Annotated in this window: 40 protein-coding genes and 3 tRNA genes; 9 read left to right on the plus strand and 34 right to left on the minus strand. The window is 63.4% G+C overall.

What is annotated here, in order from left to right:
- The 7 genes from RBA40_RS30585 to RBA40_RS30615 form a co-directional block, all read right to left on the minus strand.
- On the minus strand, positions 1-556 hold a 556-nt coding region (locus RBA40_RS30585; RefSeq protein ID WP_306652415.1), incomplete at its 3' end, for an HK97 family phage prohead protease.
- The gene (locus RBA40_RS30590) at positions 528-1,868 is read right to left on the minus strand and encodes a phage portal protein (protein ID WP_306652417.1); all 1,341 of its coding nucleotides are present in this window, start codon (positions 1,866-1,868) and stop codon (positions 528-530) included. The genes RBA40_RS30585 and RBA40_RS30590, both read right to left, overlap by 29 nt.
- A gap of 3 nt (positions 1,869-1,871) precedes the next feature.
- Positions 1,872-3,602, minus strand: a complete 1,731-nt coding sequence (locus RBA40_RS30595; protein WP_306652418.1) for a terminase large subunit — start codon at positions 3,600-3,602, stop codon at positions 1,872-1,874.
- Positions 3,559-4,029: a phage terminase small subunit P27 family gene (locus RBA40_RS30600; RefSeq protein WP_306652420.1), complete on the minus strand. Its 471-nt coding sequence runs from the start codon at positions 4,027-4,029 to the stop codon at positions 3,559-3,561. Before RBA40_RS30600 ends, RBA40_RS30595 begins: the two co-directional genes overlap by 44 nt.
- A gap of 154 nt (positions 4,030-4,183) precedes the next feature.
- The gene (locus tag RBA40_RS30605) at positions 4,184-4,510 is read right to left on the minus strand and encodes an HNH endonuclease (RefSeq protein WP_306652422.1); all 327 of its coding nucleotides are present in this window, start codon (positions 4,508-4,510) and stop codon (positions 4,184-4,186) included.
- A gap of 2 nt (positions 4,511-4,512) precedes the next feature.
- Positions 4,513-4,836 (minus strand): hypothetical protein, encoded by a 324-nt coding sequence (locus tag RBA40_RS30610; RefSeq protein ID WP_306652424.1) that lies wholly within the window; start codon positions 4,834-4,836, stop codon positions 4,513-4,515.
- 1 nt (position 4,837) lies between these two features.
- Positions 4,838-5,224 carry a hypothetical protein gene (locus RBA40_RS30615; protein ID WP_306652425.1) on the minus strand — a complete coding sequence of 129 codons (387 nt, stop codon included), beginning with the start codon at positions 5,222-5,224 and terminating at the stop codon, positions 4,838-4,840.
- Between the two features lie 269 nt (positions 5,225-5,493).
- Here RBA40_RS30615 and RBA40_RS30620 point away from each other — a divergent pair, with 269 nt between their 5' ends.
- On the plus strand, positions 5,494-5,979 hold the full coding sequence (locus RBA40_RS30620; protein ID WP_306652427.1) for a hypothetical protein: 486 nt from the start codon (positions 5,494-5,496) through the stop codon (positions 5,977-5,979).
- A 225-nt stretch (positions 5,980-6,204) separates the two neighbouring features.
- On the opposite strand, the gene RBA40_RS30625 is transcribed toward RBA40_RS30620, so the two are convergent.
- The 10 genes from RBA40_RS30625 to RBA40_RS33650 form a co-directional block, all read right to left on the minus strand.
- Positions 6,205-6,363, minus strand: coding sequence for a hypothetical protein (locus RBA40_RS30625; protein WP_306652429.1), 159 nt, complete (start codon positions 6,361-6,363; stop codon positions 6,205-6,207).
- A gap of 18 nt (positions 6,364-6,381) precedes the next feature.
- A tRNA-Ser gene (locus tag RBA40_RS30630) sits at positions 6,382-6,469 on the minus strand.
- Between the two features lie 7 nt (positions 6,470-6,476).
- Positions 6,477-6,551: transfer RNA gene (locus tag RBA40_RS30635), tRNA-Glu, on the minus strand.
- A gap of 1,185 nt (positions 6,552-7,736) precedes the next feature.
- On the minus strand, positions 7,737-8,225 hold the full coding sequence (locus tag RBA40_RS30640; RefSeq protein ID WP_306652430.1) for a hypothetical protein: 489 nt from the start codon (positions 8,223-8,225) through the stop codon (positions 7,737-7,739).
- On the minus strand, positions 8,222-8,380 hold the full coding sequence (locus RBA40_RS30645; RefSeq protein ID WP_306652431.1) for a hypothetical protein: 159 nt from the start codon (positions 8,378-8,380) through the stop codon (positions 8,222-8,224). Before RBA40_RS30645 ends, RBA40_RS30640 begins: the two co-directional genes overlap by 4 nt.
- Positions 8,381-8,931: 551 nt before the next feature.
- On the minus strand, positions 8,932-9,891 hold the full coding sequence (locus RBA40_RS30650; RefSeq protein ID WP_306652433.1) for a toprim domain-containing protein: 960 nt from the start codon (positions 9,889-9,891) through the stop codon (positions 8,932-8,934).
- Positions 9,888-11,381, minus strand: a complete 1,494-nt coding sequence (locus RBA40_RS30655; protein WP_306652434.1) for a DEAD/DEAH box helicase — start codon at positions 11,379-11,381, stop codon at positions 9,888-9,890. Before RBA40_RS30655 ends, RBA40_RS30650 begins: the two co-directional genes overlap by 4 nt.
- On the minus strand, positions 11,378-12,412 hold the full coding sequence (locus RBA40_RS30660) for a hypothetical protein (RefSeq protein ID WP_306652435.1): 1,035 nt from the start codon (positions 12,410-12,412) through the stop codon (positions 11,378-11,380). Before RBA40_RS30660 ends, RBA40_RS30655 begins: the two co-directional genes overlap by 4 nt.
- Positions 12,413-12,420: 8 nt before the next feature.
- Positions 12,421-12,810: a hypothetical protein gene (locus RBA40_RS30665; RefSeq protein ID WP_306652438.1), complete on the minus strand. Its 390-nt coding sequence runs from the start codon at positions 12,808-12,810 to the stop codon at positions 12,421-12,423.
- Positions 12,811-13,001: 191 nt separating this feature from the next.
- Complete coding sequence (locus tag RBA40_RS33650; RefSeq protein WP_374710568.1) at positions 13,002-13,211, minus strand: helix-turn-helix transcriptional regulator; 210 nt, start codon at positions 13,209-13,211, stop codon at positions 13,002-13,004.
- Positions 13,212-13,301: 90 nt separating this feature from the next.
- On the opposite strand from RBA40_RS33650, the gene RBA40_RS30670 reads away from it, so the two are divergent.
- Positions 13,302-14,009: an XRE family transcriptional regulator gene (locus RBA40_RS30670; RefSeq protein ID WP_306652440.1), complete on the plus strand. Its 708-nt coding sequence runs from the start codon at positions 13,302-13,304 to the stop codon at positions 14,007-14,009.
- A 197-nt stretch (positions 14,010-14,206) separates the two neighbouring features.
- On the opposite strand, the gene RBA40_RS30675 is transcribed toward RBA40_RS30670, so the two are convergent.
- The gene (locus RBA40_RS30675; protein ID WP_306652441.1) at positions 14,207-14,683 is read right to left on the minus strand and encodes an Arc family DNA-binding protein; all 477 of its coding nucleotides are present in this window, start codon (positions 14,681-14,683) and stop codon (positions 14,207-14,209) included.
- An 86-nt stretch (positions 14,684-14,769) separates the two neighbouring features.
- On the opposite strand from RBA40_RS30675, the gene RBA40_RS33655 reads away from it, so the two are divergent.
- From RBA40_RS33655 to RBA40_RS30705, 7 genes are all read left to right on the plus strand, one after another.
- Complete coding sequence (locus RBA40_RS33655; RefSeq protein ID WP_374710569.1) at positions 14,770-14,967, plus strand: Arc family DNA-binding protein; 198 nt, start codon at positions 14,770-14,772, stop codon at positions 14,965-14,967.
- Positions 14,968-15,116: 149 nt separating this feature from the next.
- The gene (locus RBA40_RS30680) at positions 15,117-15,419 is read left to right on the plus strand and encodes a hypothetical protein (RefSeq protein WP_306652443.1); all 303 of its coding nucleotides are present in this window, start codon (positions 15,117-15,119) and stop codon (positions 15,417-15,419) included.
- Positions 15,416-15,775, plus strand: coding sequence for a hypothetical protein (locus RBA40_RS30685; protein WP_306652445.1), 360 nt, complete (start codon positions 15,416-15,418; stop codon positions 15,773-15,775). The genes RBA40_RS30680 and RBA40_RS30685 overlap by 4 nt, the downstream gene beginning before the upstream one ends.
- Positions 15,772-16,131 (plus strand): hypothetical protein, encoded by a 360-nt coding sequence (locus tag RBA40_RS30690; protein WP_306652447.1) that lies wholly within the window; start codon positions 15,772-15,774, stop codon positions 16,129-16,131. Before RBA40_RS30685 ends, RBA40_RS30690 begins: the two co-directional genes overlap by 4 nt.
- On the plus strand, positions 16,128-16,994 hold the full coding sequence (locus tag RBA40_RS30695) for an antA/AntB antirepressor family protein (protein WP_306652449.1): 867 nt from the start codon (positions 16,128-16,130) through the stop codon (positions 16,992-16,994). The genes RBA40_RS30690 and RBA40_RS30695 overlap by 4 nt, the downstream gene beginning before the upstream one ends.
- 147 nt (positions 16,995-17,141) lie before the next feature.
- Positions 17,142-17,339, plus strand: coding sequence for a hypothetical protein (locus RBA40_RS30700; RefSeq protein ID WP_306652451.1), 198 nt, complete (start codon positions 17,142-17,144; stop codon positions 17,337-17,339).
- A complete protein-coding gene (locus RBA40_RS30705; RefSeq protein ID WP_306652453.1) occupies positions 17,336-17,542 on the plus strand; it encodes a helix-turn-helix transcriptional regulator in 207 nt (68 codons plus the stop codon). Before RBA40_RS30700 ends, RBA40_RS30705 begins: the two co-directional genes overlap by 4 nt.
- A gap of 67 nt (positions 17,543-17,609) precedes the next feature.
- Here RBA40_RS30705 and RBA40_RS30710 read toward each other — a convergent pair.
- The 16 genes from RBA40_RS30710 to RBA40_RS30785 all read right to left on the minus strand — a co-directional run bounded on the left by RBA40_RS30710 (position 17,610) and on the right by RBA40_RS30785 (position 49,005).
- A tRNA-Ser gene (locus RBA40_RS30710) sits at positions 17,610-17,699 on the minus strand.
- 48 nt (positions 17,700-17,747) lie between these two features.
- On the minus strand, positions 17,748-19,763 hold the full coding sequence (locus RBA40_RS30715) for a calcium-binding protein (protein WP_306652455.1): 2,016 nt from the start codon (positions 19,761-19,763) through the stop codon (positions 17,748-17,750).
- A 165-nt stretch (positions 19,764-19,928) separates the two neighbouring features.
- Positions 19,929-23,807, minus strand: coding sequence for a calcium-binding protein (locus tag RBA40_RS30720; RefSeq protein ID WP_306652456.1), 3,879 nt, complete (start codon positions 23,805-23,807; stop codon positions 19,929-19,931).
- A gap of 198 nt (positions 23,808-24,005) precedes the next feature.
- Positions 24,006-26,195, minus strand: coding sequence for a calcium-binding protein (locus RBA40_RS30725; protein ID WP_306652458.1), 2,190 nt, complete (start codon positions 26,193-26,195; stop codon positions 24,006-24,008).
- Positions 26,196-26,336: 141 nt separating this feature from the next.
- Positions 26,337-29,153, minus strand: coding sequence for a calcium-binding protein (locus tag RBA40_RS30730; protein ID WP_306652460.1), 2,817 nt, complete (start codon positions 29,151-29,153; stop codon positions 26,337-26,339).
- Between the two features lie 87 nt (positions 29,154-29,240).
- On the minus strand, positions 29,241-32,042 hold the full coding sequence (locus tag RBA40_RS30735; protein WP_306652462.1) for a calcium-binding protein: 2,802 nt from the start codon (positions 32,040-32,042) through the stop codon (positions 29,241-29,243).
- 147 nt (positions 32,043-32,189) lie between these two features.
- The gene (locus RBA40_RS30740; RefSeq protein ID WP_306652464.1) at positions 32,190-35,024 is read right to left on the minus strand and encodes a calcium-binding protein; all 2,835 of its coding nucleotides are present in this window, start codon (positions 35,022-35,024) and stop codon (positions 32,190-32,192) included.
- 147 nt (positions 35,025-35,171) lie between these two features.
- Positions 35,172-38,012 (minus strand): calcium-binding protein, encoded by a 2,841-nt coding sequence (locus tag RBA40_RS30745; RefSeq protein WP_306652466.1) that lies wholly within the window; start codon positions 38,010-38,012, stop codon positions 35,172-35,174.
- A gap of 147 nt (positions 38,013-38,159) precedes the next feature.
- Positions 38,160-40,943, minus strand: coding sequence for a calcium-binding protein (locus tag RBA40_RS30750; protein ID WP_306652467.1), 2,784 nt, complete (start codon positions 40,941-40,943; stop codon positions 38,160-38,162).
- Positions 40,944-41,122: 179 nt separating this feature from the next.
- Positions 41,123-42,166 (minus strand): calcium-binding protein, encoded by a 1,044-nt coding sequence (locus tag RBA40_RS30755; RefSeq protein WP_306652470.1) that lies wholly within the window; start codon positions 42,164-42,166, stop codon positions 41,123-41,125.
- 98 nt (positions 42,167-42,264) lie between these two features.
- Positions 42,265-44,169 (minus strand): calcium-binding protein, encoded by a 1,905-nt coding sequence (locus tag RBA40_RS30760; RefSeq protein ID WP_306652471.1) that lies wholly within the window; start codon positions 44,167-44,169, stop codon positions 42,265-42,267.
- Positions 44,170-44,502: 333 nt separating this feature from the next.
- On the minus strand, positions 44,503-44,709 hold the full coding sequence (locus RBA40_RS30765; RefSeq protein ID WP_306652472.1) for a hypothetical protein: 207 nt from the start codon (positions 44,707-44,709) through the stop codon (positions 44,503-44,505).
- Positions 44,710-44,772: 63 nt separating this feature from the next.
- Complete coding sequence (locus RBA40_RS30770; protein ID WP_306652479.1) at positions 44,773-45,531, minus strand: calcium-binding protein; 759 nt, start codon at positions 45,529-45,531, stop codon at positions 44,773-44,775.
- 12 nt (positions 45,532-45,543) lie between these two features.
- Entirely contained in the window at positions 45,544-45,669 is a 126-nt protein-coding gene (locus RBA40_RS30775) for a hypothetical protein (protein ID WP_306652474.1), read from the minus strand.
- 128 nt (positions 45,670-45,797) lie between these two features.
- Positions 45,798-47,819 (minus strand): putative bifunctional diguanylate cyclase/phosphodiesterase, encoded by a 2,022-nt coding sequence (locus RBA40_RS30780; RefSeq protein ID WP_306652475.1) that lies wholly within the window; start codon positions 47,817-47,819, stop codon positions 45,798-45,800.
- Between the two features lies 1 nt (position 47,820).
- Positions 47,821-49,005, minus strand: a complete 1,185-nt coding sequence (locus tag RBA40_RS30785) for an HDOD domain-containing protein (protein ID WP_306652477.1) — start codon at positions 49,003-49,005, stop codon at positions 47,821-47,823.
- Positions 49,006-49,129: the final 124 nt, after the last annotated feature.

The raw sequence follows: 49,129 nt of genomic DNA on the forward strand, positions 1-49,129 counted from the left end.
CGGCCTGGGATTTGGAGAAGCCTGCCTCTCGCAGGAACTTCTCAAATTCGGAAAGGCTCGGCAGCCGGCCGGCCTCCAACATGCACTTGACGTCGGCCACGCGGGCGTCGTCGTTCATCGGGTTGGTGACCACGCTGATTTCGACCAGGTCCAGCTTCTGCAGGGTGTAGACGCCGGTGTCCTTGTTGACGCTGTAGTCCTTGACGCGGTACCCGATCGACAGACCTGTGATGGTCTTGGTGCTCATGCCCTTGTGCGCAAGGCGCGCATACGGCGCATCGTCGAGCCAGAGCGACGCCTCGCCCAGCAGGCCATGGTCGTCCTCTTTCAGCGCCTCCCAGGCGCCGATCGGCTGGTCCGGCTGGTGCTGCCACAGCACCGGCACCGTGCGGCCCGACTTCTGCCACTTGCCCAGGCTTTCCGCGAACGCGCCGGGGGCAACGATATCGCCGCCCTTGTCGACGACGTTGAACACCGAACCGTAGCCGGAAAAGTTGCCCTTGTCGGTCAGGCTTTTCAGCTCCAGATCAATCGATTTGTGGAGGATTTGCATCATCGTTTTCCTTGATTCCAAGCCAGGAGAGCACGGCCGACTTGGCCGCCTGGGCGGTGTTGGTGATTTTTCCCAGCAGCGAAAGCGGGATCAGGTTGCTTTGCACGGTCAGCTCGTCGCCGCCAGGCAGCGGTTCCAAGTTTTCCAGCGAGCGGCAGAAGTTCCGCGTGTAAATTCCGTTTTGCGTCATGGTGCTGTAGAGGGCGGCGCGCGACGCGCTGTCACCGCGCAACAGGCCCTCTACACTGTATTCTGAGAAGAAACGCATGCGCTCCGCAGGTTTCAGCAGCGATTTTGCGATGCCCTGCTCGATGCGCTTCATGTAGGCCCGCAGGACGTAGTCGATAAAGTTCTGATTGATCTGCTCGCGTCCGGTACCCCAGTTCGATACAGCGGTGCCGTGGCCGATCATCGACGGCGGCATGCCGAACCAGCGGCACAGGTCTTCCACGCTGAACGACCGCGTTTCGAGCATCTGCGCATCGGCCGGGTGCATCGAGAGTTGCGTGAACTCGGTGGCGCCCTCGAGCAACATCATGTTGCCGGTGCGGTCGTCACCAAACACAGCCCCCATTACCTTGCCCTTCGCCTGTTCGCGCTGGGCCGGGTCCAGATATTCCTTCATCGTGAGCACGCCGGACAAGCGCATGCCCTTGCCAAAGGTGTTGGCCGATGCGTTTTCGGCCGCCGTGGCGCCGCACATCGACCGCCAGCCGGCCGTAATCGGGGAAATGCCTACCAGCCCATCGGTGCCGAAGCCCTTGATATGCCAGATTTCGTCCTCGGTGAACTCCTTTTGCCCGCGCGGATCGGCGTACAGGTAGCTCACCGCGCCGTCCTGGCTGCGCCGCACGGTCATCAGGGCCGGGTTGAGCGGGTCCAGCGCCACGATGCGGCCGGCGGCGCCGTAGCTTTTCAGGCAGTACGCGTTCCCCCACAGGCAAATCTGCGATACCACCGCTTCCCAAAACTCCACGGCCGTCATGTCGGCGTTAGGCGAGTCGTGCAGCAGGTAGTACAGCGGGTGCTCGCGCGCCACCACACGTATTTCGCGCCCGTTCACCACCTTGCGCTCGTAGGTGATCAGCGGCAGCGTGGCGATCGTTTCCGCGATCAGGCGCACGCACGACCAGACCACCGACAGTTGCAATGCCGCGTTCACGCCTGGCGTGCCGCCTCGCACGTCGCCGAAGTTGATCGTGACGTCCTTGTTTGCGTCGCGCACGCCGCGGTAGGCGACTGCATCCCGGATCGAAAAGTAGATGCTTTTCAATGTCAAGCCACTGGCCGACATTGCCTTGCTGAATAATTTCATGTGTTATTGGTCCGAAAGGTAGTCGTCGAGGGAGCCACCCTTTTTAGGCTTGGCTGTCTGCATGATGCCGATCGCCATGACCGCAGCGACGATCAAGTCGATACGCCCGGTCGCCTTATCTTTGTCTAGCTTGCGATTGCCTGCGCCGTCTTCTGTCGTAACCGCGTTGCCGGCGCACATCGTCAAAATCTTGTGCCCGTTGTGAACGATCTCGTCGTTCAAAAGCATCCTTTCGAATTCCTCGACCGCTGGACTCATGTCCTTAAATCCCTGACCGAAAGGCTTCATCTCCGGCAGGCTAATTCCGTCATCGGACGCCATTGCCAGCAGATCCTCGATACGCCAGCGATCGTATGCGCAGGCGATAATCTCGAAGAAGTCGCTCATTGCCGACAATTTTTGCAGGATGACCCGCTTGCTGATCGCTCGACCTGGCGTCGTGTTGAGGATGCCCTGGGCTTTCCACTCAACGTAGGGCACCCGATCAGTATCAGCTTTGCGTTGCAGGCCGACGTCAGGCAGCCACCCATACGGGACCAGCTTCCAGGGCTCGCCGTCTACGATTGGCTCCACCAAAAACACCAGTCCTGTCAGATCGGTAGTGCTGGCCAGGTCCAGGCCGGCGAACGCGCGACGGCCGCGCAGCTCCTCGACATCAAATTCTTGCTTGGCGCCTTTCCAAATCTCATGGGAAATCCATGGCGATTCGGCTTCCGTCCACTGGCAAAAATTCAGCCGACGGACGAGTGCTTCTTTGGATGGCATGCCTTTCGCCTCCGTGACCTGCTCACGGATGTATTTGTACCCAGGTAAATTCGCATCCTGCAGCGAGGGATTTGCCTTCGGCCAGCAAGCCTCGTCGAGGAATGGATCGTCCGCCTCGTCCAACCCGCAAATGTAGGTGAAGAATCCGTCATCGATCACCTCACCACGGGCTACTCGCCCGCCGTACTCGTGGTAAGCCCAGCATGGGCCGTTGCGCCCGCTGCCGGCGTTGGTGATCATAAAGATCATCGCCTGGCGCCGCGACTTGGTGCCGGCGCGCAGCATCTCTACAACGGTATTCGTCCGGTGCTCGTGCAGCTCGTCGACCAGCGCGATGTGCGGCCGCGGCCCCGACTGCCCGTCATCACTACTGATCGGTCGGAAGAACGCGCCTTGAGCGAGATAGGCCAGATTCCAAACCTTCTCGCCCGTACCACTCTTAGTAATCCGCTTTGTGAGCTCCGGAGACTGGTCGCACATCGCCACCGCGTCCCGGAACAGGATCATCGCCTGGTCTTTTTTTGTCGCGGCGCTGTAAATCTCGGCTCGTGGCTCCCCATCAGCGACTAGCCCCTTCATTCCAATGCCAGCAGCGAGCGGTGATTTGCCAGACCCCTTCGCGGTCTCGACGTATGCCACTCGAAAGCGACGATACCCGTCGTCGCCATGCCAGCCGAACAGTGAACCGACTATGAATTTTTGCCATGGCAGCAGCTCGAACGGCACGCCTTCAAAATCGCCACCGTTCAGCTTCAGCACATTCCGGTAAAAGCGCTGGGCCTTGTTCGATGCCTCCAGATTCCAGACCAACCCGCGCTTGGCGCCCTCCGTCAGGTCGTCAAGATGGCGGGCGCACTGGGCACGTACGTCCGGTCCAGCAACCCGCACGCCGTCTACAACTGACTGCGCGTATTCCGTTACCGCATCATCCGAAGAACTCGGCGAGCGGGTCTGTTTTGTTTTCTTCATCTGGTGTCGCGTGCACTTTCGAACGGGCAGCCGGGGTCAGGCCGAACTCCACCAGGTAGGACTTGAACTGCGCATCGGCAGCACGGAGTTGATTGACGGCTGGGTTTCCTTTGATGAGGGTGTCGCCCTGCATCGTCGTTGTTGTGTAGGTGCGGCCGTCACGCTCGATGAGCAAACGGCACTTCAAAATGTCTGTGTAGCAGTCGACCAGGCGCTCAAGCGCGAAACTGTCCGCTTCCGTGAGCACCCCCATACGATCAAGCAGAACGGAAAGCCGGCCCCACGCAACTTTGCCGCTGTCGTCAAGGTGAGCTGGGCACGACGGAATTTCGCGCTTCGGCTTGGGCTCATTTTTCGGCAACCCTCGCTTTCCCGGGTTGCCTTTTACCAACTTCAATGCGGTTGGCGTCGGGCGTCGTCCGGCCATAATTTCTATTCCAGAAAAAAAGTTTCAATTCGCGGTTGTGCGTATCGAGGGAGAGCGCGGTCCTGTGTGGGCCAAGTCCCTGAAGTTTGGACATGCCCCCGTGGCAACATTTCTCGGAAGAACGTTGCATCAGAAGAATGTTTCGTTGAATGCATCACTCCGAGCCAGGCCATCCGTCTTCCCTGATCGTCAACTTCGGCCGCTTGGTCTTTCCCTGCTCGGCTTCGGTCTTCACCTCGTGGCACGGTGCGCAGATCGCCTGGAGGTTGCTCGGGTCGTCTGTGCGTGCGTCAGACCATCGCAGCGCCGCGCACTTGGCCTTGCTGATGATGTGGTCGACCGCGTACGCGATGACGCCGTAGCGGCCCGCCTTGAGGCAGACCTGACACAGGCCGCCGTCGCGCTCCATCACTACCTTACGGACTCGATCCCATGCTGCGCCGTAGCCGCGCTCTTGCCGGGATAGCTTCGACCAGGCCATCGTTATGCGTATTCCTGGCCACCAGCGCTGTGCTGCGCCATGTATGCGGCGTGTGCAGCCTCGGTGCGATCACGCATCCATGCATCGAAGTCGTCGGTAGGCAACGAGCTGTAGGTCATGAGCGAACCGCTGCACTTTGGCTCTGCTGGTACAAGGTTGTATCGCGCCATCAGGGTAATGAAGTCGGGCCCGATATCAGGGCAGTACTCGCACGCGACGGTTACCAGTTCGTCGGCCTTCACGCTCAGGGTGACGCTGATCGTGTGCTTTGGCAGCCCAAGTGCCGCGATCAGCTCTACCCCAATGTCCCGTCCGGTGATCGCCATACTAGCCGCACACCGGATTGTGCGTCGACGTGCGGGTGACGGTGCCGATTTCCGTGTAGGTTTTGAGCGATTCCTGATACAACTGCGAATCACGATCAGCCTTCTTTGCATTGGCCGCCATGATCTCGGTCTGGGTCTCCAGCTGCGCGAGGATCCTGCTGGAACAATCGGTGCGGTTGACCACGCGCATCTCGATGCCACCTTCGAGCAGCAGCACCTTGACGCCGTCAGGCAGATCGGCCAGGCCCCTCTCCTTGAGGCGGTCGCGCTGCTCTTTGTCGAGAAACTTGGAATAGCTGAGCACCACCGTATCGCCGGCCGCAGCGTTGAACTGCATAGGGGCGATCGACACGGCCACCTGCTCACGCCCGAATAGGCGGTCCAGCATATTTTTCCACATCAGTGCTTCTCCTCATGTTGGTTGGTAGGAAGTGTCACCGCCTGCTCTACGCGAGTACCCGCGGTACCCTGCGGTGGGAGTCCGTAGCCATGGTTCATCGGTGACTGCACCCGCTATTGCGAGTCGCACCGCTGGAGTGCGATGGCGCGGTCGTGAGTTGAATCGAGTGACCGGAGCCGAAACATAATCCCTTATGAGCAGGAACGTCCGCTCATGATAAATTGCCAATTCCACTCGACAATTAAGAAGGAAATCCCATGAGTCTCAACCGTGATTTACAGCTTGAATTGCTAAAACTTCTTGCCGACCGCTACCCGGACCCAGTACCCGCGAATGAGTTACTTAACGACAACCCACTTACGACGCGAAATCTCTATTACCTTGCAGAGCACGATTTGGTCGAGGGTCAGCTTTCGCAAAATGTCGGGCTGAGGGTCGCGAAATTTCGTCAGGCGAAAATCACCGCGAAAGGCATGGATTTTCTTGCTGATGACGGCGGCCTTTCAGCAATTTTGGGTGTGGTGACAGTCAAACTTCACGACGACACAATCCGGAATCTGATCGCGGCACGCATTCAGGATTCAGATCTTCCGGCTGAAGAAAAGACTGGATTGCTGAATCAGTTGCGAGAGCTGCGCGGCGAGTCCATAAAACACCTGACAATGAAATTATTGGATGCGGGACTGGACAATGCTTCGAAAGCACTTCCACTAATTCAAAGAGCCCTTGAGGCGTTCCAGTAATGACCTCTTCGCCGCGCCGCTCGTAGCGGGCATAGCCGATCGGTTCCGTAACGCCCTGCCGGCTCAGGGCAAGCCAGAACTCATTTAGTGGGGTGTCGATGACAAGGAACGTCTCAGTAGAGCAGGAAAAGGCACGACTGGACACCTGAACCATGCAGGACGGCTTTAACGAGACAGCATTATTGCTTGACGTCTTGCTGGTGCAGCCGATGGGGATTCTGTTCGTCATGGCTCGGCTTCCGGTTCGTTGTTGTGCGGGATCAGTCCCCATCCCAGCTGTCGGCGTATCTCGTCGGCTGATGGCGGCGGCTCGTGTTCGGCGTGCGTGCGCTGGTCCATGTATTCGCGCACCAGGCGCTTGTCGGGCTTGGTGGTCTGCGTCATGGCCTGCCTTGCGGTGTATGGCGGTAGCTGTAGGATTCGAACCTACGCACCCTTGCGAGTGGACGGCTTAGCAAGCCGCTGCCTTCGGCCTCTCAGCCAAGCTACCTGTAATCTGGCAAACCGTATGGGGATCGAACCCATCTACGCAGCGTGAAAGGCTGCTGACCTCACCTGAAGTCGAACGGTTCATTGGCAGAAGATGAGGGAATCGAACCATCGGCGTTTCCACCGGCACGGTTTTCAAGACCGCTTTGCGCCCTGCGCGCCATCTTCCAATGCAAAAAGCCAGCGATCCGCAAGGAAGCTGGCTTATTTCCGGGCGCAAGAAGTCCCGATGGCGACTATTCTACTATGCCGAGCCGTGATGTCAATGATCTGTGAAGCTTATTTACTCAAGTTCAAAAACTGGATTGACGCACCGGCGTACAAATTTCTTGCTCCCACGCTCCGCAGTGCTATGCATGGTTGCACCATACGGTCCACTCGATCTCCTGGCAGTGTCCGCCGGCCAGAATCGGAGGTTCGTGCCACACTGACATTTGATTGCATGTGCTAACCCAGTTGACAACGTGGCCATGAACTGGCGGCGAGCCGCCAGCCGCATTGCTTCCCTAATGTCCCCGAAGTCTGCTAGGCATCCAAGCAGGTAAATGAGCGGTCTGGGTATTTCTTTTCAAAGTCCTTTGCAGCCAACCTGCAAGCTGTCCAACTTTTGTATCTACCGTGATCACGTAGATCTAGTCCGTTCTTAGCAGTGGATTTGAGGTTGTATTCCTTAGCAGCGTGAGCCGGTACCGCAAAGGTTAGCATGCATACGATTGCAAAAAGTTTAATCATGACTCTCCCCAAGTAATTTTTGCGAAAACTCGCAGTTACATAGTGATACAAAAATAATAAAAATGAAAAACTATTGTGATTACATATACGTGTCTGTTGTTTGCACGCGACTGCTGGGCAGGACTCTTAGCGCCCCCCCCTTTTTCTACGTCGCCCTACTTGCGAAGCAGATGCCGCATCTTGATGTTGAAGCGCTGCACTGCGATCTGCCAGAAGGACCACCAGGCGTCCGCAGCCGAAGAGCGGTAGGTACCTTCCGCGCATTGTGATATACACTTCCTGCAGACGATCAACGCCTGACGGACGTCTGCCTTGTCTCGAGCATTGCTATCAGTCTCACCTTCCCGGAAAAGGCGGTGTCGCAGTTAAATGAGCCAGATACCCGAAAATAAAGCTCCCACAGTAACAACGAGGTGAACCGGGAAGAAAGTGCGAAGGCCCCAACGGAATGCGAGCGCCCGCCGATTGCAAAATCATTTTCGCGGCTAGCGTGAGCATAAGCGCGCCGCTGGTTGCATTAGCTATGCGTCAGTATTTCAACACGCCACTCGGTCCTTGAGCAGCCTGAACAGGCTGTCAACCGCCTGATCGAACACCTTGGCGAAGTCCGCGCGCCAGACGCCGCGTGTCTTGAGGCCGTAGTGCGTCATGACCGCCTCGCGCTCGATGACGCACAGGTCCCAGACCGCCGTGTGCACCTCGCGCACCAGGCGCTTGTTGACCTCGATTTCCATGTCCTCGAAGCTGTGAATGCGTGCGTCTGGGGCGCCCAGGCATTGCCGTGGCGCGCCTTCGGCAATCGGTTCACCGGTCCTGATCCATTCGGCCCATCCGTCCAGCAGCCGCAGAACGTTCTCGTAATGCTCTTGTGCTACGGTCCCGCGCACCGCCGGCGGCAGCGTGGCAACGCGAACAGGCTTGAGCGCCGGCGGCGCGCTATCCCCGGTTACGTCGACGAAGACGATGTCGGGCACCGGTGGCGTCTTGACGGGCCAGCGCAGCGTGAGTGTCGGGCGCTTGCTCATGGGCGTACCTCGACGCTTTCGGCTGCTGTCCGGGCCAGCGCGGCGCTGTGGCACGCCACCAGGATCAGATGCCAGTCATCGCGGCGGGTCCAGTACGTTGCGCGGCACCAGTTCACTTCTTGCATGTCGAACTCCTTCATTTTCAGTAACTCCATCAGGCGCTGCTCTATCTTTCCCGGTATCGGTCGATCGCTTTTTGTCATGCATTTCTCTCGGCCATAGTTGTCATTTAGAGGGGTTGGTTGGAACCCCTCCGCAGTCGGTACGTATGAGGGTTAGGTGTTCCTGGCCCCGAGCAAAATCAGCAAAAACTTGTATCGAAAGTGACGTATTCACGGATGGTCAGTTCCGCTACGGCTCGCCCAGGCCGCCCCCTCGCTCTTTCGATTGACGCACTCTGGTGAATGCGCCTGCCAAACGAGCCAAGCATTCCAACTCTGTACCTCTGTTCGCTCCGGCCTGTGCTCTCAGGCCTCGGCAAGGCCCCCTCTGCGCCTTGTTCGTGCTGTGCCTTGGTGCTCGACGGTGCTGTCGGTCTTTTTGCGGTGTGAGCCGATTCAGACCCTTGCACGTTTTTTGAGGTGTCGTCCGCTCCACCTGGCGCCGCGCGTTCGCTTGGCTCGGTCAGCCCGGCGAAATTCGTCGAGCTGGTACCGCATTCGGCTTCGAACGAAATTCGCACGAAGTCGGATGCGGGCTGCTTGCCCTACTTCGCGCGCAGCAGCCGCGCTTCCCACATCACCTTCAACTTGATATCGGCGAACACGCTCGCCTGCACCTGGAGCACCGTGCGCTTGCGGGCGAAGCTGTATGCCTGACCTTCCAGCGCCAGCTCCATCTGCTCCATGGCGTAGTCGTTCCAGTCAGTGCCGTTGCAGGCCGGCGCCGCGACGCCCACGCCCAGCAGCTCGGCGGCGGCGTGCGCAGCATCGAGGCCAGGGTTGCGGCCAATGCGTGCAGCTGTCTCCAGGTCGTTGTCCGCGCATACGACGCCCATCCCGAACCGGTCCATGCGCTCGGCGACGACAGGAAGATTTCCGGCGTTGAAAGCGACAACAACACGGCAGTTCGGGATGGCTTGGAAGACGGTCAGGCCGGTGGCGAAGCCCTCGACCAGCACCGTGACGACGGCATTAGGCCGCTCGATGGCGTAATAGGCGCACTTCGTGGTGGCGCCGAAGTGGAATTTCTTCTCGCCTTCTGGCGAAATGCGCTGCACGCTGAGAATCTTCCCGTTGTAGAGCATCGGAACGACCAGCCAGCCTTTGTGATCGACGCGCAGGCCGACGCAGCCGGCCACGCCGAGGCCCTTGCCCACCAGGTAGGGATGGCTATCACGGAGCGGTGCGCAGCGGTCATAAAAGGCGCGCGCACCCAGGGTGGCTTCGCACAACGCGGCGCGGCGTTCAGCCTGGCGGCGGGCGATGGCGGTGCGGTCGATGGGGGCGGCAAGCGCAGCGACGTCGTCACTGGCGCGCCACATCAGCGGCTCGGCGTGCACGGCGTAGTCCTGGCACCAGCCGACCAGACCGTCGTCGGCCAGCTTGATGCTGCCGTTCCTCTTGCGCGGATGGCTCTCGGTCTTGCACCGAATCCAGCGGCCAGGCGTGAAATTGTCCGGCACGATGATGCCGTTCGCCTGGACGAATTGAAGGAACTCGCTCATGCCCGTGCCGCCCGTGCCTTCTCGGCGATCTTGCGCGACGTAAGCCAGCCGCGCACCTTCTTGCTCGGCTCTGCTGCGGGCGTGGCCTTCATTTCGGTATCCGGCCAGTCGCCGAACTTGTCCTTGAACTTGTGCGACGCCCACCCGAGACTCCATCCCTTGCTCTCAGCGACAAATCTCAGGCCGGAATAGAACTCCTTTTTGTCGTCCACCGATGGCGCCGACTTCTTGCCCTTTACCTCTTTAAGCACACCGGCAACCTGTTCGATGACAGCTGACTTTTCGTACGCGGCGCCGCACGATGGGCACGTCGGCGCAGCATCGTGGACGTGAAAGCACGCCGGGCACTTAACCGGTTTTTTCTCAGCCTTCTTCGGCGGCACCTTGGCTTCCTTGGGCTTGCCGTCGTCCAGCTCGTCAATGCCGTTCTCGAAAAAATGCTGCACATCGGTCCAGAAACGCATGCAGTTGCCGCTGTGGTCGAGCACGATCGCTTCGTGTTTTCCTGTGCTCTCTGAACAGCGCAGCACGCGACCCAGCATTTGGATGTGGATCGCAAGCGCCTTGCGCAACGGGCGAGCCATAATCAGCACCTCAATGTCGGGCACGTCAAAGCCGCGGGTCAAGCTCTCAATGCTGATGAGGCCACGAATGTAGCTGTCTGGCTTGCGGAACTCGGCGACGGCAGCGACCTGTTCGTCGTCGGTCTGACGATAGGTATACAAGCCGCATATCACACCGGCCATCATGAACTGGCGTTGAAGCTCTTCCGCGTGTGCGACGGACGATGCGAACGCGATGAACTTCTTGTCCTGGCCATGCTGCTTGTAGCCCTGGATGACGTCACCAATGATGGGCAGCGAACGCGATTCGACTTCCCTCTCGACCCACTCACCGGTGTTAGACACTTCGGCGCCGGTCATGTCTGGCTCCGATGCAGCAAAGACGCGGAATGGTACGAGGCGCTTCTCGGCGATCAGTTGGTTCGTGGTCGCCGCGTTGATGACGTGGTCGAAGTACTTGCCGAGTCCCTTTGTAAAGGGTGTCGCGGTCAATCCGATCGTGAAACAACCGCGTTCACCGCGACGCTGCGTCAGGCGCTTCTTGAGCGATGTCGGCAACACGTGGCATTCGTCGATCACCAGCAGATTAACGTCGAGCGGCGCGTCCTTTAGCGTTGCCAAGCTGACGATCTGAATCGGATTGTTGCGGTCGGCACGCGGGTTCTGGGCCTGCATGATTCCGTGATCCAGTCCGTACCGGTCAAACCGTTCCGACGCCTGGTTGACAAGCGCGATACGGTCCATGGCGAAAGCGCCGCGCTTGTAGTTCTGCCGAACTGTCTTGAGGATCGCTGTCGCCAACTCGGTTTTTCCGAAGCCACAGGGCGCCTGGATCAGAATATTCTTGTAACCGCTCACAAACGCGTGGTGGAGCGCTTCAATTACGGCCGTTTGCAGTGGAAACAGTTTCAGTTCTTGAACCATCATGCCCCCTGCGTAGCGCGAACGATGCAGCGCTCGATTTCGCCGTTAGTGTCAACGTCGGCCACACGACGAAGGCGCTTGAGCAGCTTGTCGAACTTCACGACCTGGTCGTTAGCTTTCAGGAAGTCGTTGCGGTGCGAAGTAGCCAAGCTGCGCGCCTCGTGAAGTTCACGCAGAAGGGCATCGATGCGGGCGCCCTGGTCCGTGCTGCCAAGCGCTGTAACCTGCGCCTTGAGTTCTGTAATTTCCTCGCGCAGCGCCTCGTTTTTACTCTCCAGGGCACTATTTAATTCTTCGAGGTCCGGCACATGGCCATCGTCCAGCCCGTCGATGAACTGAGCGATGGATGCGGAGCCGGCTGATGCGGCAGCAGGGACGCCGAGGTCGAGGATGTCCTCTGCTGGCACGGGACCGCCACCAGCGGATACACACGGCTGTGACACGGTTGCAGGCTCGACTGGCGGAGAAAACGGCGGTTGCGTGGCGAGTGCGAGTGCGGCTGGCTTGCCGATCTTCGCCGTATCCATCTGATAGGTAGCGCCGTTCCGCGTGACATCACGAACCGTATCTTGTGATCGATCACAAGATGGCTTGCGCGACGTTGACACGCGCGACACGTACTCGCGGCTCACGTGGCAAGCGGCAGCAATCTGCATCTGAGTCCAAGTCGACCATTCCGGGTCGTCAAGCATTTCCTCGACAGCGCGCTTTTTGTCCGCAGCGGATCGCGGCAGCCCGTGCGTTGCGTTGGCGCCGAACGAGAACAATTTTGCGTCGCGATAAGTGCCGGCGCGAACATCGCACCGGATCTCAGCGAGGCCGGCAGCGCGGTGCGCATGGTAGCGGTGGAACCCATCAGCCAGCCATCTGCCTCCTTCGCTACCGTCAGCAAACACGATTGCAGGCGGGAACTCGACGCCCTGCTCGAGCGCGAGTTTGTATTCGCCTACCGTCGCGTCGTCAGTTTTTGCGCGGGCCTGAGTGCCGGCAAGGATGTTGATCTCGTCGAGACGCAGCTTTTGAATGTTGCTCATAACAGACCTCAGAACGGGCGGTCGGAAGGGTCGAATGCCGGCCCTGGTGGCGGCGTTGGAACGATGCTGACCTGCGCGTGAGCTGTGATGGACAACGTGTCCAGGCCGACCTGCCGCTGGGCCATCAGTCGTCGTATCAACGCGCGGATTTCGCCGGCAGGAATGAAGGCCAAGCACGACCTTTCCTCGTGCAGGATTTCGAAGTCAGACAAACCGTCGCTGAGCAGGTAGTCGAAGAACTGATCGAGAAGAAAAGGCTCGTTCGGGCGATTCTTCTGACCAAGGACGACGACATACTCAGTCATGCCCTGCCATTGTTCGGTCTGAAAGCTCGCAGGAACCTTCTTGCCTTCGCGGTCGATGACGTAGCCCAGGTCAATGAACAGAGGCGCACTCATCAAGCGCCCCACAATTCAAAGCGATTGAACGCGCGGACGACCGTCGCGCCCTTGATCAGCTCGCGGCAATACAGCTGGATGACGGTGCGTTTGATGATGGTTTTCATGCTGTTCTCCAAAATTTGGGCGTAAAGGGGCCTTGCGCCAAGCGGAAGCCCGGCGGCGGCGCTACTAATTTTTATGAGGAGCCCTTAGGTAGGCGTAGGTTCAGTTAGTCCAGCACAACACGCCTCGTGCAAAGCGCAGATAGCCTTGAACGTCGAGATTTTGCAGTCATCTTGACCGTTCAAAATTCGGTTGACAGTAGGCTGAGTGGTCCCGAGCTCAGCGGCGAGTCGGACTTGCGACCACTCTTGCTTGGCCTTGATTTCCCTCAAGAGGGTTGAGATATTTTTGTCCATACGCCCATTCTATTCATGAATGAGTAGATATGCAATGCATTCTCAAATAAATTTGTTGCGCTGACCTATACGCGTATGTATCATGGAAGGATGGACATCTCAAATCGACTAGAAGAAGCAATGCGCGATGCCGGATTCGCGTCCCAAAGCGCGCTATCGCGCGCCTCCGGTGTGCCCCAGCCCACAATCAATCGAATTGCGCGTGGTGCTGGATCGAAAGGCCCAGAGGCACACACCCTCACCCTCTTGGCGGAAGCGTGTAACGTCAACTTCCAGTGGTTGCATGAGGGGACCGGGCCGAAATTCCGCTCACCGACTAACGAACTGCATGAAGACTTCCGCAAAATTATCGTCTTGGAGGATGGCGAAGAAGACCCGCGCTTTGTCTCTATTCCGATGGTCACCCTGCGTCTTTCTGCTGGCGTTACAGGCTTTCAGACCGAGCCTGACTATCGAGACGGTGGCGGCGTGTTGGTGTCGGCCGAGTGGATCGACAAATGCCGGTTTGCCTCGACGCATTTGGTGGCTATGAAGGTTCGCGGGGAGAGCATGGAGCCGTCGCTGTACGAGGACGATATCGTGATCATCAACACAGCCGACAAGAAGCCAGTCGATGGTCACGTGTATGCGGTGAACTACGAAGGTGAGGCCGTCGTGAAGAGGCTATCCCGGGACGCGGGCATGTGGTGGCTGGAATCGGATAATCCGGACAAGCGCAAGTTTCATCGCAAGCTGTGCCAGGGTGAGGGCTGCATTATTGTGGGTCGCGTTGTAAGAAAGGACAGCCAGCACATCTGAGCCACGCGACGTAGGAACGCAACACATTGACCCGCCCTGAGCGGGATTTTTTTCGTTCAATCTATTCAACCTTTAATTAATTATCCATTCGGGTATTGCTAATGCTTAATCAATCGCGTATACTTGATCCCAGTCAACAAGGACAAAACCTAAGTTCATATCAATGATTTGCGTGAAGGGTAGTTCGGTGAAGAGGATTAAGAGCCTTGCGAACCAGCAATTTCAGCGGTTATTTCCGTGAGCACAGCGTTGAGTTTCGCTGCATGTTCGCGGTTTAGGCGCGCTGCATCCTCGTCACTTATCGCATATCGGGCAGTGTGTTTTCGAAGCATCTTCAACTGCGATTTGAAAGGCGTATTGGATTCCACAACCTCGACGGGAAGGCACTTAATTGCCTCCTCAAATGCCGAGGTCAGCAAGATCAAGTCAAGCTTTCCAGCAAGCAATTCGACTTCAAGCCGTGCGATACCGCGGTTGGCCGCAGCCCCAGCATCAGTGGGGGAAGATTGAGATGAGCTAAAACTGTTTTCCAGTCGATGAACAATTTCCGCGTTCATTGACCGCCCAGACGAGACGGCGGCCAACTCCAACTGGGAACGAAGCTCAACCTGCATTCGCACACCAAACGGGGCAATATGAGACGTGGGAAGACGCGTATTTGTTGGAATGGACATAGCTACAGAGTGTAGTCAAAAACGGCTTGACGTGATAGCTTCATAGTGTAATCATTACAGCCTGTAATCACACCGTAAGAGACGACATGACTAGTCCAATTCCCCCATTCGGCCTGAGGTTACCGCCAGATCTTAAAAAATGGCTAGCTGAACAAGCTGCATTGAACCGGCGAAGCCTGAACAGCGAGATCACGAAGAGGCTGGAGGATAGCAGGGCGCTACAAAGTCGGAAGCACAAACAGAAATCATGCTCACTTGCCGAGCAAAAAAGTGATGCGGATTGAGGATTTAGCAATACTGACTGATTGAGGACGGCTTGCAGGCCGCCCTCCAGTCATTACAAACTTACCTGATGGCCAGGTAAGTCGGGGTATTGAATGTTTGCAGCATTCAGCACCTTTTGGAGCAGTGCGCACTTTTTTGGAGAGACCAAATGCACAAAACGAATGTTAACACCGGGGTTTTAGATACGCAAGCGGATATTTTGGCGAACGCGCTATCAATTTCTGACGCGGTTCACCAGCAGTCACAAGATATCGAGACGCAAATTCTCGACGCCAAAATTCTTATCGAGGCGATCTTCACCGCTATTGACGGCATGCACGGCTTGCCATCGAAGGCGATGCACAGCGTCAACATGATCAACTGCTTTGCCACTTGCGCATTGCGTAACATAGAGTTGGCAACCCAAGCGAACAGCGCCGTCTTGACTATGACCGCTAGAGGTGCAGCATGAGCGCTGCCAATCCGCACTTCCATAGAATCGAGCGCGCACCGTACGAGCTCGGCTGCTTGCTGCGCAGGCTGCCACGCTATTTGTCTGACCCGGCTCTGACCGATGAGCAGCGCGAATTGGCTGCGGCTGCTGGCCACCACGCCAGTAACTACAGTGCCTCCCTGCTGGCCGGCCTGGAATCGCTGGGGCGCGTCATCTGGAGTGCCGCTCTCAACGAGGAACAGCAGGTCGAACGCCGTGATTTCGCCGACGTGGGCCAAATGGTGGCCACACTGGCCACCCAGCTCCAATACCTGAACTACCTGCACGGTGAGGTCGAACTTCACATCCACCGTGAGAAGGGAGCAGTAGCATGAGCGCCGCGACCAATGCCGTGCCGGCGGAAGATATCCGGCCGATTCACCATCCGTTCTCGTGGGTACCTAACGCAAAGACGGACGACGTTAACGCCCATTTTGCCGCGCTGACGTTCGACGTATGTAATGGCGTGCAGACCTACCTGGAGCTGGTGCAATCGACCGATATGGCGTTGCAAGCGAATTCCTTGGGCAGCGATGTCGATCCTCTACTCAGCAGGGTTGACCGAGAGCAGCTCTTGCTGCTGGCGACGGCGGCTGTGCAGATGCTTGGTAAGCAGGCTTTCGAGCGTGCCGACGACCTGGACAACCAGGCGCGCAAGGCCACAGCCATGAAGAAAGGAGCAGCACGATGAGCAGCCGTCAACCGCATGAGGTGCTGGCTACGCGGCCGGCGCGCACGATCAGCGAACTGGTCCCGGTCGGCACGTCGACCATTGGCGGCAAGGTCGTACAGACGACTAATGCGCGCGACTTACGCGCTTTTCTTCAAATCGGCAAAGACTTCTCCGCCTGGGTCAAAACTCAAATCGCACGCGCCCGCTTGGTCGAAGGACGGGACTTTGTAAGCTCCCCCTCAAGGGGGAGCTCAGGCCAGCACACGGTCGAATACCACCTGACACTTGAGGCCGGGAAGCACGTGGCCATGCTATCGGAAACTGATAATGGTTTCGAGGTACGCGAGTACTTCATCGAATGCGAGCGCCGTGCGCTTTCTACGGTGCCTGCGTTGCCGAACTTCGCCGACCCAGCGGCAGCAGCGCGCGCCTGGGCCGATGAGGTGGAGGCGACGCGTGCAGCTGAGGGCAAAGTGCAGCAGCTGGAGCACAAGCTCGCCGATCAGGCGCCGGCCGTGGCCGGGTTCGATCTGATCGCCAGCGCTGACGGCACGCTGTGCATCCGCGACGCTGCGGCCGCTCTGCAAATGCGCCAGTGCGACCTTACCGACTACCTGATCAGCAAGGCCTGGATTTATGAGCGGGTAGGCGCAGAAGGGTACAGGGCTTACCGCACGCGGTTGCAGGCACTCGACCTGAAATACAAGACCTTCGGATATGAGAGCAAGACCTCTGGCGAGCGGAAGGTGCGGCAGCAGGTTCTTATCACGCACAAAGGCCTGACCACGCTGGCAAAGCTGATTGCGTCGGAAGCTGCCGAGGCGAAACTTGCCGCGGCGACCAAACATCACCAGCACCAGCTGAGCATCGGCCCCGAGTAGCCCTCGCCGGCCACCGGCAACCGCAAAAAAAGAAGGCCACCTGGCGCGCAGACGCCGGATGGCCTGTCACAGCCAAAATATTTGAAAGCATGCTATGAACGACCAGAAAGATACCACAACGCTGGCCACTACGAAAGGCGGTGCAGCGTGAGCGCCGGCATCGACGAAGTAGGCGTCAGACGCTTGGCTGGCCTGGCCAACGTAATCAGCGCGCTACTGGCCGCGATCCCAATCTTGCAGCCTGAGAGCAGGGCGGATGCGCTGCAAACCTGCGCCAGCATGGCGGCCGATGTGGCCGACGAGCTGGAGGCTATTACCCGATTTGAACCAGAAAGCAAACAATGAACCAACCAAAAAAATTCCTGCGACTCCCAGCCGTGATCGACATCGTGGGCATCCAACGTACAGCGATTTACGAACGAATCAAGGCTGGAACATTTCCCAAGCCGATCAGCTTGGGGCCGCGTGCAGTTGTCTGGGACTCAAGTGAAATCGCCGGTTGGCAGGAGCAGTGCATCGCATTGGCAAAGTCGCGTACCCACAATTAACGATGTGGGTAGAAATGTGGGTACGCATTATGAAAAAAGCCCCGTCATAGGGGCTTTTTCTATTAAATGGCGGAAGCGGTGAGATTCGAACTCACGAACGGCTCACACCGTCGCCAGTTTTCAAGACTGGTGCCTTCAACCACTCGGCCACGCTTCCTGCAGAACGCGATTATACAGAAAACCCCCGTTCTTGGGCAGTAACACCTTATCCGATGCCCGATTCCATGGCCACCACCCCGACCAGACCCGGCTCCGCCGACACCCCGGCCGGCGCCTCCGTGATCAGGTTCTCCGGCGTCAGCGCCGTCGCCGCCACCCCTTGCAGCGCCATCATCGTCAGGAATCCCCACGCGGCACCGGCCGCACCGTCGGCATCGAACTGGACCAGCGTATCGGCCCCGCTTTGCAGGTACCTCAGCACCCCGCTGGCGAACGGGTCGCCCGGCGGAACCGCACCCGCCAACAGGGCCGACACGTCGATACGGTCGCCGCCCGCCCCCACCGCAAAATCCCGCACCGTAAACGTGCTCGTTCCCAAGGTACCGACCACACCGAAGCGGTCCGTACCAGCCCCGCCAATGGCGCTGATCTCGTTCGAGTTCTGCGTTTCGCGCAGCAGGATGATGGCGTCGTCGCCATCGCCACCGTTGGCCACCACCCGCCCGCGCGCAAGGTAATCGTTGGCATTGATCTCGATCAGGTCGTTGCCGCTGCCGCCGAATGCGCCCACATCGCCGTCGCTTTGCACCTTGAGGATGTCGTTGCCGCGGCCGCCGTTGAGCAAGCCGGACATGTCGACCGCGCGCATCAGGTCATCGCCCGCCCCGCCGTCAAGCACATCGTTGCCACGGTAACCCGACATCGTGTCGTTGCCGCTGCCGCCGTTGAAGACGTCGTTGCCGCCGTCGCCAAACATCAGGTCGTCGCCCTCGCCGCCGAACAGCTGGTCGTCGCCTTCGTGGCCCGCCAGCAGGTCGTTGCCGCGCCCGCCGGTCAACGTGTCGTTGCCATCGTGCCCATTCAGGTAGTCGCCGCCCGCGCCGCCGTCGATCACATCGTTGCCCGAGTAACCGTTCAAATCGTCGTTGCCGTCGCCGCCGCTGAGGAGGTCGTCGCCGAGTTGGCCCCATAGCTGGTCGTTGCCCGCGCCGCCGTAGATGGAGTCGTTGAGCACGCCAGCGAAGACCTGGTCGTCCCCGCTGGTTCCATACACCGTCATGCCATTGTTCGAGCCATCCGGGTTGTAGCCTTCGAAGAAGTTATTCGGCAGCACATCCTGCGCGCGCACGCCGGTCAGGGTCGCGATCGTATGGAAAGTGCTGGCCGTGCCGGCCGCCCCGTCCTCGTCGAGCTGCAGCAGCGTGTCGTTACCCTGCTGCACCAGGCGCGCGATGCCGGCCACCCCGAAGGGATTGGCGAAGGATGACTCGAACAGTTGTCCCAGGCTGAACCTGTCGCCACCGGCGCCCGGCACAAAGTCGTCGATGATGATGTTTTCCTCGTGCACACGGTCGTAAAAGATGAACAGGTCGCTGCCGCTGCCGCCCGTCGCATGCACGGTCAGGGCCGCCGTTCCCGTGCCGAAGTTGATGCGGTCCTCGCCATCGCCGCCGGCCACCAGCACGTTGCTGACCACCACCCCGCCGCCGGCCATGGAAGCGACGAAGAGGCTATCCGTGCCCGCGCCGCCGTACAGGCTGTCGTTGCCCTCGCCGCCGGACAGCACGTCGTCGTCGGCGCCGCCATCGAGGCGGTCCGCCCCAGTGCCGAACGCGTCGAGCGAGTCGGTGCCCGGCCCGCCGACGAGGATGTTGTTGCCGCTGTCGTCGCGCAGCACGTCGCCGCCTTCGCCGCCACGCAGCAGGTCGTCGCCCTCGCCGCCGTTGATCCGGTCCCAGCCGGCATCGCCATCGATCAGGTCGCTGCCTTGCTCGCCGGCGATAGTGTCGTTGCCGGCGCCGCCGAATACGCTGTCGGCACCATCGCCGCCGAAGATGCGGTCGCCATCGCCCTCCTCCTCGTCGCCGCCGTCGATATAATCGTTGCCGCCCTCGCCGAACAGCAGATCGCCGCTGCCAAGGCCGAACAGTTGGTCGTCCAGCTCGCCGCCTTGCAGAAAATCACTGTTCTCGGTGCCGGTCAGGGTCAGGCCGGTCACCAGGAAATTGACAGGACGGCGCGGCCCGCCGTCGGGATCGGACATCATGAAAAATGTTGTCATGGAAATTCCTCAGGAAAGGTTGAATCGAGGCAAGCGGGCGCGCACGCGAACGCGGACGCCTATCATGCGCCCTTGCGTGGCGCGTGTCGAGATCCGGATGCCCGCCAATTTTTCCTGTCTGGAATAAGGACGTGTGCCCGGCACCCGCCCTTTCCCCGCGCCTGCTTAGCCGATCATGAACTCCACGGGCGCCACGCCCACCAGTGGCACCAGTGCCCCGGCAGCAGCCGCGCCAACCACGTTGTCGTCGCTCAGGCTGGTGGCGACGACATTCTGCAAGGTCATCAGCGTTTCCGCGCTCAATGGGCCGGCGGCGCCGTCGGCGTCGAAGCGCACCAGGGTCGCGCTACCGCTCTGCACGAACTGCAGCACGCCGGCGGGCGCCCCCAGGCCGCTCACATCGATGCGGTCGCCGAGCGTGCCGGCCGTGAAGTCCGTCACGGTCAGGCTGCCCAGGCGCCCTTCCCCGCGCAGCAGGTAGGTGTCGATGCCCGCGCCGCCGCTGGCGTTGACCGCCGTGTTCTCGCCCGCGCCGCGCGTGAAGATGATGGTGTCGGCTTCGTCGCCGCCGTACGCCACCACGCGCCCCGCCAGCGCCTGCTGCGTGCCGCGAATGTCGATGATATCGGTCCCGCGCCCGCCGAACAGGCCGCTGTAGCCGCTGCCCGTCACTTTGAGCAGGTCGTTGCCGTTGCCGCCGTTGAGCTGCGCATCGCCGCTGCCGCCGTCGAGGGTGTCGTCGCCCGCGCCGCCGTCGAGCACGTCGGCACCCGCGTCGGCATGCAACGCGTCGCTGCCGCTGCCGCCATTGACGACATCGTCGCCGGCGCCGCCGCGCAGGACATCGTTGCCGTCGCCGCCAGTCAGGTCGTCATTGCCGGCGCCGCCGTCGAGGCTATCGTCGCCGATGCCGGCGCGCAGGATGTCGGCGCCGTCGCCGCCGCCCAGCGTGTCGTTGCCCGCGCCGCCGTCCAGCGTGTCCTCGCCCAGGCCGCCCTGCAGCAGGTCGAGGCCGTTCGCGCCCTGAAGCACATCGTGATCGGCGCCGCCGTCGAGCGCGTCGTTGCCCTCGCCGCCCAGCAGGGTGTCGGCGCCGCCCTCGCCCAGCAGCTTGTCGTTGTCGTCCTCGCCTTCCAGCAGGTCGTTCCCCGCGCCGCCGGCCAGCGTATCGTTATGACGGTCGCCCCTGAGCACATCGTTGCCCTGGAAACCGTTCAGCATGTCGTCGCCCTGCCCACCGTCGAGCACATCGTTGCTGCGCCCGCCGTCGATGATTTCGTCGTAGTGCAGGCCGTCCAGCTTGATGCCCACCTCGGAGCCATCCGGATTCATGCCGCCCGCCACATGGTTGGCGCTGAGCTGGGATGGCAGGATGTTGCCGAGGGTGAGAATGGTGCGGAAGCTGGCGGCGCTGCCGGCGGCGCCGTCCTCGTCGAGCTGGAACACGGTATCGTTGCCGCTCTGGAGCACGCGCAGGTAGCCGAGCGCGCCGAACGGATTGCTGACGTAGTTGGCGGCCACCTGCGGCACCAGCGCGTCGAGGTCGATCACGTCGTTGCGGTAGCCGAGATGGAAGTCGCCGATGACCACGCGCTCGGCGTGCGCCCCGGGCGCGAACACAAAGGTGTCCAGGCTCTCGCCGCCGCTCGCCAGCACGCTTTGCGTGGCCAGTCCGGCGCCGAAGGTCAGGATGTCGTCGCCCCAGCCGCCGGACATGACGACGGTGCCGTCCGCGGCGCTGCCCTTGAGCTCGGCTGTCAGCTGGTCGTCGCCGCCGCCGCCGGCCAGCGTATCGTTGGCGCCGCCGGTCAGGGTGTCGTCGCCGTCGCCGCCGTCGACCTTGTCGCTGCCGCTGCCGGTGGCGACGATGGTGTCGGTGCCGAAGCCGCCGTTCAGCACGTTGTTGCCCTCGGCATCGGTGAGGATATCGTTATCCTGGTCGCCGCTCAGGTGGTCGTCGCCGGCCCCGCCGGTCAGGGTGTCGTTGCCGTTGCCGCCGGAAACGGTGTCGTTGCCGTCGTCGCCGCCGGCCACGTCGTCGCCCGCGGCGCCGTAGACGCTGTCGTTGCCGGCGCCGCCGCCGAGCAGGTCGCCGGCGCCGCTCTCATCGCCCCCTTCGACCAGATCGTTGCCGCCGCCGCCGAGCAGCGTGTCGCTGCCGCCCAGGCCGATGAGGTGCTCGGCCCGCGTATCGCCGCTGATGCTGTCGGCGCCGTCGGTGCCGGTCAGCACGCGGCTGAAAAAGGCGGCCGACGGATCGTAGCCCAGCTTGAAACTGGCGCTGGTCAGGCTGGTGGCCGTCACGTTGCGCAAGGTCATCACGTCGTGCATGGTGTAGGTGCTGCCGGCCACGCCGTCGGCGTCGTAGCCGATCACGGTGTCCAGGCCGCGCTGGGTCAGGCTCAGGTAGCGGTCGGCGCCGAACGGGTTGCCGCTGTAGTCGCTCGCGACGTTCAGCATGTACAGGTCGATCAGGTCGCCGCCTGCGCCGATCGAAAAATCGGTGACGACCACGTCCGACGCGTCGGCCGCGCTCGAGTACATGAAAAGGTAAAAGGTGTCGCGCCCGCTGCCGCCGGTCGCGTTCAGCCTGACATCCGGTCCGCCCGGGGAAATCGAAAACAGGTCGTCGCCGGCGCCGCCCGACAGCGTCATGCCGCCCCACTTTTTGGTGCCGTAACTGTTGTCGATACGCAGGAGATCATTGCCGTCGCCGCCGTCCAGAACATTGTCGCCGCCCGATTCGACCGTGAGCGTGTCGTGGCCAGCGCCGCCGATCATGATATTGCTGCCCTCGCCGCCCCCCATGTGGTCGTCGCCGATGCCGCCCTCGATCCGGTCGTCGCCCGCTTCGCCGAACAGCATGTCGGCGCCGTCGCCGCCGAGCAGGGTATCGTTGCCGGCCCCGGACTGGATGGTGTCGCTGCCGCCGTTGCCTTCGTAGCGGTCGTTCAGGCCGGAACCGTAGAGATCGTCGTCGCGGCCGTCGCCGATGAGGGTTTCACCCTCGTCGAAATAGGCGGGCAAGACATTGCCGGTCCAGATGTTGTCGGCCGTGACCGACTGCGCCGCCACGCCTTCGAGCCGCAGCACGCTCTTGAAGGCCGCCGCGCTGCCCTGGGCGCCGTCGGCATCGAACTGGAGCACCGTGTCGGCGCCTTCCTGCACCAGTTTCAGGTAGCCGCGCTCGTTTGAAAACGGGTCGCCCAGCGACAGGTCGATGCCGGCCAGCAGATGGTGGACATCGATATGGTCGCCGTTCGCGCCGGCGGCGAAATCGGTCACCACGTAGCCGCTGCCGGTGCTGTCGCGTTCGAGCAGGTATACGTCGCGCCCGGCGCCGCCGGTCACGCGGGCCTTGCCGCCCTGGTTCTGGAAGGCGATGCTGAACAGGTCGCTGCCATCGCCGCCGTCGGCCAGCGCCGTGGCGGCGGCCTCGCCCACGCGCGCGCGGATGGTGATGCGGTCGGCGCCGGCGCCGCCGAGGTAGGTATCCTGGCCGTCGCCGCTCAGGAAGTCGCCGTCGGCGCCGCCATCGAGCACGCTGTTGCCGCCGCCTTCGGACAGCAGCCGGTCGAAGCCGGCGCCGCCCTGCATCAGGTTATTGCCTTCGTAATCGAACTGCGTATCGTGGCCGCTACCGCCTTGCAGGGTATCGTTGCCCAGTTCGCCCTTGAGGGTATCGTTGCCGGCGCCGCCGTTCTGCAGGTCATGGCCGGCGTTGCCGGTCAACGCGTCGTTGGCCCTGCCCCCGTTGATGGTGTCGTTGCCGTCGCCACCATACATGGCATCCCCGCCCGCGCGCGCGCCGTCGTCGGGGTCGCCACTCTCGATGAGGTCGTCGCCGCCGGCGCCGAACATCTTGTCCTCGCCGCCGTTGCCCGAGATGGTGTCGTTGAGCTCGGCGCCCCACAGCGATTCATTGCCGCCTGAACCCTGCAGGTTCTCGCCCACGCCGGCCAGCATGGCGTCAGTTGCCGCCTGCTGGGAGGTTGGGGTCGTGTGATCGGCGTTGCGGTGCTTGTCGGCGCTGGAGATGGTCATGTCGGTCCCGGGAATGATGGTCGGTTGAATTGCCAGGGAATATGCTCATCACATAAACCAACTGGCAACGTTTTCAACCTAGATCATGCCCGTGCACGATAGGGATGTACAGAAGGTAAAATTAAACAATATGTAACAATATATGACAACGGCGGCAACAGCGCTTAACACCGCGCCGCCGCTGTCATTACAGCAGGCTTAACCGATGAAGGCTGCGCCGTCTGCCGTGCCGTCCGTCACGCCGACCAGTTCCAGCGGTACCACGGCCGTGGCGGTCGGCGTCTCGGTGTAGACAATATGGGCTTTCACGCTCGCCGGCGTGATGTTCTCCAGGGTCGCCAGCACGTAGCCCGTGTCGGCGCCCGCCTTGCCATCACGGTCGAGCGCGATCACGGTCGAGGTGCCGTTCTTGACCAAGAGCAGCACGCCGGCGGCGTACGGGTCGGTGGCCCGCATCGCGGCGGTGAACAGGTCGCTGACATCGACGCGGTCGCCGCCCGCGCCGACCATGAAATCCTTGATCGTCAGCGTACCCAGGCGGCCGGCGCCGCTCAGTTCATACGTATCGACGCCCTCGCCGCCGGTGGCGGTGATGGCGGTGTTGCCGGTATTGCGCACGACCTTGATGGTGTCGTCGCCAAGCCCGCCGCTGGCCACCACGCGCCACGGCATGGGAGACAGTTCCGAATCGATCTGCAGCACGTCGCGCCCGCTGCCGCCGAACAGGCCGTGGTTGCCGCTGCCCTGGACCCGCAGCATGTCGTCGCCGCTGCCGCCATTGATCTGCATGTCGCCATTGGCGCCATGCACGGTATCGTTGCCGGCGCCGCCGTCGGCCACATGGTCGCCGCCATTCATCGTGACATCGTCGTTGCCGTTGCCGCCGGAAAGGTTGTCCTTGCCGCCAGCGGCGTGGAGCACATCGTCGCCGTCGCCGCCGTACAACTGGTCGTCGCCGCTGGTGTCGCTCAGGCGGTCGTTGCCGGTGCCGCCAAGCAGCACGTCATCGCCGTTGCCGCCAGTGATCGTGTCGTCGCCGGCGCCGCCATCGGCGCGGTCGACGCCGACGCCGCCGTCCAGGTAATCGTTGCCGTCGTCGCCCCGCAGAAGATCGTCGCCGCCCTTGCCGTACAGGGTGTCCTGGCCGGCGGCGCCGGCGATGGTGTCGGCGCTCCCGCCGCCGGACAGTTTGTCGTCGGCGCTGGTACCCGTGAGCACCAGCGGGGGCAGCGCACCGTCCGGATCGAGGCCACGGGCAAAATTGTGCGCGCTAACCTGGTTCGCCTGTACGTCCTTGAGGGTGGCGACGGTGCGGAAGTCGAAGCCGCCGCCGACGCCGTCCCCATCCCACTGGAACAGGGTGTCGGCACCGCTCTGCACCAGACGCAGGTAGCCTGCGAGGAACGGGTCGGCTGTACCTGGCGGCACGTAGACCAGATCGAAATCGAGGACATCGCCGCCAGCGCCGGCCTGGAAATCGGTCACGCTCACCTGTTGCCGATGCCCGCCACCGTCAAAAGCGATGGTGTCGCGCCCATTGCCGCCGGTTACCCGGTACTTGTCCTGCGGCGCGCCCGGGCTGAACTTGATCATGTCGTCGCCGTCGCCGCCCAGCACGATGGTGTCGGCGACGCCTTTCTCGAACCGCAACTCGATGAGATCGTTGCCGCTGCCGCCGTCGAGCGTATCTTTGCCGCTGCCGCCAGTCAGTGTATCGGCGCCGCTGCCGCCCTCCATCAGGTCGGTGCCCGGGAACAATGCGCTCAGCTTGTCGTTGCCCGCGCCCCCACGCAGAATATTGTCGCCGCCGAAAAAGGTGCTCCCGTATCTGCCCCAGTCGTAGTCCGACAAGACGTCGTCGCCGTCGCCGCCATCGAGGGTATCGTTGCCTTCGTCGCCGTCGAGATAATCGTCACCGGCGCCGCCGGAGAGCGCGTCATGCTGGTCGCCACCATACAACCCGTCGTTGCCGTCGCCGCCGTCCAGCGCATCGTTGCCGATCGCGCCGAACAGGTCGTCGTCGCCCCCGCCACCGAGCAGGGTATCGTTGCCATTGCCGCCGCTGAGCTCGTCTCCGGCGCCGATCTCATCGCCGCCGTCGAGAAGGTCGTCCTCCCAGCCGCCATAGAGGTAGTCTTGCATACTACCGCCGAGCAAGGTATCGTTGCCGTGCCCGCCGAACAGGGTGTCGCGGCCGTCGTCGCTGCGGATATAGTCGTTGCCGCCGAGGCCTTCGATCAGATCGTTGTGCGCGGTGCCGACGAGGGTGTCGTCGCCCTCGGTGCCGACAAGGTAGACAGGCTCATTGTTGGTGGATGGGATCGATTCAAACGTGACGCGCCTGGCATCGAGGGACGGGGATCGCGGTACGGGAATTGAGCGGAGCATATTATTCCTTGTGGTAAATGGATAAGGATACTGCCGTCCGTCGGACGGCAGTATCCAGTTTGAAATCATGGCGCCGCGCGGCAATCTGCCCATCCATTTTGAAAAAATGCAGCAGATTGCGCGCGCGCCACACGCCGATGTTTAGCCGAGCTGCATGTCGACCGATGCCAGACCGACCAGCTCAATCGCCGCTGCGGAAGTGGCCGGCGTCTCGGTGTAGACAATATGGGCTTTCACGCTCGCTGGCGTGGTGTTCTCCAGGGTCGCCAGCACGTAGCCCGTCTCGGGGCCCGCCTTGCCGTCACGGTCGAGCGTGATCACGGTCGAGCTGCCGTTCTTGACCAGGAGCAGCACGCCAGCCTCGTACGGGTCGGTGGCCCGCATCGCGGCAGTGAACAGATCGCTGACATCGAAGCGGTCGCCGCCCGCGCCGACCATGAAATCCTTGATCGTCAAGGTGCCCAGGCGTCCTGCGCCGCTCAATTCATAGGTATCGACGCCCTCGCCGCCGGTGGCGTTGACCTGGATGTGGGCGGCGTTGCGCACCAGCTTGATGGTGTCGTCGCCAGCCCCGCCGCCGGCCACCACACTGCTGGACGTGACGTACACGTCCGAGACAATGTTCAGCACGTCGCGCCCGCTGCCGCCGAACAGGCCGCTGTTGCCAGGGCCATAGTACGTCAGCAGGTCGTCGCCGCTGCCGCCGTTGAGCTGAATATTATAGCCATCCGTGGCAACCAAGGTGTCGTTGCCGGCGCCGCCGTCGGCCACCTGGATGCCGTAAGTCATCGTGAGCGTGTCGTTGCCGTTGCCGCCCGAATAGCTGCCGCCGCCGAAGCGCCCTTCCAGCACGTCGTCGCCGTCGCCGCCGTAGACCTGATTCTGATCTACCTGCAAGCCACCGTCGCTCAGATGGTCGTTGCCGGCGCCACCGAACAGCTCGTCGCTGCCGTTACCACCGACGATGGTATCGTGCCCGGTGCCGCCGTCGAGGCGGTCGGTGCCTTCGCCGCCGTTCATGGCATCGTTGCCGTCATCACCCCGCATGACATCGTTACCGCCGTTGCCTTCCAGGGTATCCTGGCCGGCGCCGCCGATGATGGTGTCGTCGATCTGGCTGCCGGCCAGCTTGTCGTTGCCGCTGGTGCCCGTCTGTACCATCGTGGTGGGCGAACCGTCCGGATTGAAGCCGAAGATGATATTTTGCGCGCCGATCTGGCTCGCCTGCACGTCCTTGAGGGTGGCCAGCGTACGGAAGCTGTATTCGGTGCCGGCGCCGCCGTCCCCATCGAACTGGTACAGGGTATCGGCGCCGCTCTGCACCAGGCGCAGGTAGCCGGCACTGCCGAACGGATTGCTGTTCTCTTTCTGCTCAAAGCGCGCGTCGAGCAGATCGCCGCCGGGGCCGGCCTGGAAATCGGTCACGATGACCTTCTCGTAACTATCCGCGGCGTCGGTGAAGACGATGGTGTCGCGCCCGCTGCCGCCGGTGACCAGGAAATTTTCCGCGGACATGCCCCCTGCGACCGCGATGGTGTCGTCGCCGTCACCGCCCAGCACGATCGTGTCGGAGACGAAGTCGTAGGTGTTATAGGTGCTCATGTCGAACCAGTCGTTGCCGCTGCCGCCGTCGAGCGTATCGCTGCCGTTGCCGCCGACCAGGGTGTCGTCGCCGCTGCCGCCATCGAGCAGGTCGCCGTACCTGCCATCGATCCTCAGCAAGTCGTTGCCGGCGCCGCCGTACACGGTATTTCTGCCGGCGTCGTAGTCGAGGTCGCCGCCGCCGGAGCCGTCGTTCAGGTCGTCGTCGCCGTCGCCGCCGTCAATCGTATCGTTGCCTTCCCCGCCGACGAGTGTATCGTTGCCGTTGCCGCCGTCCAGCAAGTCGGCTTCGCGCTCGCCGTACAGATTGTCGTCGCCAGCGCCGCCCTTCAGGGTGTCCTTGCCCAAGCCGCCGGCGATCCAGTCGCCGGCACCGGTTTCGTCGCCGCCCTCGATGTAGTCGTTACCGTAGCCGCCGTGCACGACGTCGCGTCCGCCGAGGCCGTAAATCTGATCGTCGGTACTGCTGCCCTCGAGGGTGTCGTTGCCCTCCGTGCCGGTCACGACGCTCAGGCCGTGCGGATCGATGTTGCCGTCGATGTGGGCCCTGGTCAGGCTGGCCGCATTCACGCCAGCGAGCACCAGCGCCGTCTCGAAGCCATAGGCGGTGCCGGCCGCGCCGTCGGCGTCGCGCTGGAGCAGCGTGTCCGCGCCTTGCTGCACCAAGCGCAGGATGCCCACCTTGCCGAAGGGATTGACGCCTTGCGGCACGGAAGAGGGGATCATGTAGTCCACGTTGACGCGGTCGCCCCCGGCACCGGTATCGAAGTCGGCGATGCTCAGACGCGGGCTGCCCTTCCCTTCCAGGGCGAACACATCGCTGCCGGCGTCGCCGTACAGGACGACGTTGGCCAGGGCATTTCGGTCGGCCCCTGAGACGTCGAGACGGTCATCGGCCGCGCCGCCATGGGCCACGGTCGTGACCGCCGTTGCCGCCGTGGATAAAACGACGTAGATCTTGTCATAGCCCTCGCCGCCATCAATGGTGTTGTTGCCGCTGGTTTCAAACAGGCGCACCTCATCGTTGCCTTGGCCGAGGAGGACGGTATTGCCGCCCTTGTACGCAGAAACCCTGTCGTCGCCATCGCCGCCATCGAGGAGATTGTTGCCCGTGCCCCCCCACAGCCAATCGTTGCCAGCGCCGCCGAGCACGGTGTCGTTGCTGCCGCTCGCCTCGATGGCGTCATCGCCGCCCAAGCCCTCGATCAGGTCAACCTCCTCGGTGCCGTACAGTTGGTCGTCGCCCTCGGTGCCGACGATGTGCACCGGCGCATCGGTGGCGGACGGGATCGATGCAGGCGAAACGCGCCTGGCGTCCAGCGATGAGGATGGCGCTACGGGAAAAAAGCGGGTCATGATATTCCTTGAGGTAGATGATGGAGGACACTGCCGTCCGTCGAACGGCAGTGTCCAGTTTGATATCGTGGCGCCACGCGCCGATGTTTAGCCGAGCTGCATGTCGACCGGTGCCAGGCCCACCAGTTCGACCGCCGCCGCGCCAGTGGCCGGCGTCTCGGTGTAGACAACATTGGCTTTCACGCTCGCCGGCGTGACGTTCTCCAGGGTCGCCAGCACGTAGCCCGTGTCGGCGCCCGCCTTGCCATCACGGTCGAGCGCGATCACGGTCGAGCTGCCGTTCTTGACCAGCAGCAGCACGCCGGCGGCGTACGGGTCGGTGGCCCGCATCGCGGCGGTGAACAGGTCGCTGACATCGAAGCGGTCGCCGCCCGCGCCGACCATGAAATCCTTGATCGTCAGCGTGCCCAGGCGTCCTGCGCCGCTCACTTCATAGGTATCGACGCCCTCGCCGCCGGTGGCGTTGACCTGGATGTGGGCGGCGTTGCGCACCAGCTTGATGGTATCGTCGCCAGCCCCGCCGCCGGCCACCACACTGCTGGACGTGACGTACACGTCCGAGACAATGTTCAGCACGTCGCGCCCGCTGCCGCCGAACAGGCCGCTGTTGCCAGGGCCGTAGTAGTTCAGCACGTCGTCGCCGCTGCCGCCGTTGAGCTGAATATTATTACCATCACTGGCGGTCAAGGTGTCGTTGCCGGCGCCGCCGTCGGCCACCTGGGCCCCGTAAGTCATCGTGAGCGTGTCGTTGCCGTTGCCGCCCGAATAGCTGCCGCCGCCGTAGCGGCCTTCCAGCACGTCGTCGCCGTCTCCGCCGTAGACCTGATCGTCGTCCGAGCCACCGTCGCTCAGATGGTCGTTGCCGGCGCCACCAAACAGCTCGTCGCCGTCGCTACCCCCGGCGATGGTATCGTTCCCGGCGCCACCTTCGAGGCGGTCGGTACCGTCGCCGCCTTTCATGGCATCGTTGCCGTCATCACCCCGCATGACATCGTTACCGCCGTTGCCTTCCAGGGTATCGTGGCCGGCGCCGCCGATGATGATGTCGTCGATCTGGCTGCCGACCAGCTTGTCGTTCCCGCTGGTGCCCGTCAGCACCACCGTGGTGGGCGAACCGTCCGGGTTGAAGCCGAAGGCGATATTCTGCGCGCCGATCTGGCTTGCCTGCACGCCCTCGAGGGTGGCCAGCGTACGGAAGCTGTATTCGGTGCCGGCGGCGCCGTCCTCATCGAACTGGTACAGGGTATCGGCGCCGCTCTGCACCAGGCGCAGGTAGCCGGCGCTGCCGTACGGATTGCCGGTCTCTTTCTGATCGAAACGCGCATCGAGCACGTCGCCGCCGGGGCCGGTCTGGAAATCGGTCACGACCACGTGCTCGTAGGTCCGGCCGGCCTCGATGAACGTGATGGTGTCGCGCCCGCTGCCGCCTGTGACCCGGAACGTTTCGTGGGAATAGCCTCCTTCGAACCCGATGGTGTCGTCGCCGTCACCGCCCAGCACGATCTTGTCGGAGATCCTCTCGTCATAATCGTTCAGGTAGAACACGTCGTTGCCGCTGCCGCCGTCGAGCGTATCGGCGCCGGTGCCGCCGTACAGGCTGTCGTCGCCGCTGCCGCCATCGAGCAGGTCGCCATACTTGCCATGGATATCGAGCACGTCGTTGCCGGCGCCGCCGCGCGCGATATTTGTGCCGCTGTCGTAGTCGATGTCGCTGCTGTAGCCGTCGCTCACGTTGTCGTCGCCGTCGCCGCCGTCGAGCGTATCGTCGCCTTCCCCGCCGACGAGCGAATCGTTGCCGCTGCCGCCTTCCAGCAAGTCCTTCTCGCGCATGCCGTACAGCGTGTCGTCGCCGCCGCCGCCCTTCAGGGTGTCACCGTCCAAGCCGCCGTCGATCCAGTCGCCGGCACCGATTTCATCGCCACCCTCGATGTAGTCGCGCCCCCTGCCGCCGTGCACGACATCGCGTCCGCCGAGGCTGTAAATCTGATCGTCGGTACTGCTGCCCTCGAGGGTGTCGTTGCCCACCGTGCCGGTCAGCTCGCTCACGCCGTTCGGATCGAAGTTGCCGTCGATGTGAGCCCTGGTCAGGCTGGCCACATTCACGCCGGCGAGCACCATCGCCGTCACGAAGCCATGTGCCATGCCGGCCGCGCCGTCGGCGTCGCGCTGGAGCAGTGCGTCGGCGCCTTGCTGGACAAAGCGCAGGATGCCCACCTTGCCGAAGGGATTGGCCGATTGCGTCGGGTAGCCGGTGATCATGTAGTCCACGTTGAGGCGGTCGCCCCCGGCACCGATATCGAAGTCGGCGACCGTCAGGTTCGGGCTACCCCGATCGGCCACGGAGAACACATCGCTGCCGGCGTCGCCGTAAAAGACGATGTTGGCCAGGCCAGTTGAGCCGGGCCCCGAGACTTCGAGAATGTCATTGCCGGTGCCGCCATGGGCCACGGTGGTGACCGCCGTGTCTGCCCGGGATAAACTGATGTAGATCTTGTCATCGCCCTCGCCGCCATCAAGGGTGTTGTTGCCGCTGGTTTCAAACAGGCGCATGCCATCGTTGCCTCGGCCGAGGATGACGGTATTGCCGCCCTTATACGCAGAGATCCAGTCGTCGCCATCGCCGGCATCGAGGAGATTATTGCCCGTGCCCCCCCACAGCCAATCGTTGCCAGCGCCGCCGAGCACGGTGTCGTTGCTGCCGCTTGCACTGATGGCGTCATCGCCGCCCAAGCCCTCGATCAGGTCAACCTCCTCGGTGCCGGACAGTTCGTCGTCGCCCTCGGTGCCGACGATGTGGACCGGCACATCGGTGGCGGCCGGGATCGATGCCGGCGCGACGCGCCTGGCGTCAAGCGATGAGGATGGCGCTACGGGAAAAAAGCGGGTCATGACATTCCTTAAGGTGGATGATGGAGGACACTGTCGTCCCTCGGACGGCAGTTTTCAGTTTGCTATCATGGCGCCGCGCGGCAATCTTGTCCATAAATCCACCTTAGACAAAATGTAACAGATTGCGCGCGCGCCACGCGCCGATGTTTAGCCGAGCTGCATGTCGGCCGGAGCCAGGCCCACCAGTTCGAGCGCCGCCGCGGGGCTGGCCGCCGGCTCGGTATAGACAATATGGGCTTTCAGGCTGGCCGGCGTGGCGTTCTCCACGGTCGCCAGCACGTAGGCCGTATCGGCGCCCGCTTTGCCGTCACGGTCGAGCACGATCAGGGTCGAGGCGCCGCGCTTGACCAGCAGCAGCACGCCGGCCTCGTACGGGTCGCCGGCCCGCATCGATGCGCTGAACAGGTCGCTGACATCGAAGCGGTCGCCGCCCGCGCCGACCATGAAATCCTTGATCGTCAGGCTCCCCAGGCGTCCTTCGCCGCTCAGTTCATAGGTATCGACGCCCTCGCCGCCGGTGGCGGTGATCTCGGTATTGCCGGTGTAGCGCACCACCTTGATGGTGTCGTCGCCCAGCCCGCCGCCGGCGACCACGCGCGCCGGCGTGGCCGACAGTTCGGAGGCGATGCTCAGCTCGTCGCGCCCGCTGCCGCCGAACACGCCGCTGTTGCCGGTGCCGTAGACCGACAGCTTGTCGTCGCCGGCCCCGCCGTTGATCTGCATGTCGCCATTGCCGGCATACACGGTATCGTTGCCGGCGCCGCCGTCGGCCACATGGTCGCCGCCATACATCGTGACATCGTCGTGGCCGTTGCCGCCGGCAAGGATGGCCTTGCCGTAAGCGGCGTAAAACACATCGTCGCCGTCGCCGCCATACAACTGATTGTCCCCGCCGGCGTCGCTCAGGCGGTCGTTGCCGGCGCCGCCAAGCAGTACGTCATCGTTGTCGCCGCCGCTGATCGTGTCGTCGCCGGCGCCGCCATCGACGCGGTCCACGCCAGCGCCGCCGTCCAGGTAATCGTTGCCGTCGTCGCCCCGCAGCAGATCGTCGCCGCCGTTGCCTTGCAGGGTGTCATGGCCGGCCGCGCCGATGATGGTGTCGGCATTCGCGCCGCCGAACAGCCTGTCGTCGCCGCTGGTGCCGGTCAGCCCGCTCGGCGAGCCGTCCGGATTGATGCCATGGGTAAAATTATCCGTGTTGAGCTGGCCCGCCTGCACGCCCTTCAGGGTGGCCATGGTCCGAAAGCCGTACGCTGTACCGGCGGCGCCGTCCCGGTCGAACTGGAACAGGGTATCGAGACCGCTCTGCACCAGGCGCATGTAGCCGGCGCTGCCGAACGGGTTGCCGGCTTCCTGCTGGGTGTAGTCCATCATGAGCACGTCGCCGCCGGCGCCGGCCTGGAAGTCGGTGACGGTGATCTGTTCTTCATGCCAGCCGCCGCGGAAGGAGATGGTGTCGCGGCCGCTGCCGCCGGTCACCTGGTACTTTTCCTGGGACCAGCCCGCATGGACGTCGACGGTATCGTCGCCGTCGCCGCCCAGCACGATGGCCGCGCCAACACCTTCCTGGACCAGCAGCGCGATGACATCGTTGCCGCTGCCGCCGTCGAGCGTATCCTTGCCGCTGCCGCCGGTCAGGCTGTCGTTGCCGCTGCCCCCCTCGATCAGGTCGCTGCCGTCGCGCATGGCGCTCAGTGTGTCGTTGCCGGCCCCGCCGCGCAGGATATTGTTGCCGCTGTAGTAGTAGCCGCCGTCGAAGACGTAGGCCCAGTCGGTCACCAGGTCGTCGCCGTCGCCGCCGTCGAGGATATCGTCGCCCTGCGCGCCGTTGAGGTCGTCGTTGCCGGCGCCGCCGGACAGCGTGTCGCTGTGCTCGCCGCCGTTGAGGGAATCGTTGCCGTTGCCGCCGTCGAGCAGGTCGTTGCCCGCGATGCCGAACAGGGAATCGTTGCCATCGCCGCCGAGCACGGTGTCGCTGCCATCGCCGGCGTCGAGCCAGTCGCCCACGCCGTATTCGTCGCCGCCATCGAGATAGTCGTTGCCGTCGAAACCGCGCAAGACGTCGCTGCCGCTCAGCCCGTACAAATGATCGTTGCGCTCGCCGCCATTGAGGGTATCGTTGCCCGCCGTGCCCGTCAGGACCGGGCCTTCGATGACGCCGGTCGGGTCGATGTCGCCTTCGATATTGGCGTTCGTCAGGCTGGCCGCATTCACCCCGCTCAAGGTCAGGACCGTCTCGAAGCCATATTGGGTGCCGGCCGCGCCATCGTAGTCTTGCTGCAGCAGCGTGTCGGCGCCTTGCTGGAGGAAACGCAGCACGCCGGCCTTGCCGAAGGGGTTGTAGCCTGGCACGCCGGGCGTCAGGTAGTCCACGTCGAGGCGGTCGCCACCGTCGCCTGCGACGAAGCCGGCGAGGGTCACGTTCGCTCTGCCCGAGAGGACGAACAGATCGCTGCCGCCGTCGCCGTAGGCGAGCACCGTCGCCGCCGGAGCGGAGTACATGTGCAGTTCGATCACGTCGTCGCCCTCGCCACCGTGGAGCACGGTCTTGCTGGGCGTTTCGCTCCAGGTGAACGAGACGGTGATCCTGTCGTTGCCCTCGCCGCCGTCAACGCTGTTGTTGCTGGCGGCGGTTTGAACCCCGATGTCGTCGTTGCCGTTGCCGCCGAGAACGGTACTGTCGCCGCTGTACGGACTGAGCACGTCGTCGCCGTCGCCGCCATCGAGGACATTGATGCCGGAGCCGCCAAGCAGGGTATCGTTGCCGGCGCCGCCGAGCATGGTGTCGCTGCCGTAGTCGCTGCGTATATAGTCGTTGCCGCCGAGGCCATCGATCAGTTCGTCGGCGGCGGTGCCGTTCAGGGTGTCGTTGCCCTCGGTGCCGGTGATCTTGACCGGCACGGCGGCGGTCGGGATGGCGTCGGCGGCGAAGCGCCTGGCTTGAGGCGATGGAAACGAGGGTGCGGGCACGGTACGGGTCATGACATTCCTTGGGCGTGATGGAAGTAGGCACTGGCGGCCGGCGGACGGCAGTGTTCAACTTCTCATCATGCCAAGGTGCGGCAATCTTGTCGATATGCACACCTTGGATGAAATGTAACAATTTCTGCGCGCGCCACGCGCCGCTGTCTAGCCGAGGTGCGTCTCGAGCGGCGCCAGGCCCACCAGTTCGACCGCCGCCCCGGCAATGGCCGGCGGCTCGGTGTAGACAATATGGGCTTTCAGGCTGGCCGGCGTGACGTTCTCCACGGTCGCCAGCACGTAGCCCGTATCGGCGCCCGCCTTGCCGTCACGGTCGAGCGCGATCACGGTCGAGGTGCCGTTCTTGACCAAGAGCAGCACGCCGGCGGCGTACGGATCGCTGGCCCGCATCGCGGCGCTGAACAGGTCGCTGACATCGAAGCGGTCGCCGCCAGGCCCCACCACGAAGTCCTTGATCGTCAGCGTACCCAGGCGGCCGGCGCCACTGAGTTCATAGGTATCGACCCCCTCGCCGCCGGTGGCGGTAATGGCGGTATTGCCGGTATTGCGCACGAGCTTGATGATGTCGTCGCCAAGCCCGCCGCCGGCCACCACGCGCCACGGCGTGGCGGACAGTTCCGAATCGATGTGCAGCACGTCGCGCCCGCTGCCGCCGAACAGGCCGCTGTTGCCGGTGCCCTGGACCCGCAGCATGTCGTCGCCGCTCCCGCCATTGATCTGCATGTCGCCATTGGCGCCATGCACGGTATCGTTGCCGGCGCCGCCGTCGGCCACATTGTCGCCGCCATTCATGTTGATCGTGTCGTTGCCGTTGCCACCGGACAGCAGGTCCTTGCCGTAGCCGGCCCTCAGCACATCGTCGCCGTCGCCGCCATGAAGCTGGTCGTTCCCGCTGCTGTCGGTCAGGCGGTCGTTGCCCGCGCCGCCCAGCAGCACGTCGTCGCCGATATCGCCGTCCGCCCAGTCGTCACCGGCGCCGCCCTCGACGCGGTCGGCGCCCGCTCCGCCGTACAGGTCATCGTTGCCATCGTCGCCCTGCAGCAAGTCGTCGCCGCCGTTGCCGTGCAGCGTGTCCTGGCCGGCGGCGCCGGTGATGGTGTCGGCGTTCGCACCGCCCCACAGCTTGTCGTCAGCGCTGGTGCCGGTCAGCGATCCCGGCGAGCCGTCCGGATTGATGCCATGGGTAAAATTGGCCACGGTCAGCTGGCTCGCCTGCACGCCCTTGAGGATGGCCGTGGTCCGCAAGGCGTAGGCTGTGCCGGCGGCGCCATCCCGGTCGAACTGGAACAAGGTATCAAGACCGCTCTGCACCAGGCGCATGTAGCCGGCGCTGCCGAACGGGTTGCCCGCTTCCAGCTGGATGTAGTCGATCTCCAGCACGTCGCCGCCGGCGCCGGCCTGGAAGTCGGTCACGGTCACCAGTTCCTGATGCCAGCCGCTGAGGAAGGAGATGGTATCGCGCCCGCTGCCGCCGCTCAGCTGGTACTTGTCCCGCCACCCGCCCTGAAAGAACTTGAAGGTGTCGTCGCCATCGCCGCCCAGCAAGCTGGCGTCGGCGTCGCCGTGCTGGACCAGCAGCTCGAAGACATCGTTGCCGCTGCCGCCGTCGAGCGTATCGGCGCCGCTGCCGCCGGACAGGGCGTCGTCGCCAATGCCGCCCTCGAGCAGGTCGCTGCCCCAGTACATGGCGCTCAATTGGTCGTTGCCGGCGCCGCCGCGCAGAATATTGTCGCCGCTGTAAAAAGCGCTGTTATCCCCGGCGTAGTCGGTCAGGACGTCGTCGCCGTCGCCGCCATCGATGGTATCGTTGCCTCCCTCGCCGTTGAGGTCGTCGTTACCGGCGCCGCCGGACAGCGTGTCGCTGTGGTCGCCGCCTTTCAGGGAGTCGTTGCCGTTGCCGCCGTCCAGCAGGTCGCTGCCGATCATGCCGGACAGGAAGTCGTCGCCCTCGCCACCGAGCAAGGTGTCGTTGCCGTAGCCGCCGTCGAGCCAGTCGCCGGCGCCGCTCTCATCGCCGCCATCGATCAGGTCGTCGCCGTCGGCGCCGCGCAGCACATCGCGTCCGCCCAGCCCGTACATGCTGTCATTGCGCTTGCCGCCATCGAGGGTGTCGTTGCCGGCCGTGCCCGTCAGGACCGGCCCTTCGATCACGCCGGTCGGATCAATGTCGCCATCGATATTGGCGCTCGTCAGGCTGGCCGCGTTCACCCCGGCCAGCACCAGCGCCGTCTCGAAGCCATACGCGGTGCCGGCCGCGCCATCATCGTCCTGCTGGAGCAGCGTGTCGGCGCCTTGCTGGATGAAGCGCAGCATTCCGGCCTTGCCGAAAGGATTGAAGCCCGACGGGGTGGGCATCATGGAGTCCACGTTGAGGCGGTCGCCACCGGTGCCGCTGACAAAGTCGGCGATCGTCACATTCCCGCTGCCCGACAGGGCGAACAGATCGCTGCCGCCGTCGCCGTAGGCGAGCACCGTCGCCGCGGGAGCGGGCGACATGTACAGTTCGATCAGATCGTCGCCCGCGCCGCCATGGAGCACGGTCATGTTGGGCGTCTCGCCCCAGGTGAACGAGACGCGGATCGTGTCGTTGCCCTCGCCGCCGTCGACGCTGTTGCTGCTGCCGGCGGTTTGAACGCGGATGCGGTCCGCGCCCTGGCCGCCGAGTACGGTGCTGTTGCCACTGTACGGAGCGAGCACGTCGTCGCCATCGCCGCCCTCGAGGACATTGCTCCCGGTGCCGCCAAGCAAGGTATCGTTGCCGGCGCCGCCAAACATGGTGTCGCTGCCGTAGTCGCTGCGGATATAGTCGTTGCCGCCGAGGCCATCGATCAGTTCGTCGGCGGCGCTGCCGTCGAGGGTGTCGTCGCCCTCGGTGCCGGTGATCTTGACGGGTTCGGCGGCGGCGCTGCCGGTGGACGGGATGGCTTCGGAAGCGAAGCGCCGGGCCTCAGGCGATGGGAACAACGGTGCGGACACGGTACGGGTCATGACATTCCTTGGGCGTGATGGAAGAAGGCACTGGCGGCCGTCGGACGGCAGTGTTCAACTTCTCATCATGCCAAGGTGCGCCAATCTTGTCGATATGCACACCTTACATGAAATGTAACATTTTCCGTGCGCGCCACGCGCCGATGTCTAGACGAGGGGCATATCGAGCGGCGCCAGGCCCACCAGTTCGACCACCGCCTGGATGGCCGGCGGCTCGATGTAGACAATATGGGCTTTCAGGCTGGCCGGCGTGGCGTTCTCCACGGTTGCCAGCACGTAGCCCGTATCGGCGCCCGCCTTGCCGTCACGGTCGAGCGCGATCACGGTCGAGCTGCCGCTCTTGACCAAGAGCAGCACGCCGGCGGCGTACGGGTCCCCGGCCCGCATCGATGCGCTGAACAGGTCGCTGACATCGAAGCGGTCGCCGCCAGGCCCTACCACGAAGTCCGTGACCGTCAGCGTGCCCAGGCGGCCTTGGCCGCTCAGTTCATAGGTATCGACGCCCTCGCCGCCGGTGGCGGTGATCTCGGTGTTGCCGGTATCGCGTACCAGCATGATGGTGTCGTCGCCGGTGCCGCCGTTGGCCACGACGCGGCCGGGCGTGGCGGCCAGCTCCGAGACGATGCGCAGCACGTCGCGCCCGCTGCCGCCGAACAGGCCATGATTGCCGATGCCGTCGATCGACAGCGCGTCGTCGCCGCTGCCGCCGCTCAGCTGCATGTTGCCATACCGCCCCTCCAAGGTGTCGTTGCCGGCGCCGCCATCGGCCACGTGGTCGCCGCCATGGGCCGTGAGCTTGTCGTTGCCATTGCCTCCGGAAAGAAGGTCGCGGCCGAAGCCGACATAGAGCACGTCATCGCCATCGCCGCCGTAGACCTGGTCGTCGCCATGGTAGTCGGTGAGGTAGTCGTTGCCGGCGCCACCGAACAGCTCGTCGTTGCCGCCGCCGCCATTCATCGAATCGTTGCCGTCGTCGCCGCGCATGACATCGGCGCCGCTGTTGCCGTCCAGGGTGTCGTGGCCGGCGCCGCCGATGATGAGATCGTCGACCGGGCTGCCGGCCAGTTTGTCGTTACCGCTGGTACCCGTGAGCACCACCGTGCCGGGCGAACCGTCCGGATTGAAACCGTAGGTGATATTCTGGGCAGTGATCTGGCCTGGCTGCACGCCCTCGAGCGTGGCCAGCGTCTGGAAACCGGCGCCTGTGCCGGCGGCGCCGTCCGCATCGAACTGGTACAAGGTGTCGGCGCCGCTCTGCACCAGGCGCAGATAGCCGTTGCTGCCGAAGGGATTGCCGGACTGTTCCAGGTAAACGCGCAGATCGAGCAGGTCGCCACCGGCGCCGGCCTGGAAGTCGGTCACGATCACTTGCTCCTCGTGCCAGCCGTTGACGAACGCAATGGTGTCGCGCCCGCCGCCGCCGGTGACCTGGCTTTTCTCCTCGCCCTTGCCCGGAAGGAAAATGATGGTGTCGTCGCCTTCCCCGCCGAGCACGGTGGTATCGGCGCTCGCGCCCAGGGTCGACACCTCGATCTGGTCCTTGCCGCTGCCGCCGTCGAGCGTATCCTTGCCGCTGCCGCCGTACAGGGTATCGTCGCCGCTGCCGCCTTCGAGCAGGTCGGCGCCCTGCTGCGCCGAGCTCAGCACGTCGTTGCCGGTGCCGCCGCGCAGGATATTGTCGCCGCCGTCGAGGTGGGCCTCGTAGTAGTAGAGGAAGTCGAGCAGCTGGTCGTCGCCGTCGCCGCCATCGAGGGTATCGCTGCCTGCCCCGCCGTTGAGCTCGTCGTTGCCGGCGCCGCCCGCCAGGACATCGCGGCTCTCTCCGCCATCAAGCGTGTCGTTGCCGCTGCCGCCGTCGAGCAGGTCCGCGTCCAAGCGGCCGTGGAGGGTGTCGTGGCCATCGCCGCCAAGCAGGGTATCGCGGCCGTTGCCGCCGTCGAGCGAGTCGCCGGCGCCGGTTTCGTTGCCGCCATCGAGATAGTCGTCGCCGTCGGCGCCGCGCAGGGTGTCGCGTCCCCCCAGTCCGTTCAACTGGTCGTCGCGCGTGCTGCCATTGAGAACCTCGTCGCCCTGCGTGCCGGTCAGGACCAGCCCTTCGGCCACGCCGGTCGGATCGATGCCGCCGTCGATGTGGGCGCTGGTCAGGCTGGCCGCATTCACCCCGGCCAATACCATTGTTGTCGTGAAGTCGAACTGGGCGCCGGCGGCGCCGTCGTAGTCGCGCTGGAGCAACGTGTCGGCGCCTTGCTGAACGAAGCGCAGATAGCCCGCCTTGCCGAAGGGATTGGCGCTGACGTTGTATGGTACCAGGGCGTCCACGTTGAGGCGGTCGGCGCCGGCGCCGAGATCGAAGCCGGCGATCGTCAGGTCGGCGCCGCCCGATGACAGGACGAACAGATCGCTGCCGCCATCGCCATGCACCACGACTTTGGACGGCGGGCTGTTGTACAGGTGGATGTTGAAAACGTCATCGCCGGCGCCGCCGTGGATCATGGACGTGTTCGGCTTGTACATCAGGTCGAAGTCGATGGTGATGCGGTCGTTGCCGTCGCCGGCGTCGACTGTGTTGTTGCCGCCGGTTACAACGCGGATGTCATCGGCGCCTTTGCCGCCGAGGACGATGTTGTCGCCCGCGCGGGCGGCGAGATAGTCGTCGCCGTCGCCGCCATCGAGGGAATCGGCGCCGGCGCCGCCGACCAGGACATCGTCGCCGGCGCCGCCGAGCAAGGTATCGTTGCCGGCCTCGCCGCGCAGGTCGTCGTTGCCGCCCAGGCCCTCGATCCGTTCGTCGGCCGCGCTGCCGTACAGGACGTCGTCCTCCTCGGTGCCGATGATGACGACCGGCACGGTGGCGCTGGACGGGATCGATTCAAACGCGAAGCGCTTGGCATCAAGGGAGGTGGACGGCGGTACGGGAACAGAGCGGGTCATGACATTCCTTGGGCTTGATGGAGCTAACGATTGGCGTCGGATCGACGCCAATCGTTAGCTCCGTATCATGCCCGCGCGGGGTCATCTTGTCGATATGAACAACTTAAATAAAATGTAACAACTGATCCGGCAACCCCGAGCCGCCCCAGGGGAGTGGCCGTGGTTTGGCATGCGGGTGCCTAGCCGGCGTGGATATCGCCCACGGCGTGCGGCGCCAGGCCCACCAGTTGCACCGGTGCCATGGCGGGGGCGGCCGGTGCTTTGGCGTAGATGAGATTGTCGGCAGTCAGCGTGCTCGCCGCGACGTTTTGCAGGGTCAGCAGCGTATAAGCCGTGTCGGCACCGGCCGTGCCATCGCGGTCGAACTCCACCAAGGTCGACGTGCCGCTTTGCAGGAAGCGGACGATGCCCGCCGCCAGCGGGTCGGCGCCCGGCATGGACGCGGTGAACAGGGCTTTCACATCGATGCGGTCGCCGCCTGCGCCGGCGCTGAAATCCTTCACGATCACGCTGCCGGTACGGCCAGCGCCTTGCATCTCGTAGGTATCGACGCCCGTTCCACCGCTGGCGTTGACGACGGTGCTTGCACCCATATCGCGGCGCAGGATGATCGTATCGTCGTCGGCCCCGCCCGATGCCACCACGCGCCCTCCCCACATGTACATGTCGAGCACATCGCGTCCGTTGCCGCCGAACAGGCCACTGTAGCCAGCAGCAACGATTTTCAGATAGTCATTGCCATTGCCGCCATTCATTTGGGCCTCGGAATATCCACCGTCCAGGGTGTCGTCACCCGCACCGCCGTCGAGGACGGTGTCGCCATCACGCACCGTCAGCTGGTCGTTGCCATTGCCGCCAGAGAGCGTGTCGGATCCGTAGCCACCGGTAAGGATGTCGTTGCCTTCGCCACCGACCAGCATATCGTCGCCATCGCCGCCCGACAGGACATCGGAGCCGGCGCCGCCGTCGAGGTAATCGTTGCTAGCCTCACCGAACAAATGGTCGGTGTCGCCCAGCCCATAGATGCGGTCGTCGAGCGCGCCGCCGGCCAGGGTGTCCATGCCGGCGCTGCCGGTGAGGGTCAGGCCGGAAGTCGGCGTGGCGGTGTCGGGCGGGCCGGCCAGCGCGGCGGTTGCGCCGGCGTCCTGGCCGATACCGGCGGCAGAGCGGTGCGCCAGTGCGAACGTGGAGCGGGCCAATGCCGCGGTAGAGGAAATCGTCATGGTCATCCTTGGAGTAATAGAAAGGTGAACAGCCAGCGAGGCATTCCTGGCAATGTTTACAGATTACTATCAGGCCGGCCGATCCCTGACAGGTGTGCTTAGCCGGCGTGCACGTAGTCGGGCGCCACGCCCACCAGTTCCACTGGCGCCATGGCAGCAATGGCCGGTGCCGTGGCGTAGATGAGATTGTCCGCCGTCAGGTTGGCGGCAACCACGTTCTGCAGGGTCATCAGCGTGTAGGCGGCGTCGGGACCGGTATTGCCATCGGAGTCGAACTGCACCAGGGTGGAGGTGCCGCTTTGCAGGTAGCGCAGCACGCCTGTGGCGAGCGGGCTGCCAGGTCCGCCTGAGTTGGGCATCAAGGTGACATCGACGCGGTCGCCACCGGCGCCTGCGTTGAAGTCCTTGACCGTGATGTTGCCGCCCTGGCCAGGACCGGTCACTGCGTAGGTATCGACACCGTCGCCGCCGGTGGCGGTCACGCTGGCGTTTCGGCCAGGATTCCTGAGATTGAAGGTGTCGTCGCCCGCCCCGCCCGACGCCACCACACGGCCGTCTGCAAGCTGCATGTCGAGCACGTCATTTCCGCTACCGCCAAACAGGCCGCTATTGCCAACGACAGCAATTTTCAGGTGATCATTGCCGCTGCCACCATTGAGGAGGCCGTTACTGAGTCCGCCATCGAGGGTGTCGTCGCCGGCGCCGCCGTCGAGCACGCAGTCGCCCATTATCATGAACAGTTTGTCGTTGCCATTGCCCCCCATGAGCGTGTCGGCCCCAAAAAAGCCGCGGATGTCGTCGTTACCATCGCCGCCGCTCAGCTGGTCATCGCCGGCGAAGTCCTCGATGGTGTCGTTCCCGCTGCCGCCATTGATGATGTCGTTGCCCTCCGCATCAAGCAATTTGTCGTCGCCGCTCCCGCCCTCGATGCGATCGTCGCCTGCTCCACCGGCCAAATAATCCCGGCCCTCGCCGCCGTACAATTGGTCGTGGCCACCGCCTCCCTCGATGTAATCGTTGCCTGGCTCGCCATGGAGCATGTCGTTGCCCTCGCCGCCCGCGATATAATCGTTACCCAACTCGCCATGGAACACGTCGTTACCCTCCTTACCGGAAATGGAGTCGTTACCGCTGCCCCCCATGACCGTATCGCCGTGCCGGCCGCCGTGGAGGTAATCATCGCCTGCGGTACCGACGACAAAACGGCCGCCGTCCGTCCCGTCGGGCTTGATTCCAGCCACAAAATTGGCAGCATCGACACTGGTGGCGACGATGCCGCGCAGGGTTGCCAAGGTATGGAAGGCGAAGGCCGTGCCGTTGGCGCCATCGTCATCCATCTGCAGCAAAGTATCGTTTCCACTCTGGACCAGCCGCAGGTAGCCGCTGGCGCCAAACGGGTTGGTCGATGAGGATGCCGTGATGGCGCTGAACTCAAGTCGATCACCACCGATGCCAGTCTGGAAATCGTTGATGACGACGCTTTCGGCGTGCTGGCTAAACGAAAAGTAAAAAATGTCGCTGCCGCTACCGCCCGACACTTCCACACTTTTAGCCGCCTTGCCCGGATTAAAAACGATCTTATCGTCACCGCCACCGCCGGAGACACTGACCAAGCCACCCGTCGGGGAGCTCCAGGAACCGATCGTGAATTCGTCGTTGCCGGCGCCGCCATTGAGCGTATCGTTGCCGAAGCTGTCGGAAAGCGTGTCGTTTCCATCGCCACCGTCGAGCAGATCGTCCCCTTCGCCGCCGATGAGTAGATCGTTGCCTGCGCTACCCGACAAGGTATCGTTGCCGTCGCCGCCGTACAAGGAGTCGTTGCCGTCGCCGCCGTCCAGGTAATCATTTCCCTCCCCGCCGTACAGCCGGTCCGCGCCCCCCAAGCCGTCGATGCGGTCGTTCAGCACATCGCCGGTCAGCGTATCGTCGCCCTCGGTGCCGCTCAGCGCCAGTCCGGCGTGCGGATCGGCCGCCGCACCGAGATTTGCAAGTGCGGCGTTCACATGGGCATCCTGCCGTATGCCGGCGCTGGAGCGATGCATAGGAACAGGCGTCGCGGAAGGGGAATTCGTCATGATGATCCTTGAGGTGATGGAAGCTGAGCAAAAAAACAGATTATTTTGCCAATATTGTTTATTATCTTGTCATCATGCCCGGACAGCATAAATATGTCCATATGAAAATATTACATGTGGTTAAAAACGGCAGAGTCAACGCAGCCAGCCGGTGCGCACGAATCGGGCTGCTGCGAGGTTTTTGTAACCGCGACACCATTGCGGGGTTCGGGCCCTTCGCGGCAGCGGGGGCGCCAGCCCTGCCGGCTCCCGCATGGCTGTTTAAGGGGCGTGCATGTAGTCGGGCGGCACGCCCACCAGTTCCACCGGCACCAAGGCAGCGTGGGCCGCTACCTTGGCGTAGATGAGATTGTCGGCCGTCAGGTTGGCGGCCACGACGTTCTGCAGGGTCATCAGCATGTAGGCGATGTCGGGGCCGGCAGTCCCATCCAGATCGTCCTGCACCAGGGTCGAGGTGCCGCTTTGCACGTAGCGCACCATACCCGAGGCAAGCGGGTCAGAAGCCCAGCCGGGTTGCGCATGAAGGTGACGTCAATGCGGCCGCCACCCGGGCCCGGGCTGAAGTCCTTGATCGTCAGACACGGTCGCCGCGATGCCATGCAGGATCGCCAGCATATGAAACTGCGCTACCTGGCCGGCGGCGCCGTCTTCGTCGAACTGCAACAAAGTGTGGCTTCCGCTCTGGAGAAGACGCAGGTAACCAGCGGCGCCAAACGGGTGGCCGGGGCCGGATGGCGCCCCGTAGACGTGCAACCGATCGCCGCCGATGCCGGCCTGGAAATCATTGATGACATTCGTTTCGGCATGCTGCCCCGAATCGAAACGAAAAATATCGCTACCGCTGCCCCCCGATATCTCGACGCGTTTCGTTGCCACGTTATCGCCAAGGAAGATGATGTCGTTGCCGCTCCCGCCGAGGATCTGGACAGTGCGTAACGAGGGGGATTGTTGCGAGCCAGTGTCGATCTGGTCGTCGCCGGCACCGCCGTCGAGGGTGTCATTGCCCGCACCATCGATCAGGTAATCGTCGCCTTCTCCGCCATCGAGCAGATTATCGCCGCTCTGTCCGATTAACCCGTCATTTCCGCTGCCGCCGCCGAGCGTGTCGCTGCCTTCTTCGTCAAGGAGTTGATCGGCACCGGCGCCGCCGGACAGGAGATCGTTTCCCGTCCCACCCCACAAGGTGTCGCTGCCAGTGCCTCCATCGAGGTAATCGTTGCCGGCCAGACCGAGCAACATGTCATTGCCGCCCAGTCCCGCGAGACGGTCGTCCAGCGCGCCGCCGCTCAGATTGTCGGCGCCCTAGGTGCCGGTCAAGGTCAGGCCCGCAGTCGGGCTGGCGGCGTCGATTGCGCCGGCAAGGGCGGCGGATTGCTGGGCCGGGGCGAACGGGGAGCGGGACAGCAGCATGGAAGGAGAAATGATCATGGTCATCCTTAGGTGATAGAAAGATGAACCGCCATTGAGATACTCTTGGCAATATTTTCAAATTGATATCATGCCTGCGCGGGATAACCACGTCCAGCGAGAAATTTACATAGAAACTCAGAAAAAGATCAGCTGGGATCGACCCAGCCGGCGCGCAGCTGTTCTTCAAAGTCGGCCGCCGGCAGCGGACGCGAGAACAGGTAGCCCTGCACCTCGTCGCAGCCGGCATCGCGCAGGAATTCCAGCTGCTGCAAGGTTTCCACGCCTTCCGCGATGACCCTGTGGCGCAACTGGCGTCCGATGCTGATGATGGTGCTGGCGATGGCGCAGTCGTTGCTGTCGAACGGTAGCCCGGTGGTAAACGAGCGGTCGATCTTCAGGGTGTCGATCGGAAAGCGCTTCAGGTACGACAGGCTCGAATACCCGGTGCCGAAGTCGTCCAGCGACAGGCTCACGCCAAGCGCGGTGATGCGGTCCATGATGGCGATCACGCGCTCGATGTCGTGCATCAGCGTGCTCTCGGTAATTTCCAGCTCCAGCCACGACGGGTCGAGCTGGTAGCGCGCCAGGGTCTCGCTCACCCGGACCGGCAAGGCCGGCGAAAATTCGCGCGCCGACACGTTCACGGCGAGGCGGAATGGCGGCAGGCCGGCCGCCTGCCATTGCGCCGCCTGGGCGCAGGCAGCCTCCAGCACCCATTCGCCCAGCTGGACGATGAGGCCGGTCGCTTCGGCCAGCGGAATGAACTCGGCCGGCGGCACCAGGCCGCGCTGCGGATGCATCCAGCGCACCAGCGCTTCGGCGCCGACCATCGAGCGCGTGCTGATCTCGAACTTGGGCTGGTAGTGCAGCAGCAGTTCGCCATCGGCCAGCGCCTGGCGCAGGCCCGATTCGAGGCGCATGCGTTCCTGCATGCCCTGGTTCATGTCGTGGCTGTAAAAGGTCACGCTGTCGCCATCGCCGCCCAGCTTGGCGCGCGCCATGGCGATGTCGGCCACGCGCAGCAAGGCTTCGGCATCGGCCCCGTCCTGCGGGTAGACGCTGATGCCGATGCTGGCGCCCACGCGCAGGTCGTGGCCTTCGATGATGATCGGCTCGACCAGCGCCGCCTGCAGCTTGTGCGCCACCGTGGTCGCCTCGAAATGCTCGCGGATGTCGAACAGGCCGACCGCGAATTCATCGCCCGACAGGCGCGCCACCACATCCTGCTCGCGCAGCACCTGGCGGAAGCGCTGCGCCACCTGCTTGAGCAGCTCGTCGCCGGTGGCGCGCCCGAGGGTGTCGTTGAACATCTTGAAGCGGTTCAGGTCGATGAACAGAATGCAGGCGGTGGCGTTCTTGCGCTGGGCCGAGGTCAAGCCCTGGTCGACCAGCTTGGCCATCAGGCTGCGGTTCGGCAGGCCGGTCAGCGCGTCGTAGTAGGCCAGGTGGTGCAGGCGTTCTTCCGCGTGCTTGCGTTCGGTGATGTCGGTCAGGTAGGCGATCAGGCCGATCGGGCGCTGCTCGCGGTCGTGCAGCGGAGAGAGCGACAGGCTGGCCCAGAACACCTCGCCCGACTTCTTGCGGCGCCGCACTTCCATCATGCGCCCGCCCTGTTCCACGAAGGCATCGTGGAAGGCCGTGTCTTCCTCGGCGTACAGGAACAGGATGTTGCGCCCCACCGCTTCCTGCGCGCTGTAGCCGAACAGGCGCTCGGCGCCCTTGTTCCAGCTGGTGATGTAGCCGGTCTGGTCCATCGTCAACACCGACTCGTGGATCTGGTCGAGTATCTGCGCCTGGTGCGAGAGCTCCGCTTCGAGGTCGAGGTAAGCCTGGGTCGAGCGCAGCGCGAACTCGTTGACCTGCAACAAACTGGCGGCCAGATCGGCCAGGCCAGCCAGCAGGCGGCGGTCGGTGTCGTCGTAGGCGGCGCGCCCGCTGACCACGAAGCGGCCGAAATAGTGAGCGCCGCTGGTCACCTCGCAGGCAAGCTGGGGAACGGCGCCGTCGGCCGCCGCCCCCGGCGCGGCAAAGCTGCCGTGCGGACTGGCCAGCAAGTCGCGCGCGATGCGCCCGAGCTCGGCCGCAAGCGGCTCGCCGCGCAGCTTGAGCACGGCGGCACACAGGGCGGCACTACTGGTCAGGAAATCGGTCGCGGCGCTGACATGCATCCTACAGGTTCCTGCCGACCTGGATCGCCCAGTGGAAGGCGTGCAACTGGCTTTGCCACCATTGTTTGTTGTCGATGCCGAGCGCGGCCAGTTGCGCGGGTGCCGGCAGGCGCTGTTCCACCATGCTCAGTTGTTCGCCGAGGCGCCCTTCGCGCAGCAGCAGCGCTTCGGCCGCGGCCGGCGCCAGGCCGAGCGCGCCGACGATGTCTTCCATCGACATGCCGAACAGCACGTCGAGCAGCGAAAACACGCCGGTCATGAAAGCGATGTCCTGGGCATCGCGCTCGCCGCCCTGCAGCTTGCACAGGCATTCGAGCTGGGCCGCGCGCAAGGCAGCCAGCGGCAGCAGCGGATTGGCCATGCCGTCGGGCTGCTGGCGCGCGTACAGCAGCAGTTGCAGCCAGCGCTGCAACTGGCGCCGGCCCAGCAGGTTGATGGCCTGGCCGAAGCTGGTAATCTGGGTACTGAGCGCAAACGCGGCCGAGTTGACCAGCTTGAGCAAGTGATAGGACAGCGCCGGATCCTGCTTGAGCAGTTGTTCGAGCTCGCGCGATTCGGCGTCGCGCGCCAGCAGGCCCAGCAGAGCCAGCAAGCGCTTGCGCGAGGTGCCGTCGTGCGGCTTGACGCTGGGCGCGGGACGCAGCGGCCACGCGCCGCTGAGCCATTCGAAGCCGGCCTCGGTGCAGCGGGCGAAGTGCTCCGCGCTGTGCACGCCATGCGCCAGGTGCGGGCCGAACAGGGACAGGACCTGGTATTTGCCGCCGCGTACCACCGGCAAGCCCGCGCTGCAGTCGAGCGCAACCGCACGCAAGGCGGCCGGCACCTTCACGCCCTCGGCCGGCTGGCCGTCGAGCAGCACGCGGTAGCCTTCTTCGTGCAGCGCCAGCACGTGCTTGACCAGCGCCTCGTCGCCGAGCACGCCGGCATCGATGGCGAAAATCATCCGGTGCGGCGGCATCAGCGCCAGCAGCGCCTGTGTCAGTACAGCGGGCGATGCGAGGTGCAGGATGCAGTCGAGCGGCGCAATGGCGGTGAGGAGGTCGGGCTCGCCGAACACGGCGTGCAGGGCGGCGGCCTGGTCGAAGCCCGGCGCGATGCGCACGGTCAGCGCCAGCCACTCGTTTTGCGCATTGGCCGCCGCTTGCATTTCTACCAACGGGAACGGTGTTGTGTCGAAGGCAGCCATCGGCGTCTTTGAATTAGGGGGTTGGACAATCTTAGTTGAGATAATGATCCGAAGCAACCACTTCGTGGCTCGTGCAATAGCAGTTCGTCATCATTATTTTCCGTCAATGCAAAAGGATACTAGC

Origin of the sequence: Massilia pseudoviolaceinigra (genome assembly GCF_030846505.1) — a bacterium.
GTDB lineage: Bacteria > Pseudomonadota > Gammaproteobacteria > Burkholderiales > Burkholderiaceae_D > Telluria_A > Telluria_A violaceinigra.

Coding starts and splice junctions, on each gene's coding strand:
- RBA40_RS30590 (WP_306652417.1), bottom strand. CDS start 1,868: ATGAAATTATTCAGCAAGGCAATGTCGGCCAGTGGCTTGACATTGAAA.
- RBA40_RS30595 (WP_306652418.1), bottom strand. CDS start 3,602: ATGAAGAAAACAAAACAGACCCGCTCGCCGAGTTCTTCGGATGATGCG.
- RBA40_RS30600 (WP_306652420.1), bottom strand. CDS start 4,029: ATGGCCGGACGACGCCCGACGCCAACCGCATTGAAGTTGGTAAAAGGC.
- RBA40_RS30605 (WP_306652422.1), bottom strand. CDS start 4,510: ATGGCCTGGTCGAAGCTATCCCGGCAAGAGCGCGGCTACGGCGCAGCA.
- RBA40_RS30610 (WP_306652424.1), bottom strand. CDS start 4,836: ATGGCGATCACCGGACGGGACATTGGGGTAGAGCTGATCGCGGCACTT.
- RBA40_RS30615 (WP_306652425.1), bottom strand. CDS start 5,224: ATGCTGGACCGCCTATTCGGGCGTGAGCAGGTGGCCGTGTCGATCGCC.
- RBA40_RS30620 (WP_306652427.1), top strand. CDS start 5,494: ATGAGTCTCAACCGTGATTTACAGCTTGAATTGCTAAAACTTCTTGCC.
- RBA40_RS30625 (WP_306652429.1), bottom strand. CDS start 6,363: ATGACGCAGACCACCAAGCCCGACAAGCGCCTGGTGCGCGAATACATG.
- RBA40_RS30640 (WP_306652430.1), bottom strand. CDS start 8,225: ATGAGCAAGCGCCCGACACTCACGCTGCGCTGGCCCGTCAAGACGCCA.
- RBA40_RS30645 (WP_306652431.1), bottom strand. CDS start 8,380: ATGGAGTTACTGAAAATGAAGGAGTTCGACATGCAAGAAGTGAACTGG.
- RBA40_RS30650 (WP_306652433.1), bottom strand. CDS start 9,891: ATGAGCGAGTTCCTTCAATTCGTCCAGGCGAACGGCATCATCGTGCCG.
- RBA40_RS30655 (WP_306652434.1), bottom strand. CDS start 11,381: ATGATGGTTCAAGAACTGAAACTGTTTCCACTGCAAACGGCCGTAATT.
- RBA40_RS30660 (WP_306652435.1), bottom strand. CDS start 12,412: ATGAGCAACATTCAAAAGCTGCGTCTCGACGAGATCAACATCCTTGCC.
- RBA40_RS30665 (WP_306652438.1), bottom strand. CDS start 12,810: ATGAGTGCGCCTCTGTTCATTGACCTGGGCTACGTCATCGACCGCGAA.
- RBA40_RS33650 (WP_374710568.1), bottom strand. CDS start 13,211: ATGGACAAAAATATCTCAACCCTCTTGAGGGAAATCAAGGCCAAGCAA.
- RBA40_RS30670 (WP_306652440.1), top strand. CDS start 13,302: ATGGACATCTCAAATCGACTAGAAGAAGCAATGCGCGATGCCGGATTC.
- RBA40_RS30675 (WP_306652441.1), bottom strand. CDS start 14,683: ATGTCCATTCCAACAAATACGCGTCTTCCCACGTCTCATATTGCCCCG.
- RBA40_RS33655 (WP_374710569.1), top strand. CDS start 14,770: ATGACTAGTCCAATTCCCCCATTCGGCCTGAGGTTACCGCCAGATCTT.
- RBA40_RS30680 (WP_306652443.1), top strand. CDS start 15,117: ATGCACAAAACGAATGTTAACACCGGGGTTTTAGATACGCAAGCGGAT.
- RBA40_RS30685 (WP_306652445.1), top strand. CDS start 15,416: ATGAGCGCTGCCAATCCGCACTTCCATAGAATCGAGCGCGCACCGTAC.
- RBA40_RS30690 (WP_306652447.1), top strand. CDS start 15,772: ATGAGCGCCGCGACCAATGCCGTGCCGGCGGAAGATATCCGGCCGATT.
- RBA40_RS30695 (WP_306652449.1), top strand. CDS start 16,128: ATGAGCAGCCGTCAACCGCATGAGGTGCTGGCTACGCGGCCGGCGCGC.
- RBA40_RS30705 (WP_306652453.1), top strand. CDS start 17,336: ATGAACCAACCAAAAAAATTCCTGCGACTCCCAGCCGTGATCGACATC.
- RBA40_RS30715 (WP_306652455.1), bottom strand. CDS start 19,763: ATGACAACATTTTTCATGATGTCCGATCCCGACGGCGGGCCGCGCCGT.
- RBA40_RS30720 (WP_306652456.1), bottom strand. CDS start 23,807: ATGACCATCTCCAGCGCCGACAAGCACCGCAACGCCGATCACACGACC.
- RBA40_RS30725 (WP_306652458.1), bottom strand. CDS start 26,195: ATGCTCCGCTCAATTCCCGTACCGCGATCCCCGTCCCTCGATGCCAGG.
- RBA40_RS30730 (WP_306652460.1), bottom strand. CDS start 29,153: ATGACCCGCTTTTTTCCCGTAGCGCCATCCTCATCGCTGGACGCCAGG.
- RBA40_RS30735 (WP_306652462.1), bottom strand. CDS start 32,042: ATGACCCGCTTTTTTCCCGTAGCGCCATCCTCATCGCTTGACGCCAGG.
- RBA40_RS30740 (WP_306652464.1), bottom strand. CDS start 35,024: ATGACCCGTACCGTGCCCGCACCCTCGTTTCCATCGCCTCAAGCCAGG.
- RBA40_RS30745 (WP_306652466.1), bottom strand. CDS start 38,012: ATGACCCGTACCGTGTCCGCACCGTTGTTCCCATCGCCTGAGGCCCGG.
- RBA40_RS30750 (WP_306652467.1), bottom strand. CDS start 40,943: ATGACCCGCTCTGTTCCCGTACCGCCGTCCACCTCCCTTGATGCCAAG.
- RBA40_RS30755 (WP_306652470.1), bottom strand. CDS start 42,166: ATGACGATTTCCTCTACCGCGGCATTGGCCCGCTCCACGTTCGCACTG.
- RBA40_RS30775 (WP_306652474.1), bottom strand. CDS start 45,669: ATGATCATTTCTCCTTCCATGCTGCTGTCCCGCTCCCCGTTCGCCCCG.
- RBA40_RS30780 (WP_306652475.1), bottom strand. CDS start 47,819: ATGCATGTCAGCGCCGCGACCGATTTCCTGACCAGTAGTGCCGCCCTG.
- RBA40_RS30785 (WP_306652477.1), bottom strand. CDS start 49,005: ATGGCTGCCTTCGACACAACACCGTTCCCGTTGGTAGAAATGCAAGCG.